The following is a 57,671-nucleotide window of genomic DNA, read 5'->3' as shown; positions in this document are numbered from 1 at the left end:
GGCATCAGTCATCATAGGGAACAATTCTTCTGGCCTATGTCATCGGTTCTGGATGAATTGTTGGATGATCATTAGGGAACCAGCGAAACCAGCACATGGGTGGTCTGCAGATCGTTGCGTTCAGTGGAGCGTTCTATGGCAACTTCGCGTCTTTCCGGGAACAAGCACGTACCACGGACCTTGCATGGTCGCTTTGTGGGCTGTTGACGCAAAAGCATCCTCATCGCTTACATCATGTACGTGGAGACACGCGGTCTTTTCCGGAAGAACGAGGTGCGCGAAGAGCTGGCAAGGGGCGATTGCATCGGATTGCAAGACCTGTGTTCATGCTGGTCCTACGGGATCGATATCCGCAACGGAACATACTTGAATGTGTGGAATTGCACGGCACGCATTGATGCGTTAATCACACGATGGAAAGTGTGAACTTGCCCAAAGGGTCCATCCGGCTATGCCAGTGAACCCGAGACGCGGACAAGAAGCCGTTCCGTTTCGATAACGGACTGAAGGCGTATTCTTGCGGTTATTCGTGTAGGGCCATCGGTGTATTTCAAGTACGTCGTATCGCCATACGCATCTGATACGGATACTACCCTCCTACGCACGCCAGGAATGCTCTTCCAAGAACAACCGGATGGGCCGCATCAGTAACTTGTACCACGTTATTAAGCCCATGAACAAGACACGAATACGATAAGCCCTTGCGTATGGAATTGATGAATGCTGATGGCGAGATCAAGTCACCGAGAAAGTCGATGGACCTGAAGGCTGTGAATTGGCGCAAGGTGAGTTGTTCATCATCCTTCCAAAAGACAATTGCAAGGCACCGAGACCAAGTTGGTGATAGGCGTTTTCAGTGGTGATAAGCTCTTGGAGAAAGTAAAGATATCCATGGGACCGGGACGTGATCAATAAGAATGAAATTGGGAAAAGGAATAACACTAGCGTCGATCACCTTTGTGGGAATGGATGACCTACTCCTCGATCAGAGCTTCGGGGAATCCTTCACCCTTTGGTAACGGACAAGTACTACGAACAAGATCTGAAATACCAGCAACATCAACAATACTAACCGCGCAGATGCACTTTCGTCGGATGTAGAGACGTATCACCGCAAATGCGCATTCGATTGAATTCCAAAAGAAATTGACCCTGAACGACACGGGCGAGTTCACACTGCTGCGCCCGAACAACCCTACTTTCAAAAACGACGGTAATGGCAAGAAGTATGGTATTTTCGACATCGAAGGTATCTTGGCTTGCGCTCGCCGGTACAACGCCTTGTTGGAATGAAAGCAGGAGAGCTGTATTACTTCCGAACGAAAGAATAGTGGTACACGGAATGCGCTGCTCGCCAACCGCTTTCATACTTGGTATTGCGGGCAGCGCATTGTGTTGGAATGTTCGGACCTCCCATGCTTTGGCCGTGCCCTCCCTGCACCGGGTTGGCGTGCAAGGCCCAGCAGCACGTCGATCCTGAATAGCGGACGACTTCTCGGGCGTATACGCTCTGGGTGTAGCATTCTGAGCCTTTGGAAAAGCATTCGAGCTGGCTCCAGCAATTTCAGACGACGAACGTCGCCGGACCATATTGCTGATATCCGCGCGATCGCAACCGGCCTCTTTGAGCGTTGGTCACCCACGTAATCAATAGCCCTGTTCATTGGTAGAACGCGTAGTCTGCTGGCAAGGAACTTGAAACGCACTGCGCCCGAAGCCTTGTTCCTTACGTATTCGCTCAATGGTCTATTACCACGCGGATTGTCCACGCCGCTGCGCTTGTTCCGCAACATTCGGAACGGTATGGCAAGGTGCATTGTTCATGGCGTTGTTCGGATTAGGAACTTGGGCCTGCAATGATCGCGCTGAGTATGAGTGATCCATGCTCGGCACTAATGCCCGTAAAATGTTGCGCCGAGCTTCACCTGTCCTTGTAACAACGTTAGCCGCGTTAACGATCCTACGCGGCTTGGAATTAGGATACCTTTGATAAGTCCACCACCGCCGACAGTAGCTGACACCATTATTAATTGTCATTGAACAAGATCCCATGAACACCACGACAGAAAAAGTGCACATTACCGACCCTAACGAACATGAACTTAGGTGAACAAATTGGCGTTCTGCAAGAGCAGAGATAAGCATTTTGAACACCGCATGGAAGAGACGCGCAAGCGGAACACCGGTATGAGGTCATGGCAGAGCTGGAGCACTTCCAGAACCAATACATCCGTCAACGGAGCTTTATCGATGAACTCAGACATGAACTGAAGCTCCATGAGAACGGGTTGGCGAAAGAGAGCATAGAGCATCCCATAAGTAGCGATCGACCATCGGCTTTTTACGATCACACCACGCATCGCGGAGCTATGGAGAGACATTCGACAAATGATACTACGAACTGAAAAGTGAATTCATGCAGTGGTTGGTGAAACGCATGTGATGGTATCCATTAAGTGATGATCGCCGATCGGTCACATCCGGTCAGTCGTGACCACTATTTCAAATTGAATGTTGCGCATCCACTTCATACTATACGTGCAGGATCAACTCCGTAGCACATCATTCTACACCGCTCTACTAGGCCTGGAACCCACGCTCAACGTACCGGGCATGACGGAGTTCGGACTTCCCGTGGCAGCGTTCTGGGATTGATGCCGGAGAACGGAATTGCCAAGATCGTCAGTGGGCCACTACCCCATCCTTCTACCGCTAATGGCACTCCGAGATGTGAGTTGTACCTGGTAGGTACGGATCTTGTTGCTGCGTGCGAACGAGCCAAGCAAGCCGGAGCGCGGTTGATAGACGGAGCCAAAGACCGCGATTGGGACATCGCACAGCATATTTCGTGGATCCGGATGGACATGTCATCGCGTTGGCATGTCGATCATCGTTGATCGGGGTTTATACCAGTTCCTTGCGTCTTCCTGACATTCGTCAGGGTAATACGCAATAGCCCGGTACGTTTGTGTATTGCGCCCTTGAGGCGTACGCTACAATGCCATTGCAATCGATCATCGATACGTGAATTGGTGCGCGAACTTTTGCGGCACCGGGACCGAAGTGAATTTGGAGAGATCCTAGCACGCTACAATGTTCCAATAAAGGACATTGCGCCTATTTCCGCTGGAACAATAAACACTACACCCGCACCTGCATCCAACGGAACAATGACTTTGAACTTTTGGTGACTGCACGAACCCGGCCAAAGTACAAGCATCCATGATTATGACAGCCAAAACGGCCTGGATACATGCTGTGAAGGGGGAGGTGGTGGAAGAACGTTTCATCTATACCGGTGACGGACTCCAAAGAACATGCGAATTGATGCTGCGACCAGGAGAAGATGACTCGCTCACCAATGGCTCCTCGATCCACCGGTTCATCAATAAGGACCTGAACGTGCAATTACGTTGAATCTCTACGCAAAACCGATGAGCAAGTGGCGTGTCTACGATCCAGGCACGGGGAAGCCACTATCGCACCAGCAGGTCAGCGCCGTGAGCTTACCTGCGCCTGCTCTGCCTTATCTTTCCGGCATGAGCACCTCAAAGGCAAAGGTTCTGGACACGTTGGACATGGAACGGGTCGGTGGTCTACTGTTCCGAACCGCAGCGGAAGGACTGGTGGTTGTTGATCGCTGGGGTGATCGTAATGAACAACCCACGGCTCAATACCATGTTCGGATACGCGAATGATGAATTGAGCGGTAGAACAATAGAAATATTGATCCCTGATGCGATACGCGGACAACACAAGAACCATAGAGAAAAGTACAATGAAAGGCCAGTGGAACGTTACATGGGGATCGGAATGGAACTCAACGGGAAGCGCAAGGATGGAAGCATATTCCCCGTTGAGGTCAGTCTCAATCACTTCAAAGTGGACGAAAAGCAGTATGCAATGGGGCTAGTGACCGATATTACGCTGCGGCACGAGGCAGAGGTCGTGTTACGCAGGAGCAAACAGGAATTGGAAGAACTGGTACACCAGCGCACAGCGGAACTGAAGACCGCGGAATCAACTATTCGTGAAGCATTGGAAAAAGAGCGTGAACTGCATGCATTGAAGAGCAGGTTCGTGGCCATGGCAAGTCACGAATTCCGCACTCCGCTCAGCACGATCATGAGCAGTGTGGATCTGATCGGCAGGTATACGGAAGAAGCCAGTGATGAGAAAGTGGACAAACACATTGGCCGGATACGGAACAAAGTGCGGGAGATGACCGCCATGTTGAACGAGTTCCTTTCACTGGAACGTATCGAGCAAGGCCAGGTACAATGCAATCCATCCACCTTCGACATTGTTGATCTCAGTATTGAATTGATCGAAGAATTGCGGCAATTGGCCAAACTGGGCCAAGCGTTGGATTATGACCACACGGCCGGAGAACGTACCGTATTATTGGACCGCCAGATGCTGAGCAATGTGATCACCAACCTGGTGACCAATGCGATCAAATACTCACCGGAGAACAAACCCGTCAAATTATCCACACAAGTTGAGCACGACCGATTGATCATTACCGTACGCGATGAAGGCATGGGCATCCCTGAAGAAGATCAACAGCATCTATTCGAACGTTTCTTCCGTGGTAGCAACGCATCCACGATACAAGGAACAGGACTTGGCCTAAATCTTGTGAAACGCTATTTGGAAATTCTCCAAGGCACGATCGACTTCAAAAGCGCACCTGGCAATACACTGTTCACGGTCACCCTTCCGACAAAACTAGCTACCTGACACAATTCATGAAGACCATACTATTGATAGAGGACGATGCCGACATGCGTGAGAACACCGCCGAGATATTGGAACTCGCGGACTACCGTGTATTGAAAGCGGAGAACGGGAGGCGCGGCGTGGAAATAGCCCGCAAGGAATCACCCGATCTGATACTCTGCGACATCATGATGCCGGAACTCGATGGACATGGTGTACTGTACCTGTTGGGCCGCGATCCGGCAACGGCCGAGATCCCGTTCATCTTTCTCAGTGCAAAAGCAGAACGCAGCGATGTGCGAAAGGGGATGGAATTGGGTGCCGATGACTACCTCACCAAACCATTCGAAGAGGGTGAATTGCTCAATGCCGTAGAAGGGCGTTTGAAACGGAGCGATCTATTCCGCAAAGGCTTTGACAATGGCTTCGAAGGCCTGAACAAATTCATGGACCAGGCCCGCGGTCTGGAAGCGTTGAAGGATATAAGCAGCCATCGCAAAACGCGCAAGATCGCGAAGAAGGAAACCTTGTTCCATGATGGCGACGAGATGCGCCAGCTCCCGTACATCGTAACTGGGAAAGTGCGCACGTACAAGATGAACAACGACGGCAAGGAATTGGTGACGGGCCTCCACGGGATCGGTGATTTCGTGGGCTACATGGGACTTTTGGAGAACGGCCGTGCCATGGAGACCGCCGAAGCGTTGGAAGACTGCGAAGTTGCGCTGATCCCGTGCGAAGACCTCTTGGCCCTGCTGCATAAGGACCGTGATGTAAGCATCCGCTTCATCAAAATGCTCACGCACGATGTAAAGGAAAAGGAAAAGCACTTATTGCAACTTGCCTATGCCAGCGTTCGTCAGCGCGTTGCGCAAGCGCTGTTACGTGTGCATGACCGCTATGCGGAGGAGGACAAAGCAGACCTCGGCTTGCGCATAAGCAGAGAAGACCTAGCAAGCATCGTGGGCACGGCAACGGAATCACTGATCCGGTGTTTGAGCGACCTGAAGGATGAAGGACTGATCACCACGCAAGGCCGGGATATTCAGATCGCTGATAAAACAGGTCTGGAGAAGCTGGCCTATCGGTGAGAGTACCATCGAGTTTAAGTGGATCACCAGCATACCGGACAGTCTAGATCTTGCTGCGCATAACCAAGGATCTTATCAACGCCAGAAATACATTATCTTGGCTTTCAATTCCTTACGATCTCTTTTCACGGCGCTTGGATAGCGGAACTATCTAAGGGTCGTTGGATAGCCTCTTGTTGGCCATAATCAAAAAACACAATAATCATGGATTCAATATTTGAAAATAAGGAATGGATATTTAGTGGAATCGGTGTATTCGTTATTGGAATTATATACGCATTATTCAAGAAAAAAAAGAAATCGAAATCCACCAATATGAAACAAAAATCGGGAGATAATTCAACTAATACACAAATAGGTGGAGACTATAATGGATGAAAAGATGAAACAAGAATCCGGGGATAATTCAGAGAACGTCCAGATTGGTGGTAATGTAAATATTGGTGTCACAGCAGCTGAAGCTAGACAAATCGCAATAGATGTATTTAAAGCGAATTTTTATACATTTTCTGAAAAAGCTGCCAAGAAAGCATTGGAACGTGCAGAGGAGTTAACTGATGAATTTATCGCAAAATTCTACGTAAAGATTCCTGAATTAGAAAGTAAACTTCAAGAACCTTCTGTTCAATCTTCCATGTTTAATACACAAAAAGAGTATGCAAAAAGTGGAGATTCAGAGTTAAAAGAACAACTTCTGAATATATTAATTGAAAGAATAAATTCAGAAGAAAGAAGCTTAAAACAGATTGTGTTAGACGAAGTGTTAACGATATTGCCTAAGTTAACAAAAGAGCAGATTAATGTTATGACTCTTATTTTTTCTGCTGTATATATCAATCACAATACAATCGTAAATATCCCAACATTTATAGAGTTCATTGAGAACCGAATTTTAGTCTTTTACCCCAATACTCCGCCCAGTTATTCATTTTACACACATCTTCAATTTACAGGATGTTGCACTATCCTTTCTGAGGGTAGTTCTTATAAACCTTTAGAACAAATTTTTAAAGTAAGATATAAAGCGCTAATCTCTAAAGGATTCACTGAAGAAGAGCTTAATCAAGAGTTTCGGGATGACAAAAATAGGTTGGCCCCTTTACTAATGAAGTGCTTTCAAAACCCTATTGCTCTACAATTCAATCCACTGAATGACGAAGTATTCAATTCGAAAATTGATGAATTAGATTTAGGCGAAATCGGTAAAAAAGCATTAAATTTTCAAAATAAAAACCTTTTAAACGACCAAGAGATTAAAGAATTCATGATAAAATGTAATCCTAGAATTGAGAAGTTGCTGACGGACTGGAAAGAAAAGGATTTTAAAACCATAAGACCAACATCTGTAGGTCTTGCAATTGCGATAATGAACTATAATAGAGTCACTAAAGAAAACATCGCTTTTGAAACGTTTATATAAGAAAACTATGCCCAACAACATTTATAGTGCATACCCGTCGGGATACGCACAATACACAGAACGTTGACCACCTCGAGGGTCATACAATTCAGCCTGTCTACTTTCTGAATACTTGGCCACCGAACATAGGGTACCGCCAACGATGTCAAGCCGCAAATTACCCATCATTCCGGGCCACAACCAACACATCATTCCACATTTCGCCGTGCCGTCCTAACTTCGCCACGATCACAAGAAGAAACTGTGTGCATGACCGCGACCGCCGAAGCCAAGATCACCCTGAAGGAATTACGTGAAGAGATCCTCCGCGATTACGCGCTGGTACACACCAGCCGTGAAGCAAGTTTGTTGGGCCGCAAGGAAGTACTTACCGGAAAGGCCAAATTCGGCATCTTCGGCGATGGCAAGGAATTGGCGCAGGTGGCCATGGCCAAGCAGTTCCGGCCGGGTGATTGGCGCAGCGGGTATTACCGCGACATGACGTTCATGTTCGCCATTGGCGAGCTTACCGTTCAACAATGGTTCGCGCAACTTTACGCGCATGCGGATCTGGAACACGAACCAGCTACAGGTGGCCGGCAAATGAACGGCCATTTCGCAACGCGTTCATTGGATGAGAACGGTGAGTGGAAGAACTTGGCAGAGCAATACAACTCCAGTCCGGACATGTCGCCAACGGCTGGGCAAATGCCACGGTTGTTGGGCTTAGCACAGGCAAGCAAGATGTTCCGCCAGAACAAAGCGTTGCACAGCTACACGCACTTCAGCGACAAAGGCAACGAAGTGGCGTTCGGTACCATTGGCGATGCCAGCACCAGTGAAGGCCATTTCTGGGAGACCATGAATGCAGCGGGTGTATTGCAAGTGCCGTTGGCGATGAACGTTTGGGACGATGGGTGGGGCATCAGTGTAAGCAAAGCTCACCAGACCACGAAAGGCAGCATCAGTGAACTGCTCAAAGGGTTCCAGAAAGAAGAAGGCACCAACGGTATCCGGATCCATACCGTAAGAGGCTGGGACTATCCTGCATTGAACAAAGTGTATGAAACGGCGATCGCCGATTGCCGAGAGGAACATGTTCCGTGTTTGATCCACGTTCAGGAAGTAACACAGCCGCAAGGCCACAGCACCAGCGGATCCCACGAACGGTACAAGAACAGCGTAACAGATTGGATCCGTGATAGCGCCGGAAAGAAGATTAAAGAAGTGCCGCTGCTGGAATGGTACAAGGAATACGATTGCAATGTGAAATTCCGTCAGTGGATCCTTGCATTCAAGCCAGGCGGTGAGGCCATAGCGACCGAGGCGGAACTGGATGAAATAGAACAACAAGCACGGAAAGATGTGCGGGCTTCGCAGAAAGCAGCATGGGCAGCGTTCGAAGCAGAGATCAAGAGAGAAGCCCACGACGCGAGCTTCCTTATGGAAGCTTTGGCCGTTGGTCGGCACCATGATGACGGTACCGCTTCGGCTACTATCATCGCGCTGGTGAACGAGCTACGCGCGGAGATCAGCCCAGGCCGGAAGGAGATCGTGAGTGCCGCGCGAAGGGCTTTATTAGCCGGCCGAAAAGCCGACCCCATCGCACGTCAACCGCTTATTGACTGGATCGAGGAAGCAATGGCCCTCAACGCCGACCGATACGGCAGCCACCTCTATAGCCAAAGCGCACACAGTAGCTTGAATGTTGCGGAGGTCCCGGTGGAATACAACACGGATGAAGAGGTGGATGGTCGCATTATCATCCGCGACAATTTCGCGGCCTTGTTCGAGAGGGAACCACTAATGCTCACATTCGGTGAGGACACCGGAAAGATCGGTGATGTGAACCAAGGCATGGAAGGCATGCAGGCACAGTTCGGTGAGCTGCGTGTGAGCGATGTTGGCATACGCGAAGCAACGATCCTGGGGCAAGGATTAGGAATGGCATTGCGCGGTTTGCGCCCGGTTGCCGAGATCCAATACTTGGACTACTTGCTCTATTGCATCCAAGGCATCAGTGATGACCTGTGTACTATCCAATGGCGCACGAAAGGCGGACAAAAAGCACCATTGATCATTCGCACGCGTGGCCACCGGTTGGAAGGCGTTTGGCACAGTGGCAGCCCTATGGGCATGATCATCAATGCCGCACGTGGATTGATCATATGCGTTCCTCGCAACATGCAACAAGCGGCAGGGTTCTACAACACACTTATCAAAGGAGACGACCCCGCGTTGGTCATCGAATGTTTGAACGGCTATCGCAGTAAAGAGCGTTTACCTAGCAATCTAGGCATTTTCACAGTGCCCATCGGAATTCCGGAGGTCGTTTGTTCTGGTACCGACCTTACTTTAGTAAGCTACGGAAGCACATTCCATATCTGTGTGCAGGCTGCGGAACGCGTTCATGCCTTGGGCATCGATGTTGAGACTGATCGATGCACGCACGCTCCTACCCTTTGACCGGGAACATAGTTGTGTGGAAAGCTTGAAGAAGACCAATCGCTTGCTGATCGTGGACGAAGATGTTCCTGGTGGTGCAAGTGCCTATTTACTGCAGCAGATCATTCAGGTTCAAGGGGGTTACCAGTATTTGGACAGTGCACCAACAACCCTTACCGCAAAGGCACATCGCCCTGCATACGGCTCTGATGGAGATTACTTCAGCAAGCCAAGTGTGGATGATGTGGTGGATGCGATCATCGCTATCATGAAAGAGGTTGACCCGGAGCGTTTCCCTGACTGAGACCCCTTACTAGCAGCTGATCTCTTGAGAAACGCATTCATTTTTTGGTCAATTCACAAAGAATAACCACCTTTACGGTCGAATGTCCATCACCCAGCCAGAGATACAGCAAGCCCTTCGCATTAGCCGGGCCATTGAAGAGCATTTGGAACAGATCCGTTCGGTGAATGTACCGAGTCAGGAACTGTACCCCATGTTGGCGGACCGTGAACTTGTCGAGCGCGACAAGGAAAAAGGCGCGAACTTCCGGTTATTCCTGAAGAAGCTACAGAAGGAGAACATGTTGAACTTGATCCCGCAATGCAAGGCAACTGCACGCAGCGGTGGTAAGTTCGAATATACCTTCAATCGTGCAGGATCGAGCATGCCAGTGCGCAAGCCTTTGGATCCGAGCTTGAAAAAGGCTGCTGAGGCCGAGACCGAGTAACGTTTTCTTACGTGAATTTGGCGGGTGGATCGGTTGATCACCTTGTTGGTTGGATATTCGTACTCCTTCTACAGTTTAAGGCAACTCTCTTATGCGCTGGATTGCGTTGTTCCCCCTCTGGGACTTCCCTAGCGATAATTGCGCAAACTCCTATTGAAGAACGAAAGCTGACCGGTGTTCTCCTACCCGCTTGGTCATGGCTTCCACTTGGTGAGGTTGGAGTTTTCGAGCTAGAGCACACTTCCCTTCCGCAAAGCGTGGACCATTCAAACGGATGCGTGGTTCGTTGCACTAGATCATTCGTGATCACGCTTTTTCCACAAAGAACATTTCCACTTCGCCTTTCCCCTTCACATGGATAAAGCCACGCGGAGTAAAGCGCAGGTCCGGTAATTCCTTGATCTTTTCATAAGTGGCCCGACTAATGTTCACCCTGCCCGCCTCTCCACAAAACTCCATTCTACGTGCGGTGTTCACGGCATCACCCCAAATATCGTAAGCGTACTTCTTTGCACCAACGATCCCTGCGATCACGGGCCCAGTATGCAACCCTAGCCGCATTTCGAAGAACACTTTTTGCTGATCAAGACGATCGACCCGATACTTGGCCATGAACTCCTGCATTTCAAGTGCGGCTAGAACTACCCTTCCCGGATCACCTTTCTGAATATCCGGAAGGCCACCGACCGCCATATAAGCATCGCCAATGGTCTTGATCTTTTCAACGCCATATTTCTCAACGATCGAATCGAAGGCCCTCCAACAGATGTCGATCTCCCGCACCAACTCTGTCGCTGTTAGCTTTTCGCTGATACTTGAGAATTCTATGAAATCCGTGAATAGGATCGTGGCAGTCTCGAATTCGTTCACATCCGCATACCCTTTTGTTTTGATCTCTTCAGCTACTTGTTCGGGCAGGATGTTATGAAGCAATCCTTCAGAGATATCCCGCTCCTTCTTTATCTCAGCCCGAGAGCGACTGACGTGATCCAGCCTATGCCACAGTCCAAAAGCCAGAAGAACGATAGCTGATCCACCGAGCACCATCAGATCCCGCGATCGGGTGATCCGTGTGTTCTCCAGTTTCCCATTGAGTTGCTCTGCCTGCAATGTTAGGATCTCTCGTTCCTTTTTCTCCGTCTCGAACTTCTCCTTCATTTCTGCCATCCGAAGAACTTTTTCGGAATTCAGAATGCTATCATTCAACGCATAACGGAGCAACGAATGTTCATACGCCTCAGCAGGTCTACCAACGGCCATAAGGTCCAACGCATGGTGTTCATGTATCCTGACCTGATGCTCCAAATTCTTCGCCTCGATCGCATACACAAGCGCAGAATCCCAGAGCGGCAATGAAGCATTATACTGTTTTCGGTCGTGTGCCAGTTTTGCCAAATTGGAATAGTTGTTCGCAATGCGAATGGCACTCTTATTCTTCCTTGCATTCAGCAGAGCATTGTTGTAGAAATAGGCTGCACTATCAAATTCACTGGTCATCTTCATGATCACCCCCATATTCGCGCTGGCATCCTCGATCTCCTGTGGCTTATGCCTTGATTCCGCTAAATTCAAGATCGCTTTGAAGATCTGTTTGGCACCGACAAGATCATTTTGCCTTGCCAGACCGATCGCCTTGTTCGTTAGCAATGCATTGTAGAGTATCACGGGCTCATAATGCGGTCGCCAAAGTGATAAGCCCACATCACAAATGGAATCCAATGTGGAAAAGTCCTGAAGCGCTAAGTATAATCTCGATAGTGCTACGTATCCCCTCACGAGAACTGTGGAGTCGCAAGCGGATGTATACAGTTCCATGGCCCGAAGCGCACAGGACATGGCCGAATCCAGCTTACCCAGTTCGGTGAACGAGGTGCTTCTGAATCCGTTGACCTCTGCCAAAGCGCATCGATCACCCAAGTGTTGATACGTGGCCAACAGATCCGCAGTAATAGCAACAGTGGCACTATGTTCACGAGCCACCAGCCCCCGCAATTCGTTTATTGCTTTATCTGCGGAATCCTTAGACAGGACCTGCTGGGCTACACCTTGCCCCGCATCTAAAATACCGGCAAGCAATAAGCTTATGATCAGCACATAGCGCATTCAGACCTTTGGTTGAACAAGAACGGCAATATGTAAAATTCCGATCAGCTCTTCACCCCCAATCCCGTTCCAGCGATGAATGTATCTCCACCGCCCTCGCTCTCCTTATCCGTACGGATCACTATCGTCCAAACATCAGTATCAGTCTGATCCAGAACAACCAATATATATTTTGCCCCAGATCCGCCTTCCGTGACCACAACCTCATTGTTGATCACACTCACATTCTTCAGACTTACTTTGGTCTTAAAAACAACGATCACCTGATGGTTGGTCTCCAAACTTACGTGCGTGGGTTCGCACGTAGAGCCAGTTAGGGGTTTAACCACTCCAACAGGAATGGCGTGATCAGGTTTTTTTACGGAAAAAGTAGCTTTTACGATCTTCGTACTTGCCATGTTGGGAGAGTTTAAAAGGTTAAGATTCGAATATACGGTGATGAATAGGATATTTGATCGATCGCTACGAAAAATACCCATTATTCGGTAGAGGCATCGGTCTGGTGGGTATCATCAAATGATGATGCCCATCGCCACCACAACGTAGTACATTGCGCTCGCCAATGTCCTCTAATTCAAACCAACAGATCGCCACGCAATGGTTCGCTACATTCAATGCACAGGACCTTGAAGCGTTGTTGGCACTATACCACGACCAAGCCGAACACTACAGCCCCAAACTGAAAGTTCGGATGCCAGAAACCAATGGCATGGTGCGCGGCAAAGAGGCACTGCGTAAGTGGTGGCGCGATTCATTCGATCGATTGCCTACGTTGCAGTATGAAGTTCTAAAGCTTACCGCGAGTGACGAACAGGTATTCATGGAATACATCCGCCATGTGAGCGGAGAAGAAGACCTACGCGTTGGTGAAGTTCTGGTGATCGAAAATGGATTGATCGTACGTTCCAGGGTTTATCACGGTTAGATCCGGCATTGCAGCAATAAAAATTCTCGTAGGTGGTGACCTACGAATTAGCATACGACCCTCCCCTGCGGCTAACTTCGCATCCATGGCAACCGATTACTACAAGGTCCTTGGTGTGGATCGAAAGGCTAAGGCCGAGCAGATCAAAGCCGCTTACAGAAAATTGGCGCGTAAGCTGCATCCGGATCTGAATCCCAATGACAACGATGCGAAGAAGAAATTCCAAGAGATCAATGAAGCCAATGAGGTCCTAAGTGATCCGGCAACGCGTAAGAATTATGATGAGTTCGGCGACCAATGGAAACATGCGGACCAAATGCGCGAAGCACAAAAGCAACGATCACAACAATGGCAAGGCGGCGCAACCGGTGGCGGTAGCGGTTTTGGCGGCAGTGATGCCTTTGGCGGTGCGGAAGGATATGATGATATATTCAGCAGTATGTTCGGTGGGAGTGGCGGTAGGCAAGTAAAATTCCGGGGTCCTGACTTCCAAGCAGAAGTACGTCTTGATCTATTGAACGCATACAAGACCCACAAGCAAACGCTTACGGTAAATGGCAAACAGATCCGGATCACGGTGCCTGCGGGCATTGAGGACGGGCAGACCATAAAGATCAGCGGCCATGGCGGGGCTGGTGCGAATGGTGGTCCACATGGTGATCTTTATATCACGTTCCATATTGACCCGGACCCGAAATTCCAACGTGTTGGAAAAGACCTGTACACAACAGAGAACATTAGCCTTACCACAGCCATGTTGGGCAGTGCACTTACGTTGAACACGCTGGAAGGTGCCGTAAAGCTCAACGTAGCTCCCGAAACACAGAATAATACCAAGGTGAAATTGAAAGGAAAAGGTTTCCCGATCTATAAAAAAGATGGTCATTTCGGAGACCTGTATGTCACCTACAATGTGGAACTTCCAAAAGGCCTTAGCAAAGAAGAAAAGGAATTGTTTCAACAACTAGCGGAACTACGTAAAACAGATTAGACCATGGAAACCGAAGAACTGATCGCGATACAGCTCTACTGTACCAATGAAGGAATCGAGGCTAGTTTTGTTGAAGCACTTGGTGAACGTGGTCTTATCCGTATCACCACCATCAAGAAACAACGCTACGTTGAACCGGAGTATCTTCCCCGCATAGAAAAACTGGCCCGGATGCATTACGACCTACAGATCAATCTGGAAGGCCTTGAAGCAATAAGCCATATGCTGGAACGCATGGAGAACATGCAACAGGAAATGCATATTCTTGAACAACGGCTGAGTATCTATGAATAATTCCGTTTCTTGGATCAGTTCAGCGTGATCCGAATACGCACCTTGGAGTTCATTGCAGCAGACCAATAAAGAGCCAAGCTTCGATCGCCCATGGATCACTACGCAACACTGGGCCTTACCTATTCTGCAGATGCGCATGCGATCAAAGAAGCATATCGTTCTTTGGCCAAACGCTACCATCCGGATGTATCCAAAGAAGTGAATGCACAAGAACAATTCATTCGGGTGACCCAAGCCTATGAGATCCTATCCGACCCGATCAAACGTTCGCGTTACGATGTGACCCGCTTTAGCCCGAGCCCACGTTCCGCACCTGCAAAGGAGCAGGCCAGGTATGAGCGGAACGTACGCCGCGATCAGCACTCCACGAAAGCCAGAGCGGAACACTTCGGCCGAATGAAGTATGAAAGATTCTACCATGAATACTTCGATTCCAACGTGGCATATTTCGTACCCAAAATGGCCGGTTGTTTCGGGATCATCATCGGCATTATCCTTTGTTGGATCATCATTGCGCTAGTGTTCGTTCTAGTGGGCATAGATCTGAACTTTATTCTCATTGTAATGTTCTTCAGTATTCCGGGAGGTGTTTGGTTAAGTGTGCTCTTCGATGACTGGCACAACCAACAGGCAAAAGCAAGGGCCCGACAGGAATAATGATCTTGGCGCTTTGGTTCGATCGACAACTCCGATCTTTGTAACAGACCATGAGCAGAGGATTCGTACGTGAGGACGACCAGGAAGAAGCGCCCTTCATACCACCACGTGCCGCGTTGCCGGACGGCGTTACCAATTATGTAACCCAGCGTGGTCTGGAGCAATTGCAAGCCGAACGTAAAGCATTGGAAACCGAACGTTCTGCGGTTCGTGGAAGTGATGATGAACGTCGAAGATCACATGCGGTGATCGACGGTAAGCTGAACCTCTTGAATGAACGGATAGTTACAGCGCGTGTTGTAGAACGGACCGACGGACCAATGGACGATGTCCGTTTCGGTGCAACGGTGACCTTTGAACATCAGACAGGTCCGCAGCGTGGAAAGCAATTCACATTCACTTTGGTTGGTGTTGACGAGGCTTCCGTAAAACAACTACGCATAGCCTTTACGTCGCCGATCGCACGCGCCTTGATGGGAAATCGTGTAGGAGAAACTGCCGAATTTCAACTCGGATCCGTCGTTCAACTATTGAAGATCATCTCGATCTACTAACGTTGCATGAATTAAACAGTTCATGAATGGAGATTAGGACGATAACCATACACACCGAATACATCGAATTGAACCAGCTCTTGAAATTAGCCGGGGTCTGTAACAGCGGTGGCGAAGGGAAGATGTTGGTGGCAGAAGGTCTGGTGAAGGTCGATGGCGAACAGGAATTGCGCAAAACGTGCAAGATCCGTTCAGGTCAAGTGGTCCACTATCGTGATCTGGAGATCTGCGTTACGCATCGACCGGACTGATCTTCACAAGGCGCTAGAGATAATGTCTCAACTCAAGACCGACCCATTTCCAACGCTCCACACCGAACGTCTCGTTCTACGGGAGATCACTATGCACGATGTCGAAGCGGTCTTCGCGATCCGATCGGACGAGCGCGTGATGCAATACATTGGTAAGCCACGTGCAAAAGAGATCAAGGATAGCGTCGAACTCATAGCGCGACTAAAAAAGGGGCGAGAAGACAGTTCATCCATCACTTGGGGAATTACAACAAAGAATGATCCCACGTTGATCGGTATGATCGGATACCACCGCATTCAACCGGAACACTATCGCGGTGAGATCGGCTATACGCTTCATGCCGACCATTGGCGCAAAGGGATCATGAGCGAAGCGATGAAGGCAGTGGTAGCCCATGGCTTTGGCGGCCTAGGGTTCCATAGTATAGAAGCCCGTACGGATCCTAAGAATAGTGCATCCAACGCTTTGCTACTGTCCAATGGGTTCGTTCGCGAGGGCCTTTTCAAAGAGAACTATTATTGGAACGGAGAATTCCTTGATAGCGCCGTGTACTCAAAGCTCGCATCTGAGAATTAACACCGGACAACTGGACCATAGGTCTTTACCGGGTGTATCGACCGTTATCTGCTTTCAACGAAAAACATTGCTGATAGGCATGGTTGACGATCCACGCCAACGCAATAGCGTTCTGGAAAAAAGTATCAGGTGGCCCCAAACGAAATGATCCCGGTAAAACCGGGACCATTCCTAAACTAGAAGTAAATTTCAGGGCTCTCCCTCCCTTGGTTCACTTCACGTCATTTTCAATGCTTTTCAAACCAAACCATGTTCTCTGAACGTAGAGTCGCGTTGATCAGTATTTCATGACAACATGTTCTTCTGAGAACAACATATTGTTTCTTCCATACAAAAGTATTCAGGACAAAGTCATTCTCAACTATCAATTCGACGAAACCGGGAATGAAACACATAAATTAACATGCACGGTATTTGGAGCTAAGAATTCGGGATCCATACCTGGTACTTCTCAACTCACTGAGTTAGAACAACAAGCTTACAATTCCTTCTGCGTTCGGGATCATGAGATAAGATTTGACGATTGCCATCTCCATTGCATAACTTGCGGTTCATGACCTACGGTCAACAAGAAAAGCGGATCCCGCTCTTACTGATCCATGGTTTTCCATTGGATCGTACCATGTGGCGGCCTCAGTTGGAAGGGTTACGTGACATTGCACGGCCGATTGCGCCTGACCTACGTGGCTTCGGTGATTCGGGTGTTACGCCGGACATCATGAACATGGGCGACTATGCCTCGGATCTTCATGCGCTATTAAGAACAATGGGGATCCAACGTGCCGTGATCTGCGGACTCTCCATGGGAGGATATATCGCCCTCGCTTTTTTGCAGAAATATCCATCAATGGTACAGGGGCTGATACTCTGCCACACAAAAGCGACCGACGATACGGAAGAAATACGTAAGGCAAGGCTACTGACCGCCAAGACCGCAATGGAAAGCGGTGTTGCAAAAATTGCTGAAGGACTATTCGACCGTTTGATCTCCGAGCATACCAAACGTACACGTGTCGATGTGGTAGACCACCTGAAGAGCATGATGGAGCGTCAGGAGCCAGCCGCTGTTGCGGCTGCTTCGCGCGGAATGGCTGTTCGGCCGGACAGGACCGATATGCTTGCGGGCATTTCAGTACCAACGCTCATTATCACAGGCGAGAATGACCAACTGATCCCGGCAATTGAAAGCACAAGAATGCATGAAGCCATTCCAGGAAGTACGCTCGTGCAAATTCCCAATACCAGTCACCTTAGCAACATGGAGAATAGCGAAACATTCAATGAACAGATAAGGCTATTCATGCTCAGCGTTGGGCGCAAGCACCATGTACAGAACGCTTGAACTGGTCGGGAAGCAACATCCTTATCCGCTGTAGAAGCTGAAGGTCAGTGACGAAACGTCTATTTAGCTATCTTCGATCTGTGCCAGCGCGTTTGGAAAAGCCTTTGGCAACCTTTTTGCATTCCTGAACGTCTATCCATTGAAAACCACATTACACCTATGAAACTAGTAACCATCGCCTTTACTGCTATTGCAGCATTTTCGTTCACTGGCCTTTATGCTCAGACAGGTACAACGATCACCGAGAACACCGTTGAGCAAGAAAAAGAAGCTGCATGGATGAAGGAGGTAGGTTTAAGTGAGGCCCAGGTGGCCAGCATGAAAGCTGCTGACCTTCGCTATTCTGATGCTATGAATGCATTAAGCAAAGCTGAAGGTGATCGTGAGGCACGTGTTCAACGAAGCAAAGAACTTCGTGACCAACACGGCCGCGAGATCAAAGAGATCCTGACCCCGGAACAATACACCAAAATGAACGCCATTCGTGCTGAAAAGCGCAACGCGGGTGCTCAGCAACGTCAGCAAACGGCTCCACATAACGAGTGATCGGTCCAATTTTCCAAGTGTATGAAGGGTGTTCCACGTGAATGCCCTTTTGCATTTAATGCGCTTCAGATCGAACTATTCGGCACGAGAATTGTCCAATACGTACTAACGAACCCCAACACCGGTATTCCGGAGCAAACCATAAGGAACATGAAAAAGTTAATGATGATAGCAGCGGTGACCATTTTCACAGCTGCAGCGGTAAACGCACAGGACAAGGAACGCAAAACGCCTGCAGAGCGAGCCAAGATGCAGACAGTACAAATGACCAAGTCATTGGACCTGACTCCAGAGCAAGTTGAAAAAGTCGGTGCGTTGAACGCCAAATACGCTGAGAAAGTTGAACAGATGCGTGCAGAGCGTCAGACCCAGCGTGAAGAAATGAAAGAAGGGAACAAAGGTGCTGGCAAGGAGCTGCATGATGCACGCATGACCGAGCTGAAAGTGATCCTTACTCCAGAGCAATTCGCCAAAATGGAAGCGCTTAAGGAAGAAAAGAAAGCAGAACACATGGAGAAGCGTAAAGAGATGCGTGGATCCAATGCTGGCGACAAGAAAGAGATGAAATAGTGATCTAGGAAATACAAATGAAAGCCCCGCAGCGATCGTCGCTGCGGGGCTTTTTTTGTACTGGTGTTTCACGGTCCGTCAATCGTTCCGCTTGAATACGATAGGTAACACCTAGGAAGCATCAACCGCCGCTTTTGAACATTAGAAACGTATCCAATTGTTCTGGCCCCCCAAACCCACGAACGGCTTATTGCGATAGACGCCTACCGCAGATCGAATTTCACCTTTCTCCGCAACCGTGTGCGAACAGGAACACCATTCAACAGTGCGGGTTTCCATTGACTTAACCCTTGGGTCGCACACAGCACTCTGCTATGCAGAACGGTGCAACCCTCTTTCATGAATTCCACATTGCTCACCGAACCATCGGTGTTGACGACGAGATCGAAAATGATCTTGGAAGAACCGATGCAGCTTTCCATGGGTGGCAACTTGCCGCACGTTGCCGGCTCCAGCAAATGATCCACCAACGCTTCTTCACCACCGGGGTATATCGGCTTTACATCCACGGACCGCAGGTCATATACTCTACCCGTATCAGAACGCACATCTTCATTTGCTCGCGCATCGAACACCTTCTGCGCTTTATCGGAATTTCCTTTAAGGATATCCACGCTGGACTGCCCTAAAACAATAGTTGGAGCAAGGATCAAAGCAAGCGCGACCGATCGGAACATGACCAAAGTTAGCTCAACCCGACCACATCCCGCTACATTTGGCGGAACAGCGGTACGGTGAAATGAGGTGATATCACCCCGCATTACAGCTGACCAGAACCATGAGCAACATATACTACCCGGACTATCTTCAATTGGATAAGATCTTAGGTGCACAAGCACCAGAGAGTGATAAACATGGTGTGAAAGCGCATGATGAAATGCTCTTCATCATTATCCACCAAGCCTATGAACTTTGGTTCAAGCAGGTTTTGCATGAGGTAGGAAGTGTGATCGAAATGTTCGCGGATGACCATATCGATGACAACCGTGGTGAACTGAACATCGCTGTACATCGCTTGCACCGCGTAACCACCATTCTGGATCTGCTGGTGAAGCAAATGGACGTGATGGAGACCATGACCCCATTGGACTTTTTGGATTTCCGCGACCTATTGCGTCCTGCAAGTGGATTCCAGAGCATGCAGTTCAAGATCCTTGAAGCACGATTAGGACTGCGGATGGAAGCACGTTTCGGCAAGCAGTATTACACGAGCCAATTGAAGCCGGAACATAAAGCGGAGATCGAAAAGCTGGAGAGTATGCCTACCCTACTTGAGCTGGTGAACACGTGGCTGGAACGTATGCCGTTCTTCGATGCGAAATACTGGGATGGAAAAGAGGGTGCGTTCTTTTCGCAATTGGAATCCATCTACACCGGCAGTTTGGTAAAAGGTGAAGAAGGCAATGCCGCACTATGGCAGACCATATTCAACACGGGATCTCGTGAGCGCAAATTATCACCGGCTGCATCACGCAGCGTAGTGTTCATCATGCTGTACCGCGATGAACCGATCATGCAGCAAGCCTTCCGATTCCTTCAATCGCTGTTGGACATTGACGCGGGCATGGCCACTTGGCGCAGCAGACACGTGAACATGGTACACCGCATGATCGGTCTACGCGTGGGCACAGGTGGCAGCACAGGCAAAGCCTATTTGAAAGGTGCCATGGACAGCCACTACATCTTCAGTGAGATCGCCGACCTGAGCAGCTTCTTGTTCGAGCGCAGGAAACTGCCTGCGTTACCTGAAGGCGTGAAGAAAGCGATGGGGTTCGGTGGGTGAACCTACAGCTCGAACCGCTCACCGCGCTCCGGGATGATCACCTTCTTGAACCCTTGTTCCAAACATTGATTGCGGAACCCTTCCAGCGCATGATCAACACCGTGTACCAAGAACAATTTCTTCACTTTAGCGGAATCTTGGCAATCGAGATAACGCTTCAATTCGCCACGATCGGCATGGGCACTATAAAAATCCATGCGCACGACCTTTGCATTCACGGGCACTTTCTCTCCAAATATCGATACCTCCTTTGCGCCCTGAATTAACCGGTCACCTAACGTGCCGGGCGCACAAAAACCAACGGCCAATACCATGTTCTTGGGATCGGGCAGTGCTAACCGAAGGTGGTGTCGTACACGGCCCGCCTCCATCATACCACTTGCACTCACGATGATGCACGGTTCCTTATGATCGTTCAATGCCCTGCTTCCATCAGCACTGCGCACGAATGAAGTGCCCGGAAAACTGAACAGATCAGGATCGTCGTGCAGCTCTTTCTGTACATTCTCCCTGAACAGATCCGTATGTGCACGCGCGATCCCTGTTGCACTAATGGCGAGTGGGCTATCAACAAAAACGGGAATACGCGGCAAACGTCCTTCGTTGCTGAGCTTATTCAACGTGTACAACACTTCCTGCGTTCTACCTACGCTGAATGCAGGAATGATCATGCGTCCTTTGTCCTTAACGCACACGTCGAGCACATGGCCCAACAGAACCTCCTCGGCTTCTTCGATGGAAGAGTGATCGCGATCTCCATAGGTACTCTCGCATAGGATCACATCCGCTTGCGGGAACGAGACAGGATCTGGCATTATGCGGTCCACATAGCGGCCAACATCGCCAGAAAATGCTAGTTTCAATTTCCGATCACCATCCTCCAATATCAATTGCACCGCAGCACTGCCCAGAATATGACCCGTATCCGTAAAGTGCAGGTCCACACCTTCTGAGATCGTTACGTGCTCACCGTATGGAACCGTCCGGAACAAGGCCAATGTCGGAGCCACATCATCTTTGGAATACAGCGGCCCGTTATGAACAACTTCCTTATTTTTTTGACGCGCTTTTTTCTGCTCCCATTCGTAATCGTACTCTTGGATATGCGCACTGTCCATAAGCATGATCTCACAGAGGTCGCGTGTAGCAGGGGTACTCCAGATCACTCCTTTGAATCCCTCGGCCACCAAGCGCGGTAACAGACCACTATGGTCGATGTGTGCATGGCTCAGCACAAGCACATCAATGCTTTTGGGATCGAATCCGAAACTTCGGTTAGGATCACCTTTTATCTCGCGTAGCGCTTCGCCTTGGAACATGCCGCAATCAAGCAGTAAGCGCATGGATCCGCCATTGCGGGAAAGTTCGATCAAATGTTTACTACCGGTAACCGTACCTGCAGCACCGAAGCTGGTAAGTGAAATGGACATGTTCACAAAGGTGGGTGATCGTAGAGAAAGAAACACTCAAAATAATCAAGCTGACGCGTCACGTAAGAATGTATCACTACATTTCCGATCGGATGCCACCTCCCGGCGCACGATGTTCTACGAACGAAGAGTCCGCTCTGATACCTCCTTCTTAAAAAGTGTATGCAAAGGTTACTGAACTTCCTACTCCGCTCTCTCTATACCATCGGTATACCGCTATGCTGCAGTACTGCGGTATGCGCGCAACCCTTTTTATTGCGCGGTACCGTCTACGACAACCAAACGAACGAGACCCTACCGGGTGCAAGCGTAAAGCTGAAAGGTGCAACGGGTGGTGCGATCACGGATATCGATGGCAAGTTTGAACTCTCCGTACCATCCTTACCACCATTTACGCTGACGGTGAGCTATGTAGGCTATACCGATCAAGAGATCTCAGTCACGACCTTGGACAAGGATCTCAAAGTGAAATTAGGGGCGGATCAAGTGCTTCTAGGCGAAGCGGAGGTTATTGGAAGTCGGATCAGCGAGAAACAGAAACAAGCGCCGTTGACCGTGGAAAGCATGGACCTGATCGCGATAAAAGAAGCCCCTACTGGCGACTTCTATGAAGGTCTTGGATCTTTGAAGGGTGTTGATATGACATCGGCAAGCATGGGTTTCAAAGTGATCAATACACGCGGGTTCAATAGCACAAGTCCCGTACGAAGCTTGCAGTTGATCGATGGTGTGGACAACCAAAGTCCGGGGTTGAATTTTTCGTTGGGCAATTTCTTGGGAGCGAGTGAATTGGATGTAATGAAAGTTGACCTGATCGTAGGCGCAAGCTCTGCTTACTACGGTCCGAATGCCTTCAACGGCGTGATCAGCATGACCACCAAGGACCCTTATGTTTTCCGTGGCCTATCGGCAACCGTGAAAGGTGGCGAACGCAATTTAGGAGAGGTTGCATTGCGCTACGCGCATGTGTTCAAAGGAGGTAAAGGCCGTGAACGCTCTGCATTGAAGTTCAACTTTTACTACATGCAGGCCAATGATTGGCAAGCCAATAACTATGCTCCAGTAGAAGGCACTGATGCAGGAGAGAACAACCCTGGCGGATATGATGCCGTGAACCGCTACGGTGATGAAGCATCTTCAAACGCTGGAATAACAACCTACGGCCTTGGCACGGTGCATAGAGATGGGTATAAGGAAACCGATCTTGTTGATTACGATACGCGCAATATGAAAGCATCGTTGGCATATCACTACAAACTCAATGATAGCTTGCGATTCATTGTAGCCAGTAGTTTTGGAACGGGCACTACCGTTTACCAAGGCGACAACCGCTTCCGTTTACAGAACATTCTATTCTACCAGAATCGTATTGAATTGAATGCAGGCGATAAAGGGTTCTTACGTGCCTATGTAACCAATGAAGATGCGGGAGATAGCTATGATGCTGTATTCACTGCATTCCGGTTACAGGACCAAAGTAAGGACGATGCACGCTGGTTCCAGGACTACAGGAACCGTTGGGTAGTTAGTGGAGGACCGCAAGCCCAGATAGCCGCATTACCCGGCTTCCCCACACCTGTATTTGACCCTGGCCCGCCAGCAACGTTCATCATTGACGCAAACGCCATCGATCAATTCTTATTGGATAACAACACCTTCGTATCAGGCCTCCACAACGGAGTAAGGGCTTACGCCAACACCAGTGCTACTTCCGCAGGTACGGAGAACATTTATTCTGATCGTGTAGAACCGGGCACAGCTGAATACGAAGCTGCGTTCAAGGACATTACAACGCGTTTGTTCAGTGAAGGTGGTACACGTTTTTATGATCGTTCTGCACTTTGGCAACTACAGGGTGAGCGCAACTGGAAGGCGAACAAATACACGATCACCGGCGGATTCAGTTTCAGGCAGTACCTACCCTATTCCAAGGGTAACATCTTTTCCGACACCAGTTCAACACGGATCACCAACGAACAAGGTGGAGTTTACGTAGGCGCCGCACGTAAGCTTTTGAAAAGCGAGAAATTGAAAGTAACAGCTACGGCGAGGGTAGATAAGAACGTGAACTTCCCTATCCTGATCTCACCGGCTGCCAGTGCCGTGTACAGTTTTGATCCGGAAAATATTCTACGCTTCTCATTCTCTTCTGCAATACGCAATCCCACGCTACAGGATCAATACCTTTATTACAACGTTGGTCGCGCGGTACTGCTAGGGAATTTGAATGGCGTGGAAAACCTGGTTACGGTTCCTTCGTTGATCAACTCACTGAGCACCAGTGCAAGTGTTCTGGAGTATTTTGACGTGGCTGCGGTGGTCCCGGAAAAGGTCAAGACCCTAGAGGTAGGCTTCCGGAATACGATCGGGAAAAATTTATTTCTGGATGGATCCTATTACTACAGCTTCTACAAGGATTTTCTTGGATTCCAATTAGGAGCTGATGTAGATGTAATACAGTCGAGCAATGCGGTGGATCTCGGCAGCGTGCAGGTTTACCGTGTAGCAGCTAACTCTACAAAACTGGTAACCACCCAGGGGTTTTCCATTGGCGCGAATTACTTTTTCTGGAAATTCTTCGCAGTGAACGCCAACTATTCGTGGAATAAATTGAATACCGTGGAAGACGATCCGATCATCCCAGCATTCAACACACCTGAACACAAGTACAACCTAGGACTTTCTGCTCGGGATATTAGTAAAGTGATCGTGGGCATACCTGTTCAAAATTGGGGGTTCAGTGTTAACTACCGTTGGATACAGGGCTTCTTATTCGAAGGTTCACCGCAATTCACGGGCAGTATCCCGAGTTACGGACTCTTGGATGCGCAGATCAACAAAACCATTCCTTCCATCAACTGCACGTTCAAGCTGGGAGCATCCAACTTGCTGGACAACAACGTTTACATGGTCTATGGTGGCCCGCAAGTGGGCAGGTTGGCATACTTCTCCGTCAGCTACGAACCCGACCTACGGCGGAAGTGATTTCGGAACGTTGGTAATTCGGATCGAAGTAGGTGTTACCTTAGCTGGGAATTACTCACTTAAATCAATTTCATGAAAAACACCTTACGCATTCTTGCGCTTGCAAGCTTAGGCACGGCTATGTCGGCTTCAGCACAGCGTTATTTAACGGAAGTATTTCCATCTGCAACAGTAGAGACGAACGTACAATACGGCACCAACTTTTCAGTACTGACCGGTGCGCCTGTTTCTACGCCGCTTGTTATGGACGTATACACACCAACTGGTGATACTGAAACTGCACGGCCATTGATCGTTTACCTGCATACAGGTTCATTTCTTCCGCGTTATTTGAACCAACTTGTAACAGGTTCAAAGAGTGATAGTGCCACTGTTGAAATGTGCAAGCAATTCGCGAAGAAAGGATATGTTGTAGCTGCGATCGGCTACCGCACTGGTTGGAATCCAGCATCACCTTCTGAGCAAACCCGTAAACAGACCATCATCCAAGCGGTATATCGCTCGATGCAGGATACCAAAACGGCTGTTCGTTACTTCCGTAAATCCATTGCAGAAGATGCAAACCCGTATGGTGTGAATGGCGATCAGATCGTTATTGGCGGTCAAGGATCCGGTGGTTACACAGCGTTGGCCTATTCCTCATTACAGGAAGTGAGCGAGATCCAATTGCTAAAGTTCTTCAATACCGAGACCAATGCATTCATGGTTGAACCGACCATTATGGGTGATTTCGACGGTCTAGGCGGCAGCCCGATGTTGAACAACGATAACTGGCCTTCTTACTCGAACGACATTTCCATGATCTTCAACATCGGTGGAGCAATTGGAGATAGCTCATGGATGGACCAAGGCGAAGTGCCAATTTGTGCTGTTCATGGAGTGAATGATCCATTTGCACCGTATGGCGATGGAACGGTTTTCGTACCCGGAACAAGCTTTGCAGTTGTAGATGTTTCAGGCAGCAGCACGATTACCCGTATCGCGAACGAATTCGGTAATAATGATATCTGGCTGACCCCACCCTTCACGGATGCGATCACGAACTATGCTCAAGCTAAACTGGCTGGTACGGTGAACGATGGCAACGAAGGACTATTCCCGATCATGGCACCACAGAACGCTTCCGGACCGTGGGAATGGTTCGATAGCACCGCGGTTATCGCTGGTTGTGCTGCCCTAGGTATCGATCAGGCAGGTGCGGAACTCCGCATTTCCAATAGCTTGGCATCAAATCCGGTCTATGCAGCATTGGGTCCAGTAGCTGGTCGTTTGCGCGCATTGGCATACGTTGACACGTTGCAGAGCTTTATCACCCCACGCATGTACCGTGGTCTTGGTTTTGATGTTGGTATCGATGAGAATTCAGCGATCGCACAAGGTGTAGATATGTTCCCTAATCCTATGGTGAACAGCTGTGTTATCACTAGCCAAGCTTCAACGATCCAGAGTTACGTGATCTATGACAACCAAGGTCGTGTAACACGTTCAAGTAGCGTTAACGCGAATCAATTCACCTTGGATCGTGAAGGATTGTCCACCGGTGCCTATTACGTGCAATTGTTCTTCAAAGAGGGGAACATCTCACGTAAGCTTATGGTGAACTGATCACAAGTTCTTCGTTGAAAGGGGCCATCCGATCGGGTGGCCCCTTTTCTTTGTACCCTACCCCAATGGAAAAGATCACTGAAAGCGCATCACGTTACGACCACCTGGAGCGCATGACCACCAGCGAGTTGCTCACGAACATCAATGCTGAGGATCGCACGGTTGCGCAAGCGATAGAACGCACGCTACCGGAAATAGGAGCACTCGTTGATGAGATTACGGAGCGCATGCAACGCGGCGGTCGATTGTTCTACATGGGTGCCGGCACCAGCGGACGGTTGGGGATCGTTGATGCCAGTGAATGTCCGCCCACCTTCGGAGTGCCACATGGGCTGGTGATCGGCATAATCGCGGGCGGCGATGCTGCGATCCGGAAAGCCGTTGAATTTGCGGAGGACGATCGCGAACAAGGATGGAAAGATCTGCAGGAACACGCTGTTGGAAAAGATGACACGGTGATCGGTATAGCGGCAAGCGGTGGTACACCCTATGTGATCGGCGCATTGGAAAAGTGTAACGATGAGGGCATACTCACAGGGGGCATAACGTGTAACCCTGGCAGTGCGTTGGCACTCACCGCCAAGCATCCAGTTGTCGCCATTGTTGGTCCGGAGTTCGTGACTGGCAGCACCCGGATGAAAAGTGGCACAGCCCAGAAGCTGATCTTGAACATGATCAGTACTGCTGTGATGATCAAACTTGGTCGTGTAAAAGGCAACCGTATGGTGGACATGCAACTGAGCAATAACAAACTTGTGGACCGCGGCACACGCATGGTGATGGATACGCTGAATGTCCCGTATGAAGAAGCGAATGCTCTTCTTAAACAACACGGTAGTGTGAGGAAGGCTGTGAGCAGTAGGGAGTAGGCAGTTTGCAGTGGGCAGTTTGCAGTGGGCAGTTGGCAGTTGGCGTCCCTGCGCGATCGCTTTGGAATGTTCCTCTCGTGTTCCGAACAGTGAGAAAGCACGTAATTCCATTCACGTTCATCAACGTTAATTAACGGTTGAAAAAAAGTGCGTACGGGCTAACATTATACATCGCGGGTTTACCTTTGCACATATAGTAATGCACGACATTGAACCACATTACCAATGGCGTGATAAATACACCGCCGAAGACGATGACCGCTCGCCGTTCCATGGCACGGAGCACAGTGAATTCGAATTCAGCAACGCCGTGTACGACCATGTGATCCATCCACAGTGGGATTCGTTCGGGAGCACGACATTGTACATGAAGGTCATTTTTGCTGACTACGATGATGGCTATGTCATCATTGAGCTGATCGGCGAATGGAACGATCTACTTCACAATGACATCATGGTCCTGAAGCGGGACATCATTGAAGAGTTGATGGCGCAAGGGATCAACAAGTTCATTTTGATCGGAGAGAACGTACTCAACTTCCACAGCAGTGATGAAGAGTATTATGCCGAATGGTATGATGAAGTAAGTGAGCAGGATGGCTGGATCGCGTTGATCAACTTCCGGTTGCATGTATTGGATGAATTGCAGCATGCCAACATCGATCAATACTTTCTGCTTGGCGGCAAACTGAACAACTTTCCTTGGAGGGCCTTCGAGCCGGAAGGTGTATTCGCCAATGTTCAGGATCTTGTGGTGCGCAGGTTGGGGGTCTGACCCACACGAGTGCGTCTACAACTTCGCCTTCAGCATCGCCAGCACCACCCTATCGATCGGTAGCGAAACAGCATCGTTATCCACATTTTCCAGCGGCAACCACCGGAACAGCTCTTCGGTAAACACAGTGCCTTCCCCACCGAACGGTTCGGTAACAACAGAGATGGCTTCCGGATCCCGAACACTGAAGGTGTAGTAAACGCTGATCACTTGCATGGGTGTGCTATGGAACGCACTCTGCTGAAAGAAATCGGTGGTGTAGAAGTGATCAATATCGAAGGCAACTAGTCCCATCTCCTCTTTGATCTCACGGATCAAACATTCTTTTAAACCTTCGCCATGTTCCAGTCCACCTCCGGGGAATTTGGTAATGCGCTGTCCTTTTATCAGCTCATCGGAAACAAGTACATTCCCTTTGTGGATCAACAGGCCGTAAACGCGGATCGTGAACATGCGGTAAAGATGGGCTTCACTGCAATAAAAAACGCGCGCTTGGAGCAAAAGGTTCCAAGCGCGCGTCGTTTTAAGCAGATATTCGTTCTACAGGACCTTGATCTCCGTACGGCGGTTCTTCGCTCTGTTGGCACTGTTCGTATTCGGCACCAATGGTTTTGAATCACCCGAGCCAACAGCTTCCAGTCGATCTGCTTTAATACCTCGCTTCATCAAATGATCGCGAACTGAAGCAGCACGCTCTGCAGAGAGATCGGCATTCAAGGCGGTAGTGCCTGTATTGTCCGTGTGACCTTCGATCATCAACCGAAGGTCATGGTGCATTTCCAGTAGATAGTACAACTGGTTCAACTCCGGCAAGGACTGCTGTTCAAGGATCGCACTATTGGTCTCGAAGAAAATGTTGTGCAAGGTCACTTTATTTCCGGCTACCATCGGTTCCAGAATGATGTCGAGGCTCATGTCGTTCGGTTGCATGCCTTTAGGAATGCTCACGTTCTTGGAATGGGGCAAGTAACCCTCGGCTTTCACGTACATGGCATAATCGCGACCAGCAGGAATTGCCAGCAGAAAATCTCCTGTTGATCCATCCGTAGTAACATCCAGAACGTGTTTCGCGGTCTGCAGATCCACCATTTCAATGATAGCAGAAAGGCCATTGATCCGTGCTTCGCTCGTGATCTTTCCTTTTAACATGATGGTACCTGATGCTTCGCCTGCTGGCATCGCACCGCCATTGGCGCTTACGGTCTCATCACCGTTCTTGAACTGCACCATATACAGATCATCCTCTCCTGAACCACCGGGGCGATAAGAGCTGAAGAAACCTTGGCTTCCATCAGCCGTGCGTACAAAAAAGAGATCGTCATCCGGTGAATTGATCGGCCAACCCAGATTTACCGGAGTTGACCAAGCGTTGTTCTCCAAACGGCTTTGGAATATGTCATAACCGCCTATGGAGTTGTGTCCCTTGCTACTGAAGTAGATCGTTCTTCCATCCGGGTGAACGAAGATGCCGTCCTCATCGAACTCCGTGTTAACCGAAGGACCAAGGTTCTCCGGCGTTCCCCACTGCTTGAGCGCATCGTTCCATGGACTTCGAAAAATATCCTGACCACCGAGATTATCATCATCCCTATCACTCACGAAATACAACCATTGATGATCGAAACTGTAACACGCACTTGACTCGTGCGAACCGGTGTTGATATTCGGGCCGAATGCAACGGGCTCGCTCCAGATCCCATTCTCACGTTTCGACTCGTACAGATCTCCACCGCCTTTTTCGTCGCGATAGATCACCATTGTACGACCGTCATTTGATAACCCAACGCAGGCATCGTTCTGCGGGGTATTGATCGGGGTGATCATGCGCTGCGCACTGGTCCATAAGCCATTTGAATTGGTGCTGGAATAGATATCCTCGTAATGATCCGCGGTTACCTTGTTGATCTTATCCTCCGCGGTAACAGGTCTGCGGGAGGTGAAATACATAGCGGTTCCATCCGCATTGATCAATGGACCGTAATCCGCAAAGCTCGAATTGATGCCATCGCCAAGATTTGAAACACGTGCTGTTGCCGGCGAACCCATTGCCAACACTCCGTTACGACACTCGATGATGTGCTTGTCCGCCAAATTGAACATGGGATCCATGTCCGCTTCCGGAAACGACAACAGGTGCTCTTCGTAGAGCGCTATCGCCTCTTTCCAACGCGCGTTGAGCTGCAAAGCATAGGCCGCCATGAACGTAACATGTGGAATGGAAGCATCAGCCTTGTGCGCCTGTAACAGGTATTCCACTGCTCTATGGCGCTGTGGTCCGTTCAATTGGCAACGTCCCATGGCCATGTTCACCCCGGCATCATTGGGATCCAGTGCCAATGCTTCTTCCAGGATCTTTTCTGCTTGACCGAAATTTGCACTACCGCTCTGAAGCAACCGTTCTGCCTTTTTGCAAAGATCACGCGCCTCTTTACTGGTGGTCGCACTTTGAGCGGTTAGTTCCGGGGCACCAAAAAGCAGAACAGCAACAAGGAGAATACTAGCGTTTATGCGCATCATCATAATGGTATGCGTTGAATATGAGGGCATTGAACGAAACCATGGTCCGAAAGGTTCGGTTCACCGACTAACAATAGCTTTGACCCGACGGAACACGCAACCATAAAACTGGACCAACCCCACTTCAATGGCAAAAAAGACAACGAAGCCAAGCATTCTGAACAAGAAGTCGCTCGAATTTCTGGAGCGTTACATCAACAACCCTTCACCTACTGGTTTCGAAAGTGAGGGACAGAAGCTTTGGTTGAGTTACCTGAAGCCTTACGTGGATGACCATTTCGTGGATAACTACGGTACCGTTGTTGGTGTCATCAACCCAACAGCCAAGTACAAAGTAGTGATCGAAGCACATGCGGATGAGATCAGTTGGTTCGTTCATTACATTACCAACGAAGGCTTCATCTATGTGCGTCGCAACGGAGGCAGCGATCACATCATTGCTCCGAGCAAACGGGTGAACATCCATACGGAAAAAGGTATTGTAAAGGCGTTGTTCGGTTGGCCCGCGATCCACGTGCGTGGTGGTAAGCCCGAGGTTGCACCAACCTTGGAAAATATCTTTTTGGATTGCGGTTGTGCGAACAAGAAAGAAGTTGAGGCCTTGGGCATTCATGTGGGCTGCGTGATCACCTATGAGGATGAGTTCATGATCTTGAACAAGAAACACTACGTAGGCCGGGCCTTGGATAATCGCATGGGGGGTTTCATGATCGCTGAAGTAGCGCGGTTGTTGAAAGAGAATAAGGTGAAGCTTCCATTCGGTCTCTATGTGACCAATAGTGTGCAAGAGGAGGTGGGACTGCGTGGTGCTGAAATGATCGTGGAGCGGATAAAACCTGATCTGGCGATCATAACGGACGTTACGCACGACACCCAGACCCCGATGATGAACAAGATCCAGAGTGGTGACATTGCATGCGGAAAAGGCCCGGTACTGTGTTATGCACCAGCTGTTCACAATAATCTTTTGAAGCATATCGTTACCACCGCTCAAAAGGAAAAGATCCCCTTCCAACGATCGGCAGCAAGCCGTGCAACTGGAACGGATACCGATGCTTTCGCTTATGGTGCTGCTGGTGTTCCAAGCGCATTGATCAGTCTGCCTTTGCGTTATATGCACACCACAGTCGAGAGCGTTCACAAGGATGATGTGGAGAATGTGATCCAATTGATCTACGATTCGGTGAAGACACTGAAAGCCGGTGCGGATATGCGTTATTTCAAGTAGTACCTGGATCAGTTCATCATGAAGTTAGAGCTTCCCGATAACGCGCGAGAGGCTTTTCAATTCCTTGCAATAGGTGCGGGCGTTGTGTTAGCGATCCGGTTAGCGATCGCTTTGGTCGTCCTGATCGCGAGTACGACAGAAGCGGATCCACTTATTGCTGCCATTGCTAACTACCGCAATGGCTATGCATTGCTGGACCCACATACGTTGGTAGTAGGTGGCATGGCGATGATGCCCCGTGTGGCTGTGGCAATTTTGTCTATTGTGATCACAGCCTTGGTCAGTTCCACTAGCGGATCGTTGATCTCAACGCTGATCAGACGAAGTGCTATCAAGGGAGCAGTTCTGGGAGCACGCATAGGTATGGTACTGAGTACAGGTTGGGTGATCTATGCGTTGCTTGCACTTCCTCCTGTTTCAGTTCAAGTAGGTGCGCATGGATTGACCGTAGTTGAACGGTATTCATTTTTAGGTGCGTTGTCCTATCCATTAGGATGGGATGAACGCGTGATCAATTGGTCGGACGTCGAGATCATTGCGGATCAGGCTGAAACGGACTCAAGCATGCGGAATAAGGCCCAAGTGGTCATGGTGAGTTCCGGCACGGAATGGATCCGCATAGCGCAGCTCATGGATGGATTCTCACGCAGTGATACAGGATCACTGGATGCAGATAATGAGGCACAACGGCTTATTGAGCAATTGACGGTTCTACAGGCATCTGCAGCACGTTGAAGCATAGTTGCGGAGCACAATAACCACGGAACACGCGTGTATTTTGATCAATTCGCGTACGAAGGCCACTCGTTGAATCACAATGGTCGTAACTTGGGTGATAAGGACTTGCCTACAGTAGGGCGATCGCCTCAATTTTGTCACTCTCCCATGCATATCCGATTCATTAAAGCGGAAGCTACCTACCCGTTACGCCTCATGGTCTTACGACCGGGTGGTATTGTGGAAGACACCCATTTCCCGAACGATCGGTTGGAAGGTGCATTCCATTTGGCCGCACAGATACACCAACAGCTGATCAGCGTGGCCTCGTTCTATCCAGAGAAGAACAGTGCGTTATTGGGTTGGAAACAATACCGTTTGCGTGGCATGGCCACGCATCCGGACTTTGCCGGCAAAGGTGCGGGGAGCCTATTGATCCGGTTCGCATTGGACCATCTCAAAGCCCAACACGCTGATCTGGTCTGGTGCAATGCACGGTTGCTCGCCGTTCCGTTCTATAAAAATATGGGATTCGAGACAATAGGCGAGCAATTCGACATTGAGGGCATCGGACCGCATTACTTGATGCATAGACCTGTTTAGCGAATAGTTTATTTGCTCTGAACACGATCGGATCATTTGGGCATGATCGAGGTTGTATGAAGATCAGTAGTGTACGATCATCCATCCCCTTCATCTGCCGTTCATGGATCTTTACGGACCCGAGCCAGGTTTCATTTCATCTTTACGATCACTTTCACCCATAAAGCCGACCATGAACTATAAATTGACTACTGGAATTGCAATGGCTGTTGCTGCCACGGTGCTCGTTTCCTGCGGAACGGGTACGCCAGAGAAAACAGCTGAAAAGCCGATGGAAGCACCACCGGCCAAGATCGAAGTGAACGACTTCTTCAAGAACCCGGAAAAAGCAAGCTTCAGGATAAGCCCGAACGGCGAATACTTCAGCTATCGTGCACCTTGGAATAATCGCATGAACGTATTCGTGCAGAAGATCGGTGAGGATACTCCGACACAAGTAACGCATGATACCATCCGTGATGTTGGCGGGTACTTCTGGAAAGGCGACCGGATCCTATACACACGTGACATCAATGGCGATGAGAATTACATCGTGTTCAGCGCGAGCATGGATGGCAAGGATGTGAAGACACTGAGCCCGGAGAAAGGTGTTCGTGCTGGCGTTATGGACGATCTGCACAATATTGCTGGAATGGAAAAAATGGTGATCGTGCAGATGAACAAGCGCAATCCAGAAGTGTTCGACCCCTATTTGGTGAACATTGAGACAGGTGAGACCAAGGCGTTGTACAACAACAAGGAGAACTACGAAAATTTCACCACAGATCACACCGGTATGATCCGTTTGGCGAGTATGACAGATGGAACGGACCAAGTGCTCTACCATCGAGCGAATGACAAAGAGCCTTTTGTGGAGATCAAACGGACCGGATTCAAGGACAGCTTCGCTCCATTGTTCTTTACGTTCGACAATAAGAACCTGTATGCGAGCAGCAATCTCAATGGCCGTGATAAATCCGCGATCGTGGAGTATGACATTGCAGCCGGAAAAGAAGTGAAAGAGATCTTCGCGAATGCGGATTACGACGTGGACAATTTGAACTATAGCCGTAAACGCAAGGTGCTTACGGTCGTATCATGGACCGGAGCCAAGAGCGAACATGCCTTCCTCGACAAGGAGACCGAAGCGCTGTGGAACAAGCTCGGTGCACAAATGGAAGGCTATGAATATTGGGTCTATGGCGAGAATGACGATGAAGACAAATTCATGGTCTGGAAAGGCAATGACCGCATGCCAGGGAAGTACTACTTCTATGATGCGAAGACCGAAAAGACCGTGGAAATGGCCACGCTTTATCCCTGGTTGAATGAGAATGACCTTGCTGAGATGAAGCCGATCCAATACCAAAGCCGCGACGGGCTGACGATCCATGGCTACCTGACCTTACCGAAAGGCCGCGATGCCAAGATGCTCCCAGTGGTGATCAATCCGCACGGTGGACCTTGGGCACGCGATGATTGGGGCTATAATTCCGAAGCTCAGCTTTTGGCCAACCGCGGTTACGCTGTGCTCCAAATGAACTTCCGTGGCAGCACTGGGTACGGTCGTGCGTTCTGGGAAAAGAGCTTCAAACAATGGGGCAAGACCATGCAGGATGATATTTCTGATGGAGTGAAGTGGTTGGAGAAAGAAGGTATCGCCGACCCCAAGCGCGTTGCGATCTATGGCGGTAGTTATGGAGGCTACGCCACATTGGCCGGACTCACCTTCACGCCTGAACTGTACGCTTGTGGCGTGGATTACGTCGGTGTAAGTAACCTGTTCACTTTCATGAATACCGTTCCACCCTATTGGGAGCCGTTCAAGAAAATGATGTACGAAATGGTAGGCGATCCGCAAGCCGATAGCTTGTTGATGCACGCTGCCAGCCCAGTTTTCCACGTGGATAAGATCGCATGCCCGCTTTTCATTGCTCAAGGTGCAAAGGATCCTCGTGTGAACAAGGACGAAAGCGACCAAGTGGTTGCTGCATTGAAAGCCCGTGGCGTTAAAGTACAATACCTCGTAAAGGAAAATGAAGGCCACGGTTTCCACAATGAAGAGAACCGATTGGAGTTCTACACAGCTATGGATAAATTCCTGGATGAGCACATTGGCAGCGGATACAAAGCCGCTGCATCAGAATCAGAGGCCGCTGCGGAAACGCATTGAACGGACCGAGAGTTTCAATAAGAACCGGGGGCTGTCTCAAAAGAGGCAGCCCTTTTCATTTTGTTGAAAAGCCGTTGGAAGTTGATCTTGACAACTCGTTTTGGGTGATCGACCTTCGGGCATGGCTTCACAAAGAAAAGTCGTGTTCAAGGACTACGACCCGAGTCAAGCGATGCTCTTGCCACCATCGTTGGAAGAACTCATCTCAAAGACACATGCCGTACGTGTAGTTGGTTCGGTTATCGACCAGATCGACATCGGTTCGCTGGCCGACACGTACAAGGGTGGCGGCACCTCTAGTTACCACCCGCGTATGTTGCTCAAGGTATTGGTCTATGCTTACCTGAACAACATCTACTCCTCGCGTAAGATCGAGGCAGCGATCCAGGAGAACATCCATTTCATGTGGCTTGCCGGGATGAAGCGTCCGGATCACCACACGGTCAATCGGTTCCGTGCCCAGCGGCTCAAGAACCACATCAAAGAAGTGTTCAGCCAAGTGGTTCTGTTGTTGATGGAAGCGGGTCATGTGGATCTCAAAGCAGTGTACACCGATGGCACCAAGATCGAGGCCAATGCCAATAAGTACACCTTCGTTTGGGCCAAGAGCATTGCCACCAACAAGAAGAAAATGAAAGCCCAGTTGGAGGAGCTCTGGAACTACACCCAAGGAGTAGCCGCTGAAGAACTACAGGGCGATGACCCCGGTGAGATGGAAGAACTCGACCCGAAGAAAGTGGCCCAGACCATTGATGCGATCAACGCCGCGCTCAAGGACAAGAAGATCGATCCGAAGACCAAGCAAAAGCTCTCTTACGCCAAGAGGAACTGGCCGGACAACGTGCGCAAGTACAAGATGCAAGAGTCCATCTTGGGCGAGCGCGGTAGCTACTCGAAGACCGATCGCGGAGCCACCTTCATGCGCATGAAGGACGACCACATGGGCAACGGACAACTCAAGGCCGGCTACAACGTGCAATGGAGCACCCAGAACCAGTTCATCATACACTACAGCCTACATCAGGACACCACCGACACCAAGACACTGATCCCCCACTACAAGGAACTACAAGCCCAGTTGGGCAAACTGCCCCAAGCGGCTGTGGTCCGCCGCATGGCGGAGCTATGGCTCGGAGCAGAATTACGAATACTTGGAAGGCGAGGGCGTGGAGGCTTTTGTGAAGTACAACTACTTCCACCGTGAACAACAAAAGAGCTACTGGGAAAAACACCCCTTTGTACAAAACAGACTCCACTACAACGCTGCAAGGAACGAGTATACCTGCCCCATAGGCCAGCCCATGCGGCATATCGGTGACCAGCGCTCAACAACAAAGGCCGGGTATGTGCAAACCGTATCGCGCTACCAAGCAAGCAACTGCGCCACATGCCCCATGAATGGTGTTTGCCACAAGGCCAAGGGTAACCGGATCATCGAAGTGAACCATCGGCTTAACGAACTTAAAGCCCAAGCCCGAGAAAAGCTCACCAGCGAAGAAGGTCTAATGCACCGAAGCGCTAGACCGGTGGAAGTGGAATCGGCCTTCGGTAACCTCAAGCAGAACAAAGGCTTCACCCGGTTCATGCTAAGGGGGACTCGACAAAGTCGCCTTGGAAACCGGACTACTTGCAACTGCGATCAACCTGAAGAAGTTGGTCAGGATCGCTTCAAAAAAGGGCTGAGGAACGTCTAAAAAGTGCCTTGGGTTCGGTCCTGTCCTTTACACGGGCAAGGCCGCAAATAATCCCGATCTGGTAGGTCTCTGAATCAGCACCACATCCAATCCCCATCAAAACAAGAAGGGGCCATCCCTTTCGAGACAGCCCCTTTTTTTTATGGCCGCGCCGGATCTGGGACGAACTATATTTTCAGTCCCGCGTAGTGAATAACCGATCCTTGACCACTATTTGATCACCGTATTCACGGATCGGAATATCCCGCTTGGAATAGCCCGCTTTCAGAAGGAATAACGGATCGTTCTATTCCATTTAGCACAGCAGCTGGTCATGGCACTTCCCGCTCCCACCTTTCCGAGTAACGCTGCCTACTGCTTGATCACCTTCAGAGTCTGCACCCCTTGTTCGCCGATCCGGACCGAATACGCACCAGCCGCAGATCTACTTAGATCGATGGTGGTGCTTACATTGTTGAGTTTCCCGGATGATACTTGGTGGCCTGCTTGATCCGTGATCATGAACATGGACCCCACCAAGCTGCTGGTCTTGATCGTGATCAGGGCCGTGGTTGGATTAGGAAACACGGTAAACGCCCGCTCGGTGGTGCCCAGTTCGGCAGTTGACGTGCTCAGCGCTTCAGGGACCAAAAGGGTGGATGTGTAAATGGTGTCCTCGTTCTGGGTAAAATCCGAGTTGGTCACGTTGAACGCACCATAGAAGGTAGCACTGCCTGTTCCCTGCGGTGGAGCTATCCAATCGAATGTCCAAGTCCTGGAATCTTCCCCTTCGATCCCATCAAAACTATGCGTGATATAGTTGGAACCGGCACCATTCAGCTGTGTTTCCGTACCGGTATTCACCAATGTTCCGATGAAGTCCCCATCAGGATTCTGGGGTGAGATCTCGAATCCGAACCTGGTGTGCCCTGCACTCGCGATCATAGCGGTTATGGTGTAGGTGGTATTGGGCGTATACCCCTCAGCCGGAATATCCGAAGTGATCAGCCCAATGACTGGTGTTGCGTGTGGCCCTTCATGACAAGCGGTGCAGGTAAGGGACCCACCCGCAGGGTCTCCACAATATCCTGCGATCGCGCCTCCCGCATTCTTGTGTACAACAGAACTGGGATCATTGAAGGCCATCAACGCTACGGTTACGATGCACAGGGTAATGATCGGTATCGTCTTTTTCATAGGGCAAAGGAACAGCACATGTTCAAACTGTTCAAGCGCTAAGTTCCATGGTATCCCGGATCCGCGATGTGACGATCGTCACAAGTCAAGGAAGGATCACCGGGAACGTCAGATCTGGCAGAACAGATACTTCCACATACCTTAGCAGCGGACCACGTTATCGCCTTTCTGCGTCAGGCACCGGAATTCCATCTTACTACGTCATCTTCAGGTAAGCGCAAGAAGCGGTAGGAATCCCTGATGCCCACGAACCAAACCGTCCCGAGATCCTGCCCACTTGCTAACTTAGCTGACCATTGATCATCCATGACCTTGATATCTATCCGAACTACCCTTGCTGCGCTTATACTTACTGGCTGTGCTGCCTTGCCAATTGCGGCTCAGGTGGTCGTGAACGAAGTATGCGCCAGTAATCTTAATGACCTAACGGATAACTTCGGGAATACTGAGGATTGGTTCGAGCTTTACAATACCGGGGCCGCGGCGGCGGATATAACAGGGTGGTATGTAAGCAATAGAGCGGGAAATCCATTGAAATGGCAGATCCCTATCGGCACGGTCATCCCTGCTGGTGGTCGGCAATTGTTCATTTGCAGCCAACGCAACGAGGTTTCGGGAGGGTTCATACACACCAATTTCAATCTGGACCAGACCGATGGCGACCATATTCTGCTGAGTGATGCAAGTGGGACCGCTGTTGATGATTTCGAATTTACGCCTACCACACGCACCAAGACGGGTCATAGTAGGGGCCGCACAACAGATGGCGCAGGGACGTGGTCGTTAATGACCGCACCGACACCGGGGAATGCTAACGCGGGCGCGGTTGCTGAATATCTTGAAAAACCAGTGCTTACGCCAGCTGCTGGATCCTATGGAGGGGCTCAGAGCGTTACGATCACTGGACCAGTTGGAGCGACCATCCGCTATACCACCGATGGTTCCGAACCGACTGCCGCATCCACTGCGTATGCGGGAGCTATTGCGGTAAATGTAACGACCGTGATCCGCGCGACATGCTTCGGCGCGGCTGGTAGCCTTCCCAGTTTTATTGAGTCGAACAGCTACTTCATCAATTCAGCGCATACGGTTCCGGTATGGAGCATTGCTGGTGATCAGGTTGATGACCTGTTGAACGGCAACGGGGGAATTCAGCCTTTCGGGAGCATTGAATACTTCGGGGAAGATGGAACGTTGCGCGATGAGGCCGTTGGCGAATTCAACGAGCATGGTCAGGACAGTTGGGCTTATGATCAACGCGGATTCGACTACATCACCCGCGATGAGACCGGGTACAATAATGCGATCCACTACCCCATCTTCCGCACCAAGACACGCGACAAGTTCCAGCGGTTGATCATTAAGGCAATGGCCGGAGACAACTACGAATTCGGCCCTGGGCAGCCCACGCACATACGTGATGCATACGTACAAGCACTTAGCCAACAAGCCCATTTAGCTGTTGACGAACGGAGTTACGAGCCGGGCGTTTTGTATGTGAATGGCCAGTTTTGGGGCGTGTATGATATCCGCGAAAAGGTGGATGATCACGATTTCACCAAGTACTATTATGATCAGGACAAGTTCAACATCCAGATGATAAAGACCTGGGGAGGAACGTGGAGCGAGTACGGTGGACCACAAGCCCAAACGGATTGGAATGCCTTGCGCACCTACATTGCCACCAACGACATGGGCGACGCGACCGCTTTCGCTTATGTCGACGAACAATTCAGTTGGAAGTCGCTGGTTGATTATTTCTGTTTGAACAGCTATACCGTTTGCGCAGATTGGCTGAATTGGAACACCGGTTGGTGGCGCGGAATGGACCCGGCTGGTGATAAGAAAAAATGGAGGTACATTCTATGGGACATGGATGCCACCTTTGGGCATTACACCAATTTCACAGGCATTCCCGATCAAAGTCCCAATGCTGACCCTTGCACTGTGGAGGATCTTCCAAACCCAGGAGACCAAGGCCATACGGATATCATTGAAAAGTTGATCAATGAGAACCAAATGGTGCATGACTACTATGTGAACCGTTACATCGATCTAGGAAACACCTACTTCAATTGTGACTATATGCTCCCGTTCCTGGATAGCTTGATAGGGAATATTGCACCTGAGATGCCGGGACAAGTAGCACGTTGGGGCGGTTCGGTCGCAGACTGGCAGAACAACGTACAAACGCTTCGCACATTCATAGAAACACGGTGCGTGGTGATCGAAACAGGTCTAGTGGATTGTTATGAGCTTGAAGGACCGTACGATGTGGTCTTCAACGTGGATCCTCCGTTAAGCGGAACATTGGAGATCAACTCGCTTGCGCCGGAAACCTATCCGTTCAGTGGATCCTATTACGGTGGGATCGAGACCACGTTGATCCCATTCCCTGCGGATGGTTGGGTCTTCGACCATTGGGAAACATTCAGTACCAATACCATTCTGCCTTCAACAACGGATTCATTGGTAACAGTGGATATCCTTTCTGCGGATAGTATCGTAGCGCACTTCAAACCACCAACGCGGTATGATGTCATGCTTGACATGTTTCCGAAGGAAGCTGGAAGCATTACGTTCGATGGTATGAACTACACGGATTTCCCGCAATTGGTCAGTGCTCCGGAAGGCATGGACATAGACTTCAATGTGGACAGTGCGTTGTATTACAACTTCCTGTATTGGACGATCAAGAACAACGTTTACACACCGGCAGACACTACGCTACCGGCACTCACCGCGCAGTTCTGGAGTACGGATACGATCATCGCATGGCTGAAGCCGATGGACTATGTTTACTACACACCGAATGCCTTCACACCGAATGATGATGGCATCAACGATGTGTTCTTTCCGGTGAACAATGTAGTGGACCTAGAAACGTACGAGCTCAGTATTTTCGATCGCTGGGGAGGCCAGATCTATCAAAGCACGGATCCTGCCGAAGGATGGGACGGAACATCAGGCAGTGGGCCAATGCCAGCTGGAGTTTACGTCTATCGCGCGAACGTGGTCGATGCTATAAAGAAGGACCATTACGAGCTGTTCGGGCATATAACGTTGTTCAGGTAATTCTTGGATCCGATCACGGCAAAACCTTTCCAGGATTCATGATCCCTAAGGGGTCGAAGACTTCTTTCAAACGTTTCATCAATTCCAATTGCACGGAATTGAATGCAATATCCATATAAGGCCGTTGCACCAATCCAATACCATGTTCGCCACTCAGCGTTCCGCCCAAGGAAACAGTTAGTTCGAAGATCTCGCGAATAGCTTTTGGTAGCTCGTTGGTCCATGCGTTATCATCAAGGTCTCCTTTAATGATGTTCACATGCAGATTGCCATCGCCTGCGTGACCGTAACACACGCTTTTGAAACCATAACGAGCGCCGATGTCCTTGACTCCCTTCAATAATCGTGGGAGTTCGTAGCGCGGCACCACGGTATCTTCTTCTTTGTACACGCTGTTGCTTTTTACGGCCTCCCCTACTCTACGGCGCATATACCAAAGCGCGTCCTTCTCCGCATTCGTTTCCGCGAACAACACCTCTTGGCACTCGTGCTTTTCCATCACCGCAAGGATCGTCTCACAATCCCGCATTACGACATCGGCATATTGACCGTCGACCTCGATGAGGAGATGAGCGGCTGTATCATCTTCCACTTTCACATGAACGCCGGTCACGAATTTCAGTGTCCAATCCAAGGCATCACGTTCCATGAATTCCAACGCACTGGGAACAATGCCGGCACGGAACACAGCGCTTACGGCCTCACATGCTTTTGTAGCCGATCTGAAGGGCACCAACATCAACCTGTTCTCCTTGGGTAATGGTATTAAGCGGAGCACGGCCTTCGTGATGATCCCGAGCGTGCCTTCGCTACCAACGATCAAGCGCGTAAGGTCGTAGCCCGTACTGTTCTTCAATGTATTTGCACCGGTCCAGATCACTTCACCGCTCGGAAGCACAACCTCCAGGTTCAGGACAAAGTCGCGCGTAACACCATACTTCACGGCTCTTGGTCCGCCAGCATTCTCGGCTAAGTTTCCACCAATTGTGCAACTTCCACGGCTGCTTGGGTCCGGGGCGTAATAAAGTCCCTTAGCGGCAACAGCTTCCTGTAGAACTTGCGTGATCACACCGGGTTCAACGGTCACTTGCAGATTGCGTTCATCAATGTCGATGATCGCATTCATCCTATCCAACGTAAGAGCTACACCACCATGTACACACAACGCTCCTCCACTCAAACCTGTTCGGGCACCGATCGGTGTCACTGGGATCCCGAATTGCGAACAAAGCCGGACCACTGCGGCCACCTCATTCGTCGTATCTGGTCTCACAACAACCTCCGGAGGGTAACTGAGATCCTCTGTCTCGTCATGTCCATAATGAAGCAACTCGTCCTTACCCACAAGAATTCCATCGGACTTCAAAATGGTGCTCAACCCACTTAAAAACTCACTTCCCACCCGACCAAATTCCATTGTTGACAGGTCCAAAATTGAACTTGGCTACGAATGTAATGCCATTCCAGAATGAAGGAGTTGAAGAACTCAAACGCTTGATCTGAAAATAATTCGCTTCCGAGGGCAACCAGAGGCCACCTTTCAGATCGGATTTCGTCATACATTTGAGAATAGTTGCGTTCGTAGGGAAGTTGGAGAACATACAGGGCATTCATCGGGATCGATCCTGTATGCTATTTGAGGTGGAACAAACGCGTTTTGATACGTGAATTAACCTTGTTCGACCATGAAAAAATTTGCTTTTTTGTTCCTTCTGATCGGTACAGTTGCGCATGCCCAGAACGTTGGGATAAATGCTACGGGAGCAGCTCCCGCCGCTTCAGCCATGTTGGATATTACCAGCGGCACAACGGGCCTCTTGGTTCCACGTGTTCTTCTAACCTCGATCATAGTTGCAGCGCCTGTAGTTGCACCAGCAAATTCATTGCTAGTGTTCAACACGAATACGATAGCAGGTGTGAATGGAGTTTCTCCGGGGTATTATTATTGGGATACACCAACCTTGAGATGGATCCGTTTTGCAGCCTCCACGGATGCTTGGACAATTCTGGGCAATGCAGGCACTGTGGCTACAACGAACTTTCTTGGAACTTCGGATAATGTGGATCTGGTTGTACGTACGAACAATATTGAGCGAATGCGTGTTCGCAACAATGGATATGTTGGGATCAATCAACCATTACCAACGCTAGCCCGATTGGAGGTTGCAAGCGGCACGTTTGATGCAATTAATGGACACAGTAACAATGTTGGCGGGTATTTAGGTAGAGAAACCAACATTACATTCGGTGCACCTGTTCAATCCTTGTTGGGCGCTGGGGTTTATGCATCCAATCCAGCGGCAGGCTATACATCGACTTTTGCACAGAGTACGGGTGCAGCCACGGTTGCTGCGGCCATAACCTTTTCCGACGTTTGGATCGCATCATACAACTATGTTCAGAACAATACTGCCGGGTTCAATCCACCTAGCCTGTATGGTCAATTGAATGTAACCAACGCTGGCCTAGGAGGTGATCAAATAGCGATCAGAGGGTATAGTGGAAGGGGAGTGACAGCAGGAAACCCAGGATATACCTTAGGATCTTCGGCAACTGCAGATGCTCAGAACCAAGATGCCTTTGGCGCTGAAGGCGTGGCATTCAGCAACACGCTGACCAAAGCCGGAGGCTATTTCGAATCATACACTTATCCCGGTATTAATCAAGCATTTGCTTATGTTGCTACCACTGTGGGTGGCATAGCAAGAAAGATCACTGGTACCAACGCAGTTAGTGAGATCATACCTACTGCGGATCACGGTCGCATCCTCCTCACGTGTCCGGAATCTCCTGAATACTGGTATCAGGATTACGGAACCGTCCAATTGGTAAATGGTCGTGCACATGTTGCGCTCGACCCCATATTGGCCGATATCATCATGGTAACTGAAGACTATCCAGTGCGTGTATTCTGCACACCAGTGGATATGTTGGAATTCAACGGTATTACCATGACCAATAGAACTCCAACAGGATTCGATCTTGTTGAATTGAATGGCGGCGTGCATAGCGGTACCGTTGAGTACCAGTTGGTCGTAAAACCCAAGACCGGATTCGGTGAAGGCAGGTTCCCACAAGCTCCAGGTCCAAGGTGGTTAAAACCAGAACAGGAGCCGGCCATAGCGAAAGCCGCGAACCAAGTTGACCCGGCCAATATCTTCTACTGGCCGAGTGATCAGGAAGTGTACGGAATTGACCCTGCTCGCCTAACAGCTGTAGGAAGTATCGTTCCTGCAGGCGTACACCATGGAAAATACAAGGTGTCAGAAGGTGTATATCTGCCTGGCATGCCCGCTCAGATCCCTAAGCCGTAGAATGGCAATGGCAGCTCATGATCGGAATTTCTTACGTAAAGACCAATGTATTGCTACAAGCACTATTCCCGATCCCAAAAGGCATATCAAATGTGGATACACACCATTGATCAAGGCACTTTGACCCGTGATCATTGACCATTCACCACACCGGACAGGTTGCGGATCAAGTTGATCCATAGGTTGACCATTCACTTCTTTTCCATGGGAGCTCAGAACGTGTTACCTTTGATAGCGTAAGCGTTCATGCGGAAGTTGATCGAATGGATCTTTCCTGTACGGGAAAGATCGAGTAAAATAGTGTGGGGTTGGGTTTGAATGCGGTGTACGAGTGATGATCAATACCTGCGATACCATGAAGAAATTGACTCTTGCGTTTCTATTATTCAGCACTGCCGCGCATGCCCAGAACGTTGGGATAAATGCTACGGGAGCAGCGCCCGCCGCTTCAGCCATGTTGGATATAACAAGCGGCACAACCGGCCTATTGGTTCCACGTGTTGTTCTAACATCGATCGTGGTTGCAGCGCCCATCGTGGCACCTGACAATTCGCTGCTTGTCTTCAACACGAATACCGTCGCAGGTGTTAACGGGGTTTCACCGGGGTATTATTACTGGAATACGCCGACGCTAAGATGGATCCGTTTCGCTGCCTCTACAGATGCGTGGGCGATCTTAGGAAATGCCGGAACTGTTGCTGCAACGAACTTTCTGGGCACGACGGATAATATCGGCGTGCAGGTCAGGACCAATAACATTCAACGGTATGAGTTCAACACCGCTGGTCAATTGGCTTCATTCGGCGACGGAACAGCCGCATTGCCCGCCTATAGTTGGACAACCAACACCAACATGGGCCTTTTCCGCCAAAGCTTGAACACGTTGGGATTTTCCACCACTGGTGTAGAGCGCATGCGGATCTCCAATATCGGCAATGTCGGTATCGGTGGCGTACCCGGCGTAGGTGCGATCCTGGATCTTCAGGCCACGAACAAGGGTGCGCTCCTTCCCCGTGTAGCGCTCACCAGTATCATCTCCAATGCACCTATTGGTGCGGCCGGGATCCTGCAGGCCATGATGGTGTACAATACGGCCACGGCAGGAGCCGCGCCCAATAACGTCTATCCAGGCTATTACTATTGGGACGGTGCTAGGTGGAGACGGTTCGTGGACGCTACAGTTGGCGTTTGGTACTACCCTCCACTCAACATAGCCGCGAACACCATATACACGTTGACTGCGATCATACCGGGCCATACATGGAACTCAGGTGCCTCAGTGGTCCTTGGCGGGGATTGGGCGGTGCCACCCAATGTGGTAGTGGAATCTGTGGAATCGCGAACTGGACAGGTCCGCTTCAGGGTGTACAACTATGACCTTTTCACTAGTTACCTCAATATGGACTTCATCATTACCACCACACGATGAGCCATTGCTGGAAAAGAAATATGACATTGGTGATCTGGGTCCTGTGCAGCTTTGCCGTTCTGGCCCAATCGTCTTCGAGACGAGTTTCTATACGAACCGGCCCTACAGAAGTGTCGGTCACGACAGAAGCCATTCCTCTCCATGATAGTTTGGGAATGAATCCTTACCTCGATCTGGAAAGATCCAGTGAAACCCGGCCTGGAGTGAGGGAAAGCGAAGTGGAGGAAGTTTCGATCACGCGGGATGCCCTTCCGATAACCGGGGATAGCATGCCTTCAGCGGTCAAGGGTACTGCATCTGCTTCTACTTCTTCAACGAAGTCTTCCATCACATCCGTGAACGTCCCGCCGGTGGATGCCATACCTGCAGATCAGTCTCGCCCGATGGCACCAAAAGTCGCAGTGCGTGCAAGCGAATAACCCCTAGCTCACCAAGGTCACATGCCCAATGAGAACACGGGCATCGCCGTTGCGTTCCATGATCACGTTACACACGTGCACATCCAAAGGTGATCCCGCACCATCGTGCGTTCCGTCCCATGCCGCGTTGCGATCACGCGTATCGAAGGTTAGCAAACCCCAGCGATCGAAGACCATGATGCGGTAGTTCCAGCCAACGGATCCGCTGAGGACGGGGCGTAAGGAATCGTTGCTCGTATCGCCATTCGGGGTGAAGGCGTTGGGCACGAACACGTTCGGATCACCGGGCATGGAGATGAAATTGCACACCGTATCTGGGCAACCGAAGTCATTCACACCAACGAGGCAGACGGTGGATCCGCCACCATCCGCAGGGCACACATGCAAGGGATGGGTCCCGGTGGATCCTTCGCCATCATCGAAATAAAAAACCGGATGATGTTGGCAAGTACTATCTTTCTGGCTTATATGGACAACCTCAATTGAAGGCCATCTTCATTCGCTATCGCACTGACCCTTCTACTGTAAAGGTCGAGAAAACCGCTGAACCGAACGAAGCTCCTGAAGTACGCAGCAGGCATAAGGAAAAGAAGAATTAGTCTTTAATTTTCCGAGAGGAACTTTCGTTGGACCTGTATATCGATCGAACGGAATTGTAGGTTGAAGTGTACTGCTTGTTAGTAACCCGGCGTTACCCAAGCAAATCCACTTCAACATGATCCCCATAGCCGTACTTTTTGCCGCACTTCTTTTATTCTCCATCGCGTTAAGCAGCACAGGATGGAGTAACGTACTTTCCGCAGCTCGCAATGAGCTAGTATTCGCTGATCGGAATAAAGCTTACGGTGCCTACGTCATCCGCCAGGAACATCATCGAACGATGCTGATCGCATTCTTCACATCCGTTGGGTTGATGGGTGCGTTGCTATTCCTCCCACGCTTGTTCCAAGATCCGGTCGTGAATGCTGACCCACCAAGTCTCACAGCAACCGATTGTATCTTCGATATCCTGCCACCAAGCGTTCTTCCTAAGACGGATATCCCCAAAGTCAACACCAAAAAGCCTGAACAGTCGAAGCCTGCTCCGACCCAGGATGCAAGCGTACGGGTTGCAGTTGATAGCGTCCTGACCACACCTCTGGATACTACGACAACTACGGTCAGCACTGATCTGATCGGCGACAGCACGAGTACGAATGGACCGGATACCGGAAACAGTACGAATTCCTCAGGTGGAACCACCGGATCGAACGAGACCGGTCCTATTGATGACTGGGGTGTTGATGTAAAACCAGAATATCCAGGTGGTGAAAAGGAACTCTACAAGTACCTTAAAAGATCCATTAAATATCCAGTGGATGCAAGTAGGCTCAACAAGTCGGGCAGGGTTGTTATTGCCTTCGTAGTTGATGCCGATGGCACGATCACTTCTGCAACGGTGGTCAAAGGTGTCCATCCAAGTATTGATGCAGAAGCGTTGCGTGTAGTTCGGGAAATGATAAAATGGAATCCCGGCAAATACCAAGGGAAGAACGTCGCGGTCCGGTTCAAACTACCTATTGTCTTTACGGTGATGTAGCCACCGATCCAAGGTTCTGTGAACTACTTGTTCAGCTTGACCACGTGTTTACGCTCGGCTCTCATATTCAGCAATTCCACAGCGAAGCTGAAACCCATGGCCACGTACGCATAACCTTTTGGTATCTTGCTATGGTGAATAGGTTCAAGACCTTCGAAAAAGAGCATGAACCCTACCATGACCAGGAAGGAAAGTGCAAGCATTTTCAACGCAGGATGTTGTTCGATGAACGAACTGATCCCCTGAGCGAAAAAGAACATGACGAACATCGCGATGATAACCGCTGCGATCATGATCTCCACATGATCGGCAAGGCCAATTGCGGTAATGATGCTATCGAAACTGAAGATGGCATCGATCACTACGATCTGTGCCATAAGGGCACCGAAACTTTTGGCTCTGGATGAGCTTTGGGTCAAGGTTTCTTCGCGTTCGAGCTTATGGTGGATCTCTTTAACGGCCTTGTAAAGGAGAAACAAACCACCAAAGAACATGATACAATTACGCAAGTTGAAACCGTATCCGAACAAAGCGAACAACTCGTTCTCTCCGTTCTTTACCAACCAGCCTAACCCGACCAGCATTGCGGTCCGCATCAGGATCCCCAGGACCATCCACATGCGCCGTGCCTTCGGGCGATCTTCTTTGGGCATTCGGCCCAGAATGATGCTGACGAATATCACGTTATCGATCCCGAGTACGATCTCGAGTATTGCAAGCGTGATCAAACTGATGGCACCTTGAAGGGTAAAGAGCTCTTCCATAGGTGCGAAGATCGTAATTGATCGAGATCCGATAACGTATCTTCCTTTAGAAATTACGTAATTCGCTCAACAAAGTAAACAACAGCCGCAACGGCGCGATCCACTATGCGTTGATCGCTTTGCGGATCAGGTCGGAGACCTCCTTCGGTTTGGTGAGCACCATGATGTGCGGCCCTCCTTTTACGACGTGATCCACAGGGAATCGCAAAGGCGTTACAACATCCTTATCGCCATGGATCCGGACAACAGGCCCTTTCCAAGGTGAGCCTTTCCAGTGCATGATCGCTTGTGCTCCGTGCCTGATCTTCGTTGCGGACTCTTCACAGGCCATGCGGTAGAGCAGCTGATCGGTTTTGCGGTCGCGATCGCCGAGTACGCGTTTAAAAGGCCACGTAGCCCACATGGTGAAGTGATTGATCAGATTCGGCAGTGCCAATTTCTTCGCAACATTCAAATGCGGCGGTCTCTCGTGCGGACCGGTCCATGATGATATCAGTATCACCTTTTCTGGTTTTGTGATCGCCGCCAATTCCTGCGCCACCATGCCACCCATGCTCACACCAACAAGTATGTGTGCTTCATCTTTCTTGACCTTTTCTGCCATCAACTCGGCAATGGACGGCAACGTACATCCCTTGGCGAATGGAGGCCAATTGAGGTATACCGTATTATATCCCGCCAGATCGATACGATCAAATAACCGTTGATCGGTTCCAACTCCGGGTAATAGGTAGATGGTCATTGCTTTGATCGGCGGTGGCTCTGCGATGATCGCGGATCACAACGGTAACTCGCTCACGAACCCTAACGCATTTTCCATCAGATCATGCATCACAAGATCGTTCTTTACGAAAGGTACACGTTCGCGGAAAGCGGCATGCAATGACTCCAATTTATTGGATGACTTTGTTGGTCGGCGGAAATCCAATGCTTGCGCGGCAGTGAACATCTCTATCGATAGGATGCGCTCCACATCTTGAACAACTGCCCACGTTTTCAGTGCGGCGGCGGCACCCATGCTCACATGATCTTCTTGTCCGTTGCTACTGTCAATGGTATCCACACTGTTGGGCATGCACCGTTGTTTGTTCGCACTTACCAATGATGCGGACGTGTATTGCGGGATCATGAACCCACTGTTCAAGCCGGGTTCGGCCACGAGGAACGCAGGTAATCCCCTGTTCCCGCTGATCAATTTATACGTGCGGCGCTCGCTTATGCTGCCGATCTCAGCTACTGCAATGGCGAGAAAATCCAATGCCAACGCCAATGGTTGTCCGTGGAAGTTACCGGCACTAATTATCAGGTCCTCATCTTCGAAAACTGTTGGGTTATCCGTCACGGCTTCCAATTCGCGCTCCACCACACTCTCCACGTATGCTATAGCATCACGCGAAGCGCCATGCACTTGCGGCATGCAACGGAAGGAATACGGATCCTGAACGTGTACTTTTTTCCGCTTGATCAGTGCACTGCCTTTCAGCAAGGCATTGATATTGCTCGCGACCACGGCTTGTCCAGGATGTGGTCGCACAGCATGGACCGAAGGATGGAACGGTTCGATACGCCCATCGTAAGCATCCAACGACAACGCTCCGATCACATCAGCGAGTTGCGCCAAACGCGTTGCTTTTAATGTGAGCAATGAAGCATAGGCATTCATGAATTGCGTTCCGTTCAGCAAGGCCAGCCCTTCTTTTGGGCCAAGTTCCAACGGCTTCCACCCTTGTTTCTTCAGTGCCGCTGAGGACTTCATGCGTTTGCCTTGGAAGAACACTTCACCCAGACCCAAGAGTGGCAAACTTAAATGGGCCAAAGGAGCAAGATCTCCGGACGCGCCTAATGACCCACGTTCGTAAACGATCGGCAACATATCGGCATTGTACATGTCGATCAATCGCTTCACGGTAGCCGGCGCAACTGCACTGTGCCCGAATGCCATGTTCTGCACTTTCAGGATCAGCATGGCGCGTACGATATCCGTTGGAACCGGGTCACCACTTCCACACGCATGGCTCATCACCAAGTTCTTCTGCAATTGCTGCAGGTCCTTTTTCGCGATGGACTTATCATACAACGACCCGAAACCTGTATTCACTCCGTAGATCGGTTCATCACTCCTTTTGAGTCGATCAGCCAAGTACTTATAGCTGCATGCAACGGCCTTTGTAGCCTCCGGACTTAGGCCGATCGGACAGCCGCTGTTCAGGATATGTTCCAGCTCGGTCAATTCCAGACCGATAGTTCCGATAAGGTGGGTGCTCATTGTGTTGTGGTGAATTGAAATAGAACGCTGATAACGCAGAAAAAACTGATCAACGCAGAATTATTCTTTAGGTATCGTTCTTATCGACATTCCGTCAAAGCTGTACTTCGTATATGTACATATGACCGCTTTCTGGATCGATAAAGTAAAGTGAGCCTTGGCTACCTGTCCAGACTTCGAAGTTTCTCGGTGGATCGAACCAAACAGGTGCATTTTCAGGAAGGGCCGGCTCCGTTGTAGCACGATGTAATCGGTTTTCGACAGCGAATTCCATTGCCCATATAGTCTTCATCTCCAAATACATAATGTACTCCTTGGTGAAATGAGCCGATGACCAATATTGTCCGTTCAACACCTCGACTTTTCCTGGTGTTGGGTCGCTATCCGCCCAATAACGATAGGTCTGAAGACCTCCGACATGGATCTGTTCCCCAGCTGCATCGGTAGTTGAACCACCAGCATTTGAGATTGGCGAGCTACAAGCAATAAATCCCAGCATAAGGCAACAACTTGTAAAAAATAGACAAGCTGCGTTTGTTCGAGAGCGAGTTCCATTATGAGAAGGTTGATTACTAAACATCAAACTTTCGTATTCAGGAGTATTAAGAGGTCCTCTTGTTTCACCGCCTTTTGCTCGCCGGTCTTCATTTCCTTTATGGTAATGATGCCTTGCTTCAGTTCCTGCTCACCAATGATCGCGACATACGCAATGCCCTTATCATCGGCGTACTTGAATTGTTTCGCCATTTTGGCTGCATCGGGATAGAGTTCCGCTGCAATACCTGCTTCGCGCACAACTCGGAGCAACTTCAAACAATGCAATGCTTCCTTCTCCCCAAAATTGGCGAATAGCAAGCGTATGCTACCACCAAGCGCTTTTGGGAATTTGTCGGTTTCCAACAGCACATCATAGATCCGGTCCGCACCGAAACTGATACCTACACCGCTCATATTCTTCAATCCGAAGATCCCGGTAAGGTCATCATAACGTCCGCCGCCACAGATGCTGCTCTGCAAGGTTCCTTCCAGTGCTTTCACTTCGAAGATCGCACCTGTGTAGTAATCGAGACCGCGTGCAAGTGTCGGGTCGAATTCAAGTGTTGCGTTCGTCAATTTCCCTACAGCTTCGAATGTCGTGTCCAGATCCTTCAATCCTTGTTGTGCAATGGTTGATGATGCAAGCCATTTCTTTAAGCGTGAGGCTTGCTCGGTCCATGATCCGGATAACTCAAACAGCGGTGCAATGCCTTTGATCGCATCATCAGAAATGCCCTTGGAACGCATTTCTTCCTCGACCTTTTCTCGTCCGATCTTATCGAGCTTATCGATCGCTGTGACCATATCCACCACTTTTTCTGGTTGCCCGCTTACCTCGGCGATACCCGTAAGCACCTTCCGATCGTTCATTTTGATCGCGACGTGCAGTCCCAATGCGCCGAACACTTCATCCATCAGGTGGATCAGATCAACCTCGTTCAACAACGATGTACTTCCGATCATGTCGGCATCACACTGGTAGAACTCCTGGTATCTTCCTTTCTGTGGTCGATCTGCACGCCATACTGGCTGGATCTGATAGCGTTTGAAGGGAAAGGAGATCTCGTTCTGGTGTTGAACAACGTAGCGTGCGAAGGGAACGGTAAGGTCGTAGCGCAGGGCCATGTCTGCACCAATTGAAGAAAATATTTCTTGAAATTCCCGGATACTATCGAGCGGACCATTATCTGTTCCTGCTCCAGATCCTTCATAAGCCTCAGTAATTGCTTTATAGAGTCTTTCTCCACGATTCAAAATTTTGAAGATCAATCGATCCCCTTCCTCGCCGTATTTACCGGTAAGTGTTTCCAGGTTCTCCATGGCCGGAGTTTCGATCGGTAGGAAACCGTACTTCTGGAAAACACCACGGATGGTGTCGAAAATGTAGTGACGGCGCAGCATCTCCGTAGGTGAGAAATCGCGTGTGCCTTTGGGAATACTGGGCTTTTGTACCATGGAATTACTTAAAGATCGAAATTTCCGATGCTGATCGGTCGTTTCCGGACCGCGAAAGTACGGGGCACAATGCAAGGACTGTGGAATGCCCTGAACTCCTGAGCAGCTACAAAAGGGCTAGAAACAGCGCGACCGCCAAGGCTAAGCCCAATGGCGGTCCGCTGACCAGAACTATTGGTCTGCCGTACGGCAGACCCTTCGCTGATACAAGTCTACAGCGTTCAGACGCGGAAAACCGGTGCATTTGAGGAAAGGATGCGGAGCCACGAGGAACGGCGAGACAGACCATGTCTGCTCCTCCAGAATCGAAATAGCTCCTAAGAATTTGGCCAATTATCCGGGGTAGAACACTTCAATTTCTGTCCGACTGATGTTCAGATCGGAGAGTTTACCGACCTTTGCGGCCGTTTTCCGCTGCCTTTTGTTCGGCTTCGGTTCCAATATCGAATAAAATGAAGAAGATCGCCGATAGCCGTAAACTCCTAGGCACCTTGCCCAGCGCCACATTGCAGGACCTGAGTGCGCGGTATAAGACCTTGATGAAACAGCACCATCCGGACAAATTCACGGATGAAAAGGAGAAAGCAGAAGCCGAATCCTACAGCAAGCATTTGATCGATGCATACCACTTCTTGGTGAGCATTGCCCCAGAGACCCATGCCCGCAATATTGAGGAATACACCTTGACCACAGGCACCGGAGCGATCACCGATTGGCATTATCAGGCCCAGACATTGAAGCTGACCTTCGGGGATGGCACGGAATACGAGTATTACCACGTGCCATCCAACATTTACAACAAGTTCTTGAACAACCAGAGCAGCTTACGCTTTGCTCGCAGGCATATCTGTAGTTCATTCACTCGGCGAAGACTCGCAAAAAAGACGGCTGACGAGCAGAAGTGATTTGATCGGATCCATCGCAAACAAAAAGGGCGGCCCTTATCAACCGCTCTTTTCGTTATACGCGTTGGACTATTACTTCGTGAACCTACGCACCATTATGGTCTTGTCCTTTGAAATGGTCACTGTGTATGCACCGGATGTGAGTTTACTTACATCAAAACGACCATTGATCAGTGTCGCGTTCAGGACCTGTTTACCAGAGGCATCCAATACATTAATAATGGCGTTGGAGAGATCAGTTGATGCTGTTACCTGTAGAATGTCCTGCACAGGGTTCGGGAAGAGGTTCAGTTCTGCTGCCTCGGCCTCGTCGATGCCAACAGGATGTGCTCCTTCAACTACGGTCAATGTTCCATTGATGGTTGGGGTCATGATGTGATCCACAATACCGGAAGGCCAGCGTACGATCACCTCCGTGATAGCATCCGTGAGACCTAGACCGAAATGTGCACCAATGCTGCTCATGTAGCGGAAACCTTCACCTGCGCGTACATCACGGATCTGGTTGCCTTGTGCTGTCATTACCTCTACACGGGCACCGATACCATCGCGATTGCTCACTGTTCCGATCGTACGGACCTTGAGGTAATTGTTATTATTACCTGTGTTCATGTAGATGGTACCCTCATTCACGATATCCCAGAAACCATCATTGTTCAGGTCGCCCATTGGGCCAATACCCGCAGGTACCGGTGATTGCGTAAATGTCATATTTCCGTTGTTGATCATGATGGTATTTCCTGCACCCATGATATCCAACCAACCGTCATTGTTGAAGTCGTAGGTAACGTGTTCGTGACCAACGCCCGTAAATGTGTCGTAGCCCGAACCAACGGTTACGTTCGTGAAGGTCGTAAACCCATCATTCCGCATCAATTGATGCCCACCATTCTGGAAACTACTTGCGCCCACCAGCACATCCATATCACCGTCATTGTCGAAATCGCCCCAAGCAGATGACCATGTCTGGGTGTTATCAGCCAAGCCGACCAGTGGTGCTACATCCGTAAATACGCCTCCGTTGTTCTGCAACAATTGGTTAATGCCAGAAGGTTGTTGTGCACCACGGCATTTGGAAATAAAGCAATCCGCATCACCGTCATTGTCATAATCCACCCAAAGCGATCCATAATTTCCACCGTCCGGTGTATCGCCAATACCACCTTGAATGAAGGTCAGATCACCATTACCATCGTTCATGAAATAGCAATTCGGCTCAACATCATGACAAGCGAACGCATCGAGAATTCCATCATTATTGATGTCGATGAAATTAGTGCGTTGGGTGAAAATGTATTCGGGAGGAGATACCTCATGGAATATGGTACCATCTTCGTTCGCGATCATGAACGTTACACCACTTCCACTACCGTACATGAGATCACGGAAACCATTATCATCCAGATCACCTGCTGCAAGGCTCCATGACGCCGAGTGATCGGCGGTGGTGGTAGTGATATTCGTTGAAGAAAATCCACCGGTCGCCAGCTGATGATGAATGTTGATATTGGTCGAAGTGACTGCGACCAGATCATCCAGACCATCACCATCCATATCCACCACAGCGAGTGATGAACCGGAGACGCTAACAGTCTGAGGTGTAAAATTGATCAACGCATTAACGGGATCCGATCCGACAATGCTGAAATGGAAACCTAAGCTGCTCCAACGGTTATCAAAAGCAATAAGGTATGTGACCCCTGTAACTGAGTTCCAGGAAGCAATGGATGTATTCCCGTCACCACTATCGTCATCACCACCTACGCAGGTCAATGAACCGCATGATCCGGAATAAACATTAATACGTGTATCAACCCCTTGTGACCCAGGGAGATCAGTAGAAACCGTAATTGTATTGATCCCTGTCGCAGTGAAGGCATACCATTCACTTGCCGATGTGTTCCCTAGCCCATTTTGGGCGCAGATCGGATCCGGGATCTCTGGGCCATCCACTGCGGAGACCACATATGAACCTACACCGACGGAGATCGCCGTGGTGCATGAATTCTGCGCTGCACCTATCATGGCGGTCAAAAGGGCAATTGAGAGTAATCCTGTTTTCTTCATGAACACTGGTTTCTAGGACTTAGTTACAAGGTGGCGAAAGGGAATTGATCCAATCTTCAACTAATTGGACGGCTTCATCATGGGCAACACTTCTGCCCAACAAAGGCATTCTGATCTGTTCTTCGTCAGAGGACATGCGATAATGCATTGACGATCTTTCCACGTTGCCCGATGTTACGATGTACGTATATAACGAACCGAGATCTTCCGTTGGCTCCACACAAACACCGAGGTTGATAGGATCCGATGTTTCACTGAACGCATAACGGATCGGCCTATAATCGCAATGTTTACCCTCAGAGTGACAATGCGCGCAATTGATATCCACATAAGCACGCACACGTTCCTGCAGGTCCTGTGTTTCATCATCCCAGCGCACAGGTGTTACGATGTTCGGAGGCACATTGGCTTCGAGATAGCCTACAGCCTGCCATTTGGCCAACTGATCCATGGGACCATCCGCGAACATGAATGAATTCCTCAAGTTCATAGGCTTCGGACCGATCGGCACAATAAGGTCATAGTTCTTATGACACGTAAAGCATTCACTTTCAGTCGGGATCCGGTATTCGGCATGGCGTAGTACATTATTATCATCGACCCAATCGATCGGAATAGTCGCGCCATTCATGTCCAAAGTAGCTTCTGTCTGGTCCGCATTCCACACATAATCCGCGAATTCCCATTGTCCATTTCTTCGGAAAAGCAAGCGGGTCTCGATGATCCTTTGCTCATCCGCTGGCATTACATGTTCGTAATAGAAATTCTTGATGAGGACGGAACCGTCATCAAAATCCAGTGGGTTCCCATCGCCAGCGTATTGTGCTTTTGCTCCTACGGGCATCCAAACAAAACGCTTCTTGTGTGCATAATCCGTAAAAAGCGGGTTCAATGGTTCAAACGGCAGTACACCTTGCACGGGTATCATATCCGCCAGTGCGCCATCAAAGAAGTTGTAGGTTGAAAGAACCGGATAAGGCACCGCACCAATATCGAACACCACGGGCGATTCAGGAAGAGGCGTTCCGGGATCGGTAGGTGTAGGCTCAGGCTCCTCTTTCCGACAAGCTGTGAAAACAAGAAACATGGAACACACGACCAATACAATTGACCTCATGCTCCGAAGATG

Annotated in this window: 53 protein-coding genes and 2 pseudogenes; 38 read left to right on the top strand and 17 right to left on the bottom strand. The window is 49.7% G+C overall.

Annotated elements, in window-relative coordinates; genetic code table 11:
- The first annotated feature begins 234 nt into the window (after window positions 1-234).
- The 3 genes from IPF95_18050 (at window position 235) to IPF95_18040 (ending at window position 1,879) form a co-directional block, all read left to right on the top strand.
- The gene (locus IPF95_18050) at window positions 235-426 is read left to right on the top strand and encodes a hypothetical protein (protein MBK6476585.1); all 192 of its coding nucleotides are present in this window, start codon (window positions 235-237) and stop codon (window positions 424-426) included.
- Window positions 427-1,146: 720 nt separating this feature from the next.
- Complete coding sequence (locus IPF95_18045) at window positions 1,147-1,293, top strand: hypothetical protein (GenBank protein MBK6476584.1); 147 nt, start codon at window positions 1,147-1,149, stop codon at window positions 1,291-1,293.
- A 448-nt stretch (window positions 1,294-1,741) separates the two neighbouring features.
- Window positions 1,742-1,879 (top strand): hypothetical protein, encoded by a 138-nt coding sequence (locus tag IPF95_18040; protein ID MBK6476583.1) that lies wholly within the window; start codon window positions 1,742-1,744, stop codon window positions 1,877-1,879.
- 223 nt (window positions 1,880-2,102) lie between these two features.
- Here the strand turns inward: IPF95_18040 and IPF95_18035 are convergent, their stop codons facing one another.
- On the bottom strand, window positions 2,103-2,381 hold the full coding sequence (locus IPF95_18035; GenBank protein MBK6476582.1) for a hypothetical protein: 279 nt from the start codon (window positions 2,379-2,381) through the stop codon (window positions 2,103-2,105).
- 130 nt (window positions 2,382-2,511) lie between these two features.
- Here IPF95_18035 and IPF95_18030 point away from each other — a divergent pair, with 130 nt between their 5' ends.
- From IPF95_18030 to IPF95_17990, 9 genes and pseudogenes are all read left to right on the top strand, one after another.
- The gene (locus IPF95_18030; protein ID MBK6476581.1) at window positions 2,512-2,655 is read left to right on the top strand and encodes a hypothetical protein; all 144 of its coding nucleotides are present in this window, start codon (window positions 2,512-2,514) and stop codon (window positions 2,653-2,655) included.
- On the top strand, window positions 2,655-2,897 hold the full coding sequence (locus IPF95_18025) for a hypothetical protein (protein MBK6476580.1): 243 nt from the start codon (window positions 2,655-2,657) through the stop codon (window positions 2,895-2,897). Before IPF95_18030 ends, IPF95_18025 begins: the two co-directional genes overlap by 1 nt.
- A 331-nt stretch (window positions 2,898-3,228) precedes the next feature.
- Entirely contained in the window at window positions 3,229-3,417 is a 189-nt protein-coding gene (locus IPF95_18020) for a hypothetical protein (protein ID MBK6476579.1), read from the top strand.
- Between the two features lie 17 nt (window positions 3,418-3,434).
- Window positions 3,435-3,698 (top strand): hypothetical protein, encoded by a 264-nt coding sequence (locus IPF95_18015; GenBank protein MBK6476578.1) that lies wholly within the window; start codon window positions 3,435-3,437, stop codon window positions 3,696-3,698.
- Window positions 3,655-4,743: a PAS domain S-box protein gene (locus IPF95_18010; GenBank protein MBK6476577.1), complete on the top strand. Its 1,089-nt coding sequence runs from the start codon at window positions 3,655-3,657 to the stop codon at window positions 4,741-4,743. The genes IPF95_18015 and IPF95_18010 overlap by 44 nt, the downstream gene beginning before the upstream one ends.
- A gap of 8 nt (window positions 4,744-4,751) precedes the next feature.
- Window positions 4,752-5,813: a response regulator gene (locus IPF95_18005; GenBank protein MBK6476576.1), complete on the top strand. Its 1,062-nt coding sequence runs from the start codon at window positions 4,752-4,754 to the stop codon at window positions 5,811-5,813.
- A 382-nt stretch (window positions 5,814-6,195) separates the two neighbouring features.
- Entirely contained in the window at window positions 6,196-7,233 is a 1,038-nt protein-coding gene (locus IPF95_18000) for a hypothetical protein (GenBank protein MBK6476575.1), read from the top strand.
- 249 nt (window positions 7,234-7,482) lie between these two features.
- A pseudogene (locus IPF95_17995) lies at window positions 7,483-9,961 on the top strand (transketolase).
- A gap of 82 nt (window positions 9,962-10,043) precedes the next feature.
- Window positions 10,044-10,388, top strand: a complete 345-nt coding sequence (locus IPF95_17990) for a hypothetical protein (protein ID MBK6476574.1) — start codon at window positions 10,044-10,046, stop codon at window positions 10,386-10,388.
- 306 nt (window positions 10,389-10,694) lie between these two features.
- On the opposite strand, the gene IPF95_17985 is transcribed toward IPF95_17990, so the two are convergent.
- Both IPF95_17985 and IPF95_17980 read right to left on the bottom strand, forming a co-directional pair.
- The gene (locus tag IPF95_17985; protein MBK6476573.1) at window positions 10,695-12,491 is read right to left on the bottom strand and encodes an adenylate/guanylate cyclase domain-containing protein; all 1,797 of its coding nucleotides are present in this window, start codon (window positions 12,489-12,491) and stop codon (window positions 10,695-10,697) included.
- Window positions 12,492-12,535: 44 nt separating this feature from the next.
- The gene (locus tag IPF95_17980) at window positions 12,536-12,889 is read right to left on the bottom strand and encodes a hypothetical protein (GenBank protein MBK6476572.1); all 354 of its coding nucleotides are present in this window, start codon (window positions 12,887-12,889) and stop codon (window positions 12,536-12,538) included.
- A gap of 164 nt (window positions 12,890-13,053) precedes the next feature.
- Between IPF95_17980 and IPF95_17975 the strand changes: the two genes are divergently transcribed.
- The 10 genes from IPF95_17975 (at window position 13,054) to IPF95_17930 (ending at window position 19,198) form a co-directional block, all read left to right on the top strand.
- Complete coding sequence (locus tag IPF95_17975; GenBank protein ID MBK6476571.1) at window positions 13,054-13,416, top strand: nuclear transport factor 2 family protein; 363 nt, start codon at window positions 13,054-13,056, stop codon at window positions 13,414-13,416.
- 85 nt (window positions 13,417-13,501) lie between these two features.
- Complete coding sequence (locus IPF95_17970) at window positions 13,502-14,407, top strand: J domain-containing protein (GenBank protein MBK6476570.1); 906 nt, start codon at window positions 13,502-13,504, stop codon at window positions 14,405-14,407.
- A 3-nt stretch (window positions 14,408-14,410) separates the two neighbouring features.
- Window positions 14,411-14,701, top strand: a complete 291-nt coding sequence (locus IPF95_17965; protein MBK6476569.1) for a chaperone modulator CbpM — start codon at window positions 14,411-14,413, stop codon at window positions 14,699-14,701.
- A gap of 90 nt (window positions 14,702-14,791) precedes the next feature.
- On the top strand, window positions 14,792-15,358 hold the full coding sequence (locus tag IPF95_17960; GenBank protein ID MBK6476568.1) for a DnaJ domain-containing protein: 567 nt from the start codon (window positions 14,792-14,794) through the stop codon (window positions 15,356-15,358).
- 50 nt (window positions 15,359-15,408) lie between these two features.
- On the top strand, window positions 15,409-15,912 hold the full coding sequence (locus tag IPF95_17955) for a GreA/GreB family elongation factor (protein MBK6476567.1): 504 nt from the start codon (window positions 15,409-15,411) through the stop codon (window positions 15,910-15,912).
- A gap of 26 nt (window positions 15,913-15,938) precedes the next feature.
- Window positions 15,939-16,163: an RNA-binding S4 domain-containing protein gene (locus IPF95_17950; GenBank protein ID MBK6476566.1), complete on the top strand. Its 225-nt coding sequence runs from the start codon at window positions 15,939-15,941 to the stop codon at window positions 16,161-16,163.
- Window positions 16,164-16,185: 22 nt separating this feature from the next.
- A complete protein-coding gene (locus IPF95_17945) occupies window positions 16,186-16,740 on the top strand; it encodes a GNAT family N-acetyltransferase (protein ID MBK6476565.1) in 555 nt (184 codons plus the stop codon).
- Window positions 16,741-17,293: 553 nt separating this feature from the next.
- The gene (locus tag IPF95_17940) at window positions 17,294-18,082 is read left to right on the top strand and encodes an alpha/beta fold hydrolase (GenBank protein ID MBK6476564.1); all 789 of its coding nucleotides are present in this window, start codon (window positions 17,294-17,296) and stop codon (window positions 18,080-18,082) included.
- Window positions 18,083-18,241: 159 nt separating this feature from the next.
- Window positions 18,242-18,628 carry a hypothetical protein gene (locus IPF95_17935; GenBank protein ID MBK6476563.1) on the top strand — a complete coding sequence of 129 codons (387 nt, stop codon included), beginning with the start codon at window positions 18,242-18,244 and terminating at the stop codon, window positions 18,626-18,628.
- Between the two features lie 150 nt (window positions 18,629-18,778).
- A complete protein-coding gene (locus IPF95_17930) occupies window positions 18,779-19,198 on the top strand; it encodes a hypothetical protein (protein MBK6476562.1) in 420 nt (139 codons plus the stop codon).
- Between the two features lie 203 nt (window positions 19,199-19,401).
- Here IPF95_17930 and IPF95_17925 read toward each other — a convergent pair whose 3' ends face one another.
- A complete protein-coding gene (locus IPF95_17925; GenBank protein MBK6476561.1) occupies window positions 19,402-19,875 on the bottom strand; it encodes a hypothetical protein in 474 nt (157 codons plus the stop codon).
- A gap of 101 nt (window positions 19,876-19,976) precedes the next feature.
- Here IPF95_17925 and IPF95_17920 point away from each other — a divergent pair, with 101 nt between their 5' ends.
- Window positions 19,977-20,981 carry a tryptophan 2,3-dioxygenase gene (locus IPF95_17920; protein MBK6476560.1) on the top strand — a complete coding sequence of 335 codons (1,005 nt, stop codon included), beginning with the start codon at window positions 19,977-19,979 and terminating at the stop codon, window positions 20,979-20,981.
- Between the two features lie 2 nt (window positions 20,982-20,983).
- Here IPF95_17920 and IPF95_17915 read toward each other — a convergent pair whose 3' ends face one another.
- Window positions 20,984-22,411 carry an MBL fold metallo-hydrolase gene (locus IPF95_17915; protein ID MBK6476559.1) on the bottom strand — a complete coding sequence of 476 codons (1,428 nt, stop codon included), beginning with the start codon at window positions 22,409-22,411 and terminating at the stop codon, window positions 20,984-20,986.
- A 162-nt stretch (window positions 22,412-22,573) separates the two neighbouring features.
- Here IPF95_17915 and IPF95_17910 point away from each other — a divergent pair, with 162 nt between their 5' ends.
- The 4 genes from IPF95_17910 (at window position 22,574) to IPF95_17895 (ending at window position 28,645) form a co-directional block, all read left to right on the top strand.
- Entirely contained in the window at window positions 22,574-25,396 is a 2,823-nt protein-coding gene (locus tag IPF95_17910; protein ID MBK6476558.1) for a carboxypeptidase-like regulatory domain-containing protein, read from the top strand.
- A gap of 72 nt (window positions 25,397-25,468) precedes the next feature.
- Window positions 25,469-27,001, top strand: coding sequence for a T9SS type A sorting domain-containing protein (locus tag IPF95_17905; protein MBK6476557.1), 1,533 nt, complete (start codon window positions 25,469-25,471; stop codon window positions 26,999-27,001).
- Window positions 27,002-27,066: 65 nt separating this feature from the next.
- Complete coding sequence (gene murQ, locus IPF95_17900; protein MBK6476556.1) at window positions 27,067-27,870, top strand: N-acetylmuramic acid 6-phosphate etherase; 804 nt, start codon at window positions 27,067-27,069, stop codon at window positions 27,868-27,870.
- Between the two features lie 199 nt (window positions 27,871-28,069).
- A complete protein-coding gene (locus IPF95_17895) occupies window positions 28,070-28,645 on the top strand; it encodes a hypothetical protein (GenBank protein MBK6476555.1) in 576 nt (191 codons plus the stop codon).
- Window positions 28,646-28,660: 15 nt separating this feature from the next.
- On the opposite strand, the gene IPF95_17890 is transcribed toward IPF95_17895, so the two are convergent.
- Both IPF95_17890 and IPF95_17885 read right to left on the bottom strand, forming a co-directional pair.
- Entirely contained in the window at window positions 28,661-29,098 is a 438-nt protein-coding gene (locus IPF95_17890; protein ID MBK6476554.1) for an NUDIX domain-containing protein, read from the bottom strand.
- Between the two features lie 87 nt (window positions 29,099-29,185).
- Window positions 29,186-31,165 carry a PD40 domain-containing protein gene (locus IPF95_17885; GenBank protein ID MBK6476553.1) on the bottom strand — a complete coding sequence of 660 codons (1,980 nt, stop codon included), beginning with the start codon at window positions 31,163-31,165 and terminating at the stop codon, window positions 29,186-29,188.
- A gap of 124 nt (window positions 31,166-31,289) precedes the next feature.
- Here IPF95_17885 and IPF95_17880 point away from each other — a divergent pair, with 124 nt between their 5' ends.
- The 5 genes and pseudogenes from IPF95_17880 to IPF95_17860 all read left to right on the top strand — a co-directional run bounded on the left by IPF95_17880 (window position 31,290) and on the right by IPF95_17860 (window position 37,545).
- The gene (locus tag IPF95_17880) at window positions 31,290-32,390 is read left to right on the top strand and encodes a M42 family metallopeptidase (GenBank protein ID MBK6476552.1); all 1,101 of its coding nucleotides are present in this window, start codon (window positions 31,290-31,292) and stop codon (window positions 32,388-32,390) included.
- Window positions 32,391-32,408: 18 nt separating this feature from the next.
- Complete coding sequence (locus IPF95_17875) at window positions 32,409-33,125, top strand: hypothetical protein (protein MBK6476551.1); 717 nt, start codon at window positions 32,409-32,411, stop codon at window positions 33,123-33,125.
- A 150-nt stretch (window positions 33,126-33,275) separates the two neighbouring features.
- Complete coding sequence (locus IPF95_17870; protein MBK6476550.1) at window positions 33,276-33,710, top strand: GNAT family N-acetyltransferase; 435 nt, start codon at window positions 33,276-33,278, stop codon at window positions 33,708-33,710.
- A gap of 202 nt (window positions 33,711-33,912) precedes the next feature.
- Window positions 33,913-35,862 carry a S9 family peptidase gene (locus IPF95_17865; protein MBK6476549.1) on the top strand — a complete coding sequence of 650 codons (1,950 nt, stop codon included), beginning with the start codon at window positions 33,913-33,915 and terminating at the stop codon, window positions 35,860-35,862.
- Window positions 35,863-35,983: 121 nt separating this feature from the next.
- Window positions 35,984-37,545 (top strand): annotated as a pseudogene (locus IPF95_17860) (IS1182 family transposase).
- Window positions 37,546-37,907: 362 nt separating this feature from the next.
- Here the strand turns inward: IPF95_17860 and IPF95_17855 are convergent.
- Entirely contained in the window at window positions 37,908-38,732 is an 825-nt protein-coding gene (locus IPF95_17855; protein MBK6476548.1) for a T9SS type A sorting domain-containing protein, read from the bottom strand.
- A 306-nt stretch (window positions 38,733-39,038) separates the two neighbouring features.
- Between IPF95_17855 and IPF95_17850 the strand changes: the two genes are divergently transcribed.
- Window positions 39,039-41,807 (top strand): CotH kinase family protein, encoded by a 2,769-nt coding sequence (locus IPF95_17850; protein ID MBK6476547.1) that lies wholly within the window; start codon window positions 39,039-39,041, stop codon window positions 41,805-41,807.
- 13 nt (window positions 41,808-41,820) lie between these two features.
- Here the strand turns inward: IPF95_17850 and IPF95_17845 are convergent, their stop codons facing one another.
- A complete protein-coding gene (locus tag IPF95_17845) occupies window positions 41,821-43,224 on the bottom strand; it encodes an FAD-binding protein (GenBank protein ID MBK6476546.1) in 1,404 nt (467 codons plus the stop codon).
- Between the two features lie 268 nt (window positions 43,225-43,492).
- Between IPF95_17845 and IPF95_17840 the strand changes: the two genes are divergently transcribed.
- From IPF95_17840 to IPF95_17830, 3 genes are all read left to right on the top strand, one after another.
- A complete protein-coding gene (locus tag IPF95_17840; protein ID MBK6476545.1) occupies window positions 43,493-45,121 on the top strand; it encodes a hypothetical protein in 1,629 nt (542 codons plus the stop codon).
- A gap of 355 nt (window positions 45,122-45,476) precedes the next feature.
- The gene (locus IPF95_17835; protein MBK6476544.1) at window positions 45,477-46,550 is read left to right on the top strand and encodes a hypothetical protein; all 1,074 of its coding nucleotides are present in this window, start codon (window positions 45,477-45,479) and stop codon (window positions 46,548-46,550) included.
- 155 nt (window positions 46,551-46,705) lie between these two features.
- Window positions 46,706-46,969, top strand: coding sequence for a hypothetical protein (locus tag IPF95_17830; protein MBK6476543.1), 264 nt, complete (start codon window positions 46,706-46,708; stop codon window positions 46,967-46,969).
- A 3-nt stretch (window positions 46,970-46,972) separates the two neighbouring features.
- Here the strand turns inward: IPF95_17830 and IPF95_17825 are convergent, their stop codons facing one another.
- On the bottom strand, window positions 46,973-47,356 hold the full coding sequence (locus IPF95_17825) for a gliding motility-associated C-terminal domain-containing protein (GenBank protein ID MBK6476542.1): 384 nt from the start codon (window positions 47,354-47,356) through the stop codon (window positions 46,973-46,975).
- A 328-nt stretch (window positions 47,357-47,684) separates the two neighbouring features.
- Between IPF95_17825 and IPF95_17820 the strand changes: the two genes are divergently transcribed.
- Window positions 47,685-48,548, top strand: a complete 864-nt coding sequence (locus IPF95_17820; GenBank protein MBK6476541.1) for an energy transducer TonB — start codon at window positions 47,685-47,687, stop codon at window positions 48,546-48,548.
- Window positions 48,549-48,571: 23 nt separating this feature from the next.
- Here IPF95_17820 and IPF95_17815 read toward each other — a convergent pair whose 3' ends face one another.
- The 5 genes from IPF95_17815 to IPF95_17795 form a co-directional block, all read right to left on the bottom strand.
- On the bottom strand, window positions 48,572-49,312 hold the full coding sequence (locus IPF95_17815; protein ID MBK6476540.1) for a TerC family protein: 741 nt from the start codon (window positions 49,310-49,312) through the stop codon (window positions 48,572-48,574).
- Window positions 49,313-49,415: 103 nt separating this feature from the next.
- Complete coding sequence (locus tag IPF95_17810; GenBank protein MBK6476539.1) at window positions 49,416-50,054, bottom strand: alpha/beta hydrolase; 639 nt, start codon at window positions 50,052-50,054, stop codon at window positions 49,416-49,418.
- A gap of 36 nt (window positions 50,055-50,090) precedes the next feature.
- Window positions 50,091-51,578: a histidine ammonia-lyase gene (gene hutH, locus IPF95_17805; protein MBK6476538.1), complete on the bottom strand. Its 1,488-nt coding sequence runs from the start codon at window positions 51,576-51,578 to the stop codon at window positions 50,091-50,093.
- 94 nt (window positions 51,579-51,672) lie between these two features.
- Window positions 51,673-52,077, bottom strand: a complete 405-nt coding sequence (locus tag IPF95_17800) for a hypothetical protein (protein MBK6476537.1) — start codon at window positions 52,075-52,077, stop codon at window positions 51,673-51,675.
- A gap of 80 nt (window positions 52,078-52,157) precedes the next feature.
- Window positions 52,158-53,570, bottom strand: coding sequence for a histidine--tRNA ligase (locus tag IPF95_17795; protein MBK6476536.1), 1,413 nt, complete (start codon window positions 53,568-53,570; stop codon window positions 52,158-52,160).
- Between the two features lie 452 nt (window positions 53,571-54,022).
- Between IPF95_17795 and IPF95_17790 the strand changes: the two genes are divergently transcribed.
- Window positions 54,023-54,475: a KTSC domain-containing protein gene (locus IPF95_17790; protein MBK6476535.1), complete on the top strand. Its 453-nt coding sequence runs from the start codon at window positions 54,023-54,025 to the stop codon at window positions 54,473-54,475.
- Between the two features lie 72 nt (window positions 54,476-54,547).
- Here IPF95_17790 and IPF95_17785 read toward each other — a convergent pair whose 3' ends face one another.
- A complete protein-coding gene (locus tag IPF95_17785) occupies window positions 54,548-56,497 on the bottom strand; it encodes a VCBS repeat-containing protein (protein MBK6476534.1) in 1,950 nt (649 codons plus the stop codon).
- Window positions 56,498-56,561: 64 nt separating this feature from the next.
- Window positions 56,562-57,659 carry a hypothetical protein gene (locus IPF95_17780; protein MBK6476533.1) on the bottom strand — a complete coding sequence of 366 codons (1,098 nt, stop codon included), beginning with the start codon at window positions 57,657-57,659 and terminating at the stop codon, window positions 56,562-56,564.
- Window positions 57,660-57,671 lie beyond the last annotated feature (12 nt).

Source organism: Flavobacteriales bacterium, assembly GCA_016704485.1.
Lineage (GTDB): Bacteria > Bacteroidota > Bacteroidia > Flavobacteriales_F > PHOS-HE28 > PHOS-HE28.
Note: the sequence above shows the minus strand (reverse complement) of the source record. Positions and strands in the feature narration are given on the sequence as shown.

Coding starts and splice junctions, on each gene's coding strand:
- IPF95_18050 (MBK6476585.1), top strand. CDS start 235: ATGTACGTGGAGACACGCGGTCTTTTCCGGAAGAACGAGGTGCGCGAA.
- IPF95_18040 (MBK6476583.1), top strand. CDS start 1,742: ATGGTCTATTACCACGCGGATTGTCCACGCCGCTGCGCTTGTTCCGCA.
- IPF95_18035 (MBK6476582.1), bottom strand. CDS start 2,381: ATGTCTCTCCATAGCTCCGCGATGCGTGGTGTGATCGTAAAAAGCCGA.
- IPF95_18030 (MBK6476581.1), top strand. CDS start 2,512: ATGTTGCGCATCCACTTCATACTATACGTGCAGGATCAACTCCGTAGC.
- IPF95_18025 (MBK6476580.1), top strand. CDS start 2,655: ATGCCGGAGAACGGAATTGCCAAGATCGTCAGTGGGCCACTACCCCAT.
- IPF95_18020 (MBK6476579.1), top strand. CDS start 3,229: ATGACAGCCAAAACGGCCTGGATACATGCTGTGAAGGGGGAGGTGGTG.
- IPF95_18015 (MBK6476578.1), top strand. CDS start 3,435: ATGAGCAAGTGGCGTGTCTACGATCCAGGCACGGGGAAGCCACTATCG.
- IPF95_18010 (MBK6476577.1), top strand. CDS start 3,655: ATGAACAACCCACGGCTCAATACCATGTTCGGATACGCGAATGATGAA.
- IPF95_18005 (MBK6476576.1), top strand. CDS start 4,752: ATGAAGACCATACTATTGATAGAGGACGATGCCGACATGCGTGAGAAC.
- IPF95_18000 (MBK6476575.1), top strand. CDS start 6,196: ATGAAACAAGAATCCGGGGATAATTCAGAGAACGTCCAGATTGGTGGT.
- IPF95_17990 (MBK6476574.1), top strand. CDS start 10,044: ATGTCCATCACCCAGCCAGAGATACAGCAAGCCCTTCGCATTAGCCGG.
- IPF95_17985 (MBK6476573.1), bottom strand. CDS start 12,491: ATGCGCTATGTGCTGATCATAAGCTTATTGCTTGCCGGTATTTTAGAT.
- IPF95_17980 (MBK6476572.1), bottom strand. CDS start 12,889: ATGGCAAGTACGAAGATCGTAAAAGCTACTTTTTCCGTAAAAAAACCT.
- IPF95_17975 (MBK6476571.1), top strand. CDS start 13,054: ATGTCCTCTAATTCAAACCAACAGATCGCCACGCAATGGTTCGCTACA.
- IPF95_17970 (MBK6476570.1), top strand. CDS start 13,502: ATGGCAACCGATTACTACAAGGTCCTTGGTGTGGATCGAAAGGCTAAG.
- IPF95_17965 (MBK6476569.1), top strand. CDS start 14,411: ATGGAAACCGAAGAACTGATCGCGATACAGCTCTACTGTACCAATGAA.
- IPF95_17960 (MBK6476568.1), top strand. CDS start 14,792: ATGGATCACTACGCAACACTGGGCCTTACCTATTCTGCAGATGCGCAT.
- IPF95_17955 (MBK6476567.1), top strand. CDS start 15,409: ATGAGCAGAGGATTCGTACGTGAGGACGACCAGGAAGAAGCGCCCTTC.
- IPF95_17950 (MBK6476566.1), top strand. CDS start 15,939: ATGGAGATTAGGACGATAACCATACACACCGAATACATCGAATTGAAC.
- IPF95_17945 (MBK6476565.1), top strand. CDS start 16,186: ATGTCTCAACTCAAGACCGACCCATTTCCAACGCTCCACACCGAACGT.
- IPF95_17940 (MBK6476564.1), top strand. CDS start 17,294: ATGACCTACGGTCAACAAGAAAAGCGGATCCCGCTCTTACTGATCCAT.
- IPF95_17935 (MBK6476563.1), top strand. CDS start 18,242: ATGAAACTAGTAACCATCGCCTTTACTGCTATTGCAGCATTTTCGTTC.
- IPF95_17930 (MBK6476562.1), top strand. CDS start 18,779: ATGAAAAAGTTAATGATGATAGCAGCGGTGACCATTTTCACAGCTGCA.
- IPF95_17925 (MBK6476561.1), bottom strand. CDS start 19,875: ATGTTCCGATCGGTCGCGCTTGCTTTGATCCTTGCTCCAACTATTGTT.
- IPF95_17920 (MBK6476560.1), top strand. CDS start 19,977: ATGAGCAACATATACTACCCGGACTATCTTCAATTGGATAAGATCTTA.
- IPF95_17915 (MBK6476559.1), bottom strand. CDS start 22,411: ATGTCCATTTCACTTACCAGCTTCGGTGCTGCAGGTACGGTTACCGGT.
- IPF95_17910 (MBK6476558.1), top strand. CDS start 22,574: ATGCAAAGGTTACTGAACTTCCTACTCCGCTCTCTCTATACCATCGGT.
- IPF95_17905 (MBK6476557.1), top strand. CDS start 25,469: ATGAAAAACACCTTACGCATTCTTGCGCTTGCAAGCTTAGGCACGGCT.
- murQ (MBK6476556.1), top strand. CDS start 27,067: ATGGAAAAGATCACTGAAAGCGCATCACGTTACGACCACCTGGAGCGC.
- IPF95_17895 (MBK6476555.1), top strand. CDS start 28,070: ATGCACGACATTGAACCACATTACCAATGGCGTGATAAATACACCGCC.
- IPF95_17890 (MBK6476554.1), bottom strand. CDS start 29,098: ATGTTCACGATCCGCGTTTACGGCCTGTTGATCCACAAAGGGAATGTA.
- IPF95_17885 (MBK6476553.1), bottom strand. CDS start 31,165: ATGATGATGCGCATAAACGCTAGTATTCTCCTTGTTGCTGTTCTGCTT.
- IPF95_17880 (MBK6476552.1), top strand. CDS start 31,290: ATGGCAAAAAAGACAACGAAGCCAAGCATTCTGAACAAGAAGTCGCTC.
- IPF95_17875 (MBK6476551.1), top strand. CDS start 32,409: ATGAAGTTAGAGCTTCCCGATAACGCGCGAGAGGCTTTTCAATTCCTT.
- IPF95_17870 (MBK6476550.1), top strand. CDS start 33,276: ATGCATATCCGATTCATTAAAGCGGAAGCTACCTACCCGTTACGCCTC.
- IPF95_17865 (MBK6476549.1), top strand. CDS start 33,913: ATGGCTGTTGCTGCCACGGTGCTCGTTTCCTGCGGAACGGGTACGCCA.
- IPF95_17855 (MBK6476548.1), bottom strand. CDS start 38,732: ATGAAAAAGACGATACCGATCATTACCCTGTGCATCGTAACCGTAGCG.
- IPF95_17850 (MBK6476547.1), top strand. CDS start 39,039: ATGACCTTGATATCTATCCGAACTACCCTTGCTGCGCTTATACTTACT.
- IPF95_17845 (MBK6476546.1), bottom strand. CDS start 43,224: ATGGAATTTGGTCGGGTGGGAAGTGAGTTTTTAAGTGGGTTGAGCACC.
- IPF95_17840 (MBK6476545.1), top strand. CDS start 43,493: ATGAAAAAATTTGCTTTTTTGTTCCTTCTGATCGGTACAGTTGCGCAT.
- IPF95_17835 (MBK6476544.1), top strand. CDS start 45,477: ATGAAGAAATTGACTCTTGCGTTTCTATTATTCAGCACTGCCGCGCAT.
- IPF95_17830 (MBK6476543.1), top strand. CDS start 46,706: ATGAATCCTTACCTCGATCTGGAAAGATCCAGTGAAACCCGGCCTGGA.
- IPF95_17820 (MBK6476541.1), top strand. CDS start 47,685: ATGATCCCCATAGCCGTACTTTTTGCCGCACTTCTTTTATTCTCCATC.
- IPF95_17815 (MBK6476540.1), bottom strand. CDS start 49,312: ATGGAAGAGCTCTTTACCCTTCAAGGTGCCATCAGTTTGATCACGCTT.
- IPF95_17810 (MBK6476539.1), bottom strand. CDS start 50,054: ATGACCATCTACCTATTACCCGGAGTTGGAACCGATCAACGGTTATTT.
- hutH (MBK6476538.1), bottom strand. CDS start 51,578: ATGAGCACCCACCTTATCGGAACTATCGGTCTGGAATTGACCGAGCTG.
- IPF95_17800 (MBK6476537.1), bottom strand. CDS start 52,077: ATGCTGGGATTTATTGCTTGTAGCTCGCCAATCTCAAATGCTGGTGGT.
- IPF95_17795 (MBK6476536.1), bottom strand. CDS start 53,570: ATGGTACAAAAGCCCAGTATTCCCAAAGGCACACGCGATTTCTCACCT.
- IPF95_17790 (MBK6476535.1), top strand. CDS start 54,023: ATGAAGAAGATCGCCGATAGCCGTAAACTCCTAGGCACCTTGCCCAGC.
- IPF95_17780 (MBK6476533.1), bottom strand. CDS start 57,659: ATGAGGTCAATTGTATTGGTCGTGTGTTCCATGTTTCTTGTTTTCACA.